This window comes from Kitasatospora sp. NPDC048540, from assembly GCF_040651175.1.
Classification (GTDB): Bacteria; Actinomycetota; Actinomycetes; order Streptomycetales; family Streptomycetaceae; genus Kitasatospora.
Window position 1 is genome coordinate 1 of the sequence record NZ_JBEZIR010000041.1, and the last position, 57435, is coordinate 57435.

General features: G+C 73.1%; 53 protein-coding genes (1 of these 53 only partly in view). 40 read left to right on the top strand and 13 right to left on the bottom strand.

The window, feature by feature from the left end; genetic code table 11:
- Nucleotides 1-253: 253 nt before the first annotated feature.
- Both AB0D08_RS18055 and AB0D08_RS18060 read left to right on the top strand, forming a co-directional pair.
- Nucleotides 254-952 (top strand): HAD family phosphatase, encoded by a 699-nt coding sequence (locus AB0D08_RS18055; protein ID WP_033819228.1) that lies wholly within the window; start codon nt 254-256, stop codon nt 950-952.
- A 347-nt stretch (nt 953-1299) separates the two neighbouring features.
- The gene (locus AB0D08_RS18060) at nt 1300-2907 is read left to right on the top strand and encodes an ABC transporter substrate-binding protein (protein WP_033819229.1); all 1608 of its coding nucleotides are present in this window, start codon (nt 1300-1302) and stop codon (nt 2905-2907) included.
- Between the two features lie 89 nt (nt 2908-2996).
- Here AB0D08_RS18060 and AB0D08_RS18065 read toward each other — a convergent pair whose 3' ends face one another.
- Complete coding sequence (locus AB0D08_RS18065; RefSeq protein WP_033819230.1) at nt 2997-3668, bottom strand: response regulator transcription factor; 672 nt, start codon at nt 3666-3668, stop codon at nt 2997-2999.
- A 54-nt stretch (nt 3669-3722) separates the two neighbouring features.
- Entirely contained in the window at nt 3723-4616 is an 894-nt protein-coding gene (locus AB0D08_RS18070) for a RecB family exonuclease (protein WP_359889847.1), read from the bottom strand.
- Nucleotides 4617-4869: 253 nt separating this feature from the next.
- On the opposite strand from AB0D08_RS18070, the gene AB0D08_RS18075 reads away from it, so the two are divergent.
- The 3 genes from AB0D08_RS18075 (at nt 4870) to AB0D08_RS18085 (ending at nt 7891) form a co-directional block, all read left to right on the top strand.
- Nucleotides 4870-6081, top strand: a complete 1212-nt coding sequence (locus tag AB0D08_RS18075) for a site-2 protease family protein (RefSeq protein ID WP_033819232.1) — start codon at nt 4870-4872, stop codon at nt 6079-6081.
- Nucleotides 6082-6129: 48 nt separating this feature from the next.
- Nucleotides 6130-7095 carry a tRNA (adenine-N1)-methyltransferase gene (locus AB0D08_RS18080; RefSeq protein ID WP_033819233.1) on the top strand — a complete coding sequence of 322 codons (966 nt, stop codon included), beginning with the start codon at nt 6130-6132 and terminating at the stop codon, nt 7093-7095.
- Nucleotides 7096-7285: 190 nt separating this feature from the next.
- Complete coding sequence (locus AB0D08_RS18085; protein WP_051812014.1) at nt 7286-7891, top strand: hypothetical protein; 606 nt, start codon at nt 7286-7288, stop codon at nt 7889-7891.
- A 35-nt stretch (nt 7892-7926) separates the two neighbouring features.
- Here AB0D08_RS18085 and AB0D08_RS18090 read toward each other — a convergent pair whose 3' ends face one another.
- A complete protein-coding gene (locus AB0D08_RS18090) occupies nt 7927-8214 on the bottom strand; it encodes a ferredoxin (RefSeq protein ID WP_033819234.1) in 288 nt (95 codons plus the stop codon).
- A 288-nt stretch (nt 8215-8502) separates the two neighbouring features.
- Between AB0D08_RS18090 and arc the strand changes: the two genes are divergently transcribed.
- The 24 genes from arc to AB0D08_RS18210 all read left to right on the top strand — a co-directional run bounded on the left by arc (nt 8503) and on the right by AB0D08_RS18210 (nt 32444).
- The gene (gene arc / locus AB0D08_RS18095; RefSeq protein ID WP_033819235.1) at nt 8503-10269 is read left to right on the top strand and encodes a proteasome ATPase; all 1767 of its coding nucleotides are present in this window, start codon (nt 8503-8505) and stop codon (nt 10267-10269) included.
- Between the two features lie 187 nt (nt 10270-10456).
- Nucleotides 10457-11968 (top strand): depupylase/deamidase Dop, encoded by a 1512-nt coding sequence (gene dop, locus AB0D08_RS18100; protein ID WP_033819236.1) that lies wholly within the window; start codon nt 10457-10459, stop codon nt 11966-11968.
- Nucleotides 11969-12127: 159 nt separating this feature from the next.
- Entirely contained in the window at nt 12128-12346 is a 219-nt protein-coding gene (locus AB0D08_RS18105; protein WP_033819237.1) for a ubiquitin-like protein Pup, read from the top strand.
- Nucleotides 12347-12571: 225 nt separating this feature from the next.
- Nucleotides 12572-13414, top strand: coding sequence for a proteasome subunit beta (prcB, locus tag AB0D08_RS18110; RefSeq protein ID WP_033819238.1), 843 nt, complete (start codon nt 12572-12574; stop codon nt 13412-13414).
- Nucleotides 13415-13450: 36 nt separating this feature from the next.
- Nucleotides 13451-14272, top strand: a complete 822-nt coding sequence (gene prcA / locus AB0D08_RS18115; protein WP_359889853.1) for a proteasome subunit alpha — start codon at nt 13451-13453, stop codon at nt 14270-14272.
- Between the two features lie 144 nt (nt 14273-14416).
- The gene (pafA, locus tag AB0D08_RS18120; RefSeq protein WP_033819240.1) at nt 14417-15778 is read left to right on the top strand and encodes a Pup--protein ligase; all 1362 of its coding nucleotides are present in this window, start codon (nt 14417-14419) and stop codon (nt 15776-15778) included.
- A gap of 125 nt (nt 15779-15903) precedes the next feature.
- Complete coding sequence (locus AB0D08_RS18125; RefSeq protein ID WP_033819241.1) at nt 15904-16890, top strand: FKBP-type peptidyl-prolyl cis-trans isomerase; 987 nt, start codon at nt 15904-15906, stop codon at nt 16888-16890.
- Nucleotides 16891-17006: 116 nt separating this feature from the next.
- Nucleotides 17007-18287, top strand: a complete 1281-nt coding sequence (locus AB0D08_RS18130) for an FKBP-type peptidyl-prolyl cis-trans isomerase (RefSeq protein WP_359889856.1) — start codon at nt 17007-17009, stop codon at nt 18285-18287.
- A gap of 153 nt (nt 18288-18440) precedes the next feature.
- Nucleotides 18441-18812, top strand: coding sequence for an FKBP-type peptidyl-prolyl cis-trans isomerase (locus AB0D08_RS18135; RefSeq protein WP_033819242.1), 372 nt, complete (start codon nt 18441-18443; stop codon nt 18810-18812).
- A 147-nt stretch (nt 18813-18959) separates the two neighbouring features.
- The gene (locus tag AB0D08_RS18140) at nt 18960-19925 is read left to right on the top strand and encodes a WYL domain-containing protein (protein ID WP_033819243.1); all 966 of its coding nucleotides are present in this window, start codon (nt 18960-18962) and stop codon (nt 19923-19925) included.
- Between the two features lie 5 nt (nt 19926-19930).
- The gene (locus tag AB0D08_RS18145; protein WP_033819244.1) at nt 19931-20887 is read left to right on the top strand and encodes a WYL domain-containing protein; all 957 of its coding nucleotides are present in this window, start codon (nt 19931-19933) and stop codon (nt 20885-20887) included.
- Between the two features lie 6 nt (nt 20888-20893).
- The gene (locus AB0D08_RS18150; protein ID WP_033819245.1) at nt 20894-21133 is read left to right on the top strand and encodes a hypothetical protein; all 240 of its coding nucleotides are present in this window, start codon (nt 20894-20896) and stop codon (nt 21131-21133) included.
- 10 nt (nt 21134-21143) lie between these two features.
- Nucleotides 21144-21317, top strand: coding sequence for a hypothetical protein (locus tag AB0D08_RS18155; protein ID WP_199520286.1), 174 nt, complete (start codon nt 21144-21146; stop codon nt 21315-21317).
- 218 nt (nt 21318-21535) lie between these two features.
- Complete coding sequence (gene tatC, locus AB0D08_RS18160) at nt 21536-22474, top strand: twin-arginine translocase subunit TatC (protein ID WP_063794311.1); 939 nt, start codon at nt 21536-21538, stop codon at nt 22472-22474.
- A 142-nt stretch (nt 22475-22616) separates the two neighbouring features.
- Nucleotides 22617-23786, top strand: coding sequence for an FAD-binding oxidoreductase (locus AB0D08_RS18165; RefSeq protein ID WP_033819246.1), 1170 nt, complete (start codon nt 22617-22619; stop codon nt 23784-23786).
- Entirely contained in the window at nt 23783-24100 is a 318-nt protein-coding gene (locus tag AB0D08_RS18170; RefSeq protein ID WP_033819247.1) for a (2Fe-2S)-binding protein, read from the top strand. The genes AB0D08_RS18165 and AB0D08_RS18170 overlap by 4 nt, the downstream gene beginning before the upstream one ends.
- Nucleotides 24081-25481 (top strand): NAD(P)/FAD-dependent oxidoreductase, encoded by a 1401-nt coding sequence (locus AB0D08_RS18175; protein ID WP_359889861.1) that lies wholly within the window; start codon nt 24081-24083, stop codon nt 25479-25481. The genes AB0D08_RS18170 and AB0D08_RS18175 overlap by 20 nt, the downstream gene beginning before the upstream one ends.
- 58 nt (nt 25482-25539) lie before the next feature.
- Nucleotides 25540-26481, top strand: a complete 942-nt coding sequence (locus tag AB0D08_RS18180) for a dihydrodipicolinate synthase family protein (RefSeq protein ID WP_051812017.1) — start codon at nt 25540-25542, stop codon at nt 26479-26481.
- A 68-nt stretch (nt 26482-26549) separates the two neighbouring features.
- On the top strand, nt 26550-27551 hold the full coding sequence (locus tag AB0D08_RS18185; RefSeq protein ID WP_359889863.1) for a proline racemase family protein: 1002 nt from the start codon (nt 26550-26552) through the stop codon (nt 27549-27551).
- 94 nt (nt 27552-27645) lie between these two features.
- Nucleotides 27646-29022 (top strand): aldehyde dehydrogenase family protein, encoded by a 1377-nt coding sequence (locus AB0D08_RS18190; protein WP_359889908.1) that lies wholly within the window; start codon nt 27646-27648, stop codon nt 29020-29022.
- On the top strand, nt 29019-30041 hold the full coding sequence (locus AB0D08_RS18195) for a proline racemase family protein (RefSeq protein ID WP_359889866.1): 1023 nt from the start codon (nt 29019-29021) through the stop codon (nt 30039-30041). The genes AB0D08_RS18190 and AB0D08_RS18195 overlap by 4 nt, the downstream gene beginning before the upstream one ends.
- Nucleotides 30038-30994, top strand: coding sequence for an ornithine cyclodeaminase family protein (locus tag AB0D08_RS18200; RefSeq protein ID WP_149038660.1), 957 nt, complete (start codon nt 30038-30040; stop codon nt 30992-30994). The genes AB0D08_RS18195 and AB0D08_RS18200 overlap by 4 nt, the downstream gene beginning before the upstream one ends.
- 53 nt (nt 30995-31047) lie before the next feature.
- Entirely contained in the window at nt 31048-31758 is a 711-nt protein-coding gene (locus AB0D08_RS18205; protein WP_033825403.1) for a GntR family transcriptional regulator, read from the top strand.
- 89 nt (nt 31759-31847) lie between these two features.
- Entirely contained in the window at nt 31848-32444 is a 597-nt protein-coding gene (locus tag AB0D08_RS18210) for a Uma2 family endonuclease (RefSeq protein WP_033825404.1), read from the top strand.
- A gap of 14 nt (nt 32445-32458) precedes the next feature.
- Here AB0D08_RS18210 and AB0D08_RS18215 read toward each other — a convergent pair whose 3' ends face one another.
- On the bottom strand, nt 32459-33157 hold the full coding sequence (locus AB0D08_RS18215) for an ABC transporter ATP-binding protein (protein WP_051814234.1): 699 nt from the start codon (nt 33155-33157) through the stop codon (nt 32459-32461).
- Nucleotides 33154-34224: an FtsX-like permease family protein gene (locus AB0D08_RS18220; protein WP_359889870.1), complete on the bottom strand. Its 1071-nt coding sequence runs from the start codon at nt 34222-34224 to the stop codon at nt 33154-33156. The genes AB0D08_RS18215 and AB0D08_RS18220 overlap by 4 nt, the downstream gene beginning before the upstream one ends.
- Nucleotides 34225-34401: 177 nt before the next feature.
- On the opposite strand from AB0D08_RS18220, the gene AB0D08_RS18225 reads away from it, so the two are divergent.
- The 3 genes from AB0D08_RS18225 to AB0D08_RS18235 all read left to right on the top strand — a co-directional run bounded on the left by AB0D08_RS18225 (nt 34402) and on the right by AB0D08_RS18235 (nt 37418).
- On the top strand, nt 34402-35616 hold the full coding sequence (locus AB0D08_RS18225; protein WP_233289407.1) for a sensor histidine kinase: 1215 nt from the start codon (nt 34402-34404) through the stop codon (nt 35614-35616).
- Nucleotides 35613-36245 (top strand): response regulator transcription factor, encoded by a 633-nt coding sequence (locus AB0D08_RS18230; RefSeq protein ID WP_359889872.1) that lies wholly within the window; start codon nt 35613-35615, stop codon nt 36243-36245. The genes AB0D08_RS18225 and AB0D08_RS18230 overlap by 4 nt, the downstream gene beginning before the upstream one ends.
- Nucleotides 36246-36389: 144 nt before the next feature.
- Nucleotides 36390-37418, top strand: coding sequence for a nitronate monooxygenase (locus AB0D08_RS18235; RefSeq protein ID WP_359889875.1), 1029 nt, complete (start codon nt 36390-36392; stop codon nt 37416-37418).
- Between the two features lie 79 nt (nt 37419-37497).
- On the opposite strand, the gene AB0D08_RS18240 is transcribed toward AB0D08_RS18235, so the two are convergent.
- Both AB0D08_RS18240 and AB0D08_RS18245 read right to left on the bottom strand, forming a co-directional pair.
- Entirely contained in the window at nt 37498-38187 is a 690-nt protein-coding gene (locus AB0D08_RS18240) for a hypothetical protein (protein WP_359889878.1), read from the bottom strand.
- A gap of 215 nt (nt 38188-38402) precedes the next feature.
- Nucleotides 38403-39866 (bottom strand): aminopeptidase P family protein, encoded by a 1464-nt coding sequence (locus AB0D08_RS18245; RefSeq protein ID WP_033821733.1) that lies wholly within the window; start codon nt 39864-39866, stop codon nt 38403-38405.
- 236 nt (nt 39867-40102) lie between these two features.
- On the opposite strand from AB0D08_RS18245, the gene AB0D08_RS18250 reads away from it, so the two are divergent.
- The 7 genes from AB0D08_RS18250 (at nt 40103) to AB0D08_RS18280 (ending at nt 50294) form a co-directional block, all read left to right on the top strand.
- Nucleotides 40103-41842: an ABC transporter substrate-binding protein gene (locus AB0D08_RS18250; protein ID WP_359889880.1), complete on the top strand. Its 1740-nt coding sequence runs from the start codon at nt 40103-40105 to the stop codon at nt 41840-41842.
- 15 nt (nt 41843-41857) lie between these two features.
- Nucleotides 41858-42841, top strand: a complete 984-nt coding sequence (locus AB0D08_RS18255) for an ABC transporter permease (protein ID WP_359889883.1) — start codon at nt 41858-41860, stop codon at nt 42839-42841.
- On the top strand, nt 42838-43827 hold the full coding sequence (locus AB0D08_RS18260) for an ABC transporter permease (RefSeq protein ID WP_359889886.1): 990 nt from the start codon (nt 42838-42840) through the stop codon (nt 43825-43827). The genes AB0D08_RS18255 and AB0D08_RS18260 overlap by 4 nt, the downstream gene beginning before the upstream one ends.
- On the top strand, nt 43824-44840 hold the full coding sequence (locus tag AB0D08_RS18265) for an ABC transporter ATP-binding protein (RefSeq protein WP_082526967.1): 1017 nt from the start codon (nt 43824-43826) through the stop codon (nt 44838-44840). Before AB0D08_RS18260 ends, AB0D08_RS18265 begins: the two co-directional genes overlap by 4 nt.
- Entirely contained in the window at nt 44837-45814 is a 978-nt protein-coding gene (locus tag AB0D08_RS18270; protein ID WP_359889888.1) for an ABC transporter ATP-binding protein, read from the top strand. The genes AB0D08_RS18265 and AB0D08_RS18270 overlap by 4 nt, the downstream gene beginning before the upstream one ends.
- Before the next feature lie 137 nt (nt 45815-45951).
- On the top strand, nt 45952-48330 hold the full coding sequence (locus AB0D08_RS18275; RefSeq protein WP_359889891.1) for a collagenase: 2379 nt from the start codon (nt 45952-45954) through the stop codon (nt 48328-48330).
- 164 nt (nt 48331-48494) lie between these two features.
- Nucleotides 48495-50294, top strand: coding sequence for a glycoside hydrolase family 36 protein (locus tag AB0D08_RS18280; protein WP_051814253.1), 1800 nt, complete (start codon nt 48495-48497; stop codon nt 50292-50294).
- A gap of 77 nt (nt 50295-50371) precedes the next feature.
- Here the strand turns inward: AB0D08_RS18280 and AB0D08_RS18285 are convergent, their stop codons facing one another.
- The 5 genes from AB0D08_RS18285 to AB0D08_RS18305 all read right to left on the bottom strand — a co-directional run bounded on the left by AB0D08_RS18285 (nt 50372) and on the right by AB0D08_RS18305 (nt 54503).
- On the bottom strand, nt 50372-50746 hold the full coding sequence (locus AB0D08_RS18285) for a hypothetical protein (protein WP_033825478.1): 375 nt from the start codon (nt 50744-50746) through the stop codon (nt 50372-50374).
- 70 nt (nt 50747-50816) lie between these two features.
- Nucleotides 50817-51269, bottom strand: a complete 453-nt coding sequence (locus AB0D08_RS18290) for a roadblock/LC7 domain-containing protein (RefSeq protein WP_051814254.1) — start codon at nt 51267-51269, stop codon at nt 50817-50819.
- 37 nt (nt 51270-51306) lie between these two features.
- Nucleotides 51307-52299 (bottom strand): hypothetical protein, encoded by a 993-nt coding sequence (locus AB0D08_RS18295; RefSeq protein ID WP_051814256.1) that lies wholly within the window; start codon nt 52297-52299, stop codon nt 51307-51309.
- Entirely contained in the window at nt 52299-52682 is a 384-nt protein-coding gene (locus AB0D08_RS18300) for a hypothetical protein (protein ID WP_033825508.1), read from the bottom strand. The genes AB0D08_RS18295 and AB0D08_RS18300 overlap by 1 nt, the downstream gene beginning before the upstream one ends.
- 318 nt (nt 52683-53000) lie before the next feature.
- Nucleotides 53001-54503: an FAD-dependent monooxygenase gene (locus AB0D08_RS18305; protein ID WP_359889896.1), complete on the bottom strand. Its 1503-nt coding sequence runs from the start codon at nt 54501-54503 to the stop codon at nt 53001-53003.
- A gap of 109 nt (nt 54504-54612) precedes the next feature.
- On the opposite strand from AB0D08_RS18305, the gene AB0D08_RS18310 reads away from it, so the two are divergent.
- The gene (locus AB0D08_RS18310) at nt 54613-55254 is read left to right on the top strand and encodes a TetR family transcriptional regulator (protein WP_359889898.1); all 642 of its coding nucleotides are present in this window, start codon (nt 54613-54615) and stop codon (nt 55252-55254) included.
- 101 nt (nt 55255-55355) lie between these two features.
- Here AB0D08_RS18310 and AB0D08_RS18315 read toward each other — a convergent pair whose 3' ends face one another.
- A protein-coding gene (locus tag AB0D08_RS18315) for an immune inhibitor A domain-containing protein (RefSeq protein ID WP_233289410.1) crosses the window boundary here: on the bottom strand, nt 55356-57435 show its 3' portion. Its footprint extends 299 nt past the window's final position; 2080 of the gene's 2379 nt are visible here — the last part of the coding sequence; its start codon lies off the right edge, out of view; the stop codon is at nt 55356-55358.

Consider the following 57435-nt stretch of genomic DNA (forward strand, 5'->3'; position numbering starts at 1 on the left):
GCGGCCGGAGCGGATCGGGGTGGTGCTCTCCGAGGAGTTCCAGCTCCACCCGGAGCAGTCCACCGACGCGATCGTGATCCACCACCCCGAGGCCAAGTACTTCAACGCCCGGTAATGTGCGCCTCGCGCTCCGTTCGCTGCAAAAGCCGGAGCCGGGCGTAAGCTTGATGATCCTGAACGGGCCGGTCCGCTGACCAGCGGGCCGGCCCGTGCCATCCCCCGGGATGGCCGGCTCTTCGGAAGGGACCATCGCATGACGACCGTTTCCACCTCCCCGCGTACCACCGGCGACGGCGCGGGCCTGCAGGCGGTCCTGCTCGACATGGACGGCACCCTGGTCGACACCGAGGACTTCTGGTGGCAGGCCGAGGCCTCGCTCTTCGCGGAGCTGGGCCACCAGCTGGACGAGGCGGACCGGGCGCACGTGGTCGGCGGGCCGATGAGCCGGGTGATCGACTACCTGCTGCAGCGCACCGGGGTGACCCTCACCCCGGAGGAGCTCACGGTGCTGATCAACCAGCGCTTCGTCGACCTGCTGGCCGGCGGGGTCCCGCTGATGCCGGGCGCCGAGCGGCTGCTGAACACCCTGGACGCGCACGGCATCCCGGCGGCCCTGGTCTCGGCCTCGCACCGGCACATCATCGACATCGTGCTGAAGAGCCTCGGCGCCCACCACTTCGCCTTCTCGGTGGCCGGTGACGAGGTGGTGCGCACCAAGCCGCACCCGGACCCCTACCTGGCGGCGGTCGCCCGGTTCGGCGCGGAGCCGGGCCGGTGCGTGGTGGTCGAGGACGCACCGACCGGCGTCCGGGCCGCCGAGGCGGCCGGGTGCCCGGTGATCGCGGTGCCGTCGGTGGCCGTGATCGAGCCCGGCCCGGGCCGGACGGTGCTGGCCTCGCTGGAGCAGGTGGATCTGGAGCTGCTGTTCGCGGTGGTCGCGGCCCGGGTGTGAGATTGCTCTCTTTGGGGGGTTTGGTCGTTTCCGTACCGCGCTGTAGCGGCAACGGTGCGTATCCGGGCGTGGGGGAGAAATCGGGCATTGGCTGACATCTCGTCGGCCGGCCCCCGGGTCGACGGGGAGACCCCCTCGCGCGGGCACTATTCGCACATGTTCGATGTGGCACGCTACGGGGGAGTCAGTGCCCAGCCCTCATGCCGCGTCAGCTCCGCCGCCGGGAAATCCCGTCGGCGGCGTGCCCGCGGCCGTACGGCCCTTCCACTCCTGCCCCACTCCGGCAGGTCCAGGAGGCCCCCGGCGCCCACCGCAGCCGGCCGCATGCAGAAGGAAACCCGAACCGAATGACTACCGCCAACCGTCTGGCTGTTCTCGGCTGCGCGGCCCTGGTGGCCTCGACGGCCGCCGGCTGCGCCTCCGCGACGAAGGTCGTCACGGGCGGTGACTCCAACGGTGCGATCACCATGGGCACCACCAACGTGACCACCGTGCTCGACCCGGCCGGCGCGTACGACGCCGGTTCCTGGATGATCCTGAACAACACCTTCCAGTCGCTGCTCAGCTTCCCGGCCGGCGCCACCGTGCCGCAGCCGGACGCGGCGCAGTCCTGCGAGTTCAGCGGCACCGACGCCAAGACCTACCACTGCACCCTGCGCAGCGGCCTGAAGTTCTCCAACGGCCACTCGCTGACCGCCGAGGACGTGGTCTTCTCCGTCCAGCGGATGATGAAGATCAACGACCCGAACGGCCCCTCCTCGCTGCTGTCCAGCATCGAGTCGGTGGAGGCCAAGGGCGACTCCGAGGTGACCTTCCACCTCGCCGGCCCGGACGCGGTGCTCCCGGCGAAGCTGGCCTCGGCGGCCGGCTCGATCGTCGACCACCAGGTCTTCCCGGCCGACAAGCTGCTGGACAACGCCAAGCTGATCGGCTCCGGCCCGTACAAGATCGACTCGATCGAGGAGATGGGCAGCGGCAGCCACGGCCCCGGCAAGGTGTCGCTGTCGGCCAACTCCAACTACAAGGGCGACGCCAAGCTGCAGAGCAGCAAGTTCGCGCTGCGCTACTTCGCCCAGGCGGATGACCTGAAGACGGCCCTGGACAAGGGTGAGGTCGACGTCGCCGACAACAGCCTCGAGCCCGCCGCCGCCGCCCAGATCAAGAACGACGAGCTGGCCGGCAAGGGCGACCTCAAGGTCGCCGAGGGCGACGGCGCCGAGACCCGCTTCCTGGTCTTCAACGCCAAGGACCCGGTCGCCGGCAACCTCGCCGTCCGCCAGGCCGCGGCCCAGCTGCTGGACCGCAAGGCGCTGGCCCGCGACGTCTACGCCGGTACCGTCCAGCCGCTGTACTCGGTGGTCCCCACCGGCATCACGGCCCACAACACCGCCTTCTTCGACAGGTACGGCGAGGCCGACCTCAACAAGGCCAAGAAGATCCTCGCCAACGCCAAGGTGACCACCCCGGTCAAGATCACCATGACCTGGTCGCGGGCCCGGGCGGGTGCCGACGAGCTGGAGCTGATCAAGAAGCAGCTCGAGGCCGGCGGTCTGTTCCAGGTCACCGTGGAGCAGGAGGCCAACTGGGACGCGTACAAGGAGGGCTGGAAGGCGGGCAAGTACCAGGCGTACACCGTCGGCTGGACCCCTGACTACGCCGACCCGGACGACTTCATCACCCCGCTGGTGGTCGACGGCGGAGCGTTCCACAACGGCTGGGACGACCCGAAGATCAGCCAGACCCTGGTGCCCGAGAGCATCAAGTCCACCGACCGGACGGCCGGCGGCAGCTACACCCAGATCCAGAAGCTGGTCGCCGAGGGCGTGCCGATGCTGCCGCTGTACCAGAGCAAGTCCTTCTTCGCCTCGCGCAACAACATCACCGGCATCGAGGGCACCATGGACACCACCGGCGTGGTGCGCTTCTGGGAGATCGGCCGGGTCAGCAAGAAGTGACCTGAGCCCGCCCCGGACACCGCGAACGGCCCGCCCCCTGCGTGGGGGCGGGCCGTTCGCGGTTCCGGCGTCCGGTGTCCGGTGTCCGCTCAGATCGAGCCGGGCCGCACCAGGCCGCTCTCGTACGCGTACACCGCGGCCTGCACCCGGTCGCGCAGCTGGAGCTTGGTCAGCACGTGCCCGACGTGGGTCTTCACGGTGGTCTCGCTGACGAACAGCTCGGCGGCGATCTCGGCGTTCGACAGGCCGCGGGCGACCAGTCTGAGCACCTCCACCTCGCGCTCGGTCAGCGCGGTCAGCGCCTGCGGCGGCAGGTCCTCTCCGGACGGCAGCCGGGTGGCGTACATGTCCAGCAGCCGGCGGGTGACCGAGGGCGCCAGCATCGCCGCGCCGTCCGCCACCACCCGGATCGCCTGCACCAGCTCCTCGGCCGGGACGTCCTTCAGCAGGAAGCCGCTGGCCCCCGCGCGCAGCGCCTCCACCACGTACTCGTCCAGGTCGAAGGTGGTCAGCACGAGCACCTTCGCCGGGCCGTCCCGGCCCGGGCCGGAGATCCGGCGGGTCGCCTCGACCCCGTCCATCCGGGGCATCCGGATGTCCATCAGCACCACGTCCGGCTGGAGCGCCCGGACCTGGTCCAGCGCCTGCTGGCCGTCCCCGGCCTCGCCGACCACCACCAGGTCCGGCTCGGCCTCCAGGATCATCCGGAAGCCGGTGCGCAGCAGTGGCTGGTCGTCCACCAGCAGCACTCGGATCGTCACCTGTGACTCCTCTTGCTCATCTCTTTGGTCCCCCGTCGGGACGGTCCTCGGTCCTCAGCCCTGGGCGGGCAGGGTGATGCTGATCGGCAGCGGGTACGGCGGCATGGTGCCGCCGAACTCCGGACAGGCGGACTTGTGGTCGCACCAGTCGCAGAGCCGGTTGCGGGTGGCGGGGAAGTCGCCGGTGGCGACCGCCCGCGAGATGGTCTCCCAGAGCGCCTCCAGCTTGCGCTCCACCGACAGCAGGTCGGCCTCGTCCGGGTCGTAGGTGACCACGTCGCCCCCGCCGCCGAGGTAGACCAGCTGCAGCCGCTTGGGGATGACGCCCTTCCAGCGCCACACCACCAAGGCGTAGAACTTCATCTGGAACATCGCCTTGCCCTCGAAGTCCCGCGAGGGCGCCCGGCCGGTCTTGTAGTCCACCAGCCGGACCTCACCGGTCGGCGCGACGTCGACCCGGTCGATGTACCCGCGCAGCAGCAGACCGGACTCCAGCGCCGTCTCGACGTAGAGCTCCCGCTCCACCGGGTGCAGCCGGGTCGGGTCCTCCAGCCGGAACCACTGCCCGAGCAGCTTCTCGGCGTCACCCAGCCAGCGGGCCAGCGCGGCGGCGGCCGCGGCCTCGTCCTCGCCGGGCAGGCCGAACAGCTCGGCCAGCTGCGGGCGCTCGCCCAGCAGCCGCTCCCACTGCGGGCGCAGCAGCCCGAGGGCCAGCTCCGGGGTGCGCTCGGCGGCCGGGCTGTCGAACAGCCGCTCCAGCACCGCGTGCACCAGGGTGCCGCGGGTGGCGGCCGGGCTGGGCGGCTCCGGGAGCCGGTCGATCACCCGCAGCCGGTAGAGCAGCGGGCAGGTCATGAAGTCGCCGGCCCGGGAGGGCGACAGGCCGGTCGGGGCGGTGGCCGGCCTCGGCTGCGCGGGCGCGGCGGGGTCGGGGTCGGTCTGCTGCATACCCAGACCCTATTGCCCGGCGCTCACATCTCGCTGTCAGGTCACTGAGCCGCGGGGAGATGGGCCGAAGAACACACCCCGAGCAGGGCACCGGCCGGGCCGGCGGCACCGGCGGTCCGTGCCGGCGGCACCAACGGGGGCGCACGCCGCGTTGAAAGGGGTATAGAGCCATCCGAGGGGCGCGCACCGAATCGCGCGCGCGATCACGTAGCGTGGGCGCACCGACCGGCGGTACCGAGGGCGAAGGGGCAGCGTGAGCGACACCAGGGGGCAACAGACCTCCGCGGGACCCGGGCCCCGAGACCCGGACGGGCCGGACGGGGACCAGCCGCGCGGCGGCATCCTGATGGGGCGCCCCTTCGGCGTGCCGGTGTACGTCACGCCGTCCTGGTTCGTGATCGCCGCACTGATCACCTGGCTGTTCGGCGGCCGGCTGACCGAGATCCTGCCCGACCTGGGCTACACCCGGTACCTGGTCGCGCTCTCCTTCGCGGTGGCGTTCTACGCCTCCGTACTGGTCCACGAGCTGGCCCACACCGTGGTCGCCAAGCACTACCGGCTCGGGGTCCGGCGGATCCGGCTGCAGTTCTTCGGCGGCGTCTCGGAGATCGAGAAGGAGGCCGAGACCCCGGCCCGGGAGTTCTGGCTGGCCTTCGTCGGCCCGCTGCTCTCGCTGGTCCTCGGCGGCCTGTTCTACCTGGCCATGCAGGGGGTCGAGGCGGGCACCGTACCGGGGGTGCTGCTGGCCGGGCTGACGGTCTCCAACCTGGTGGTCGCCGCGTTCAACCTGCTGCCCGGCCTCCCGCTGGACGGCGGCCGGATGCTGCGGGCCGTGGTCTGGGGCGTCACCGGCCGGCCGATGACGGGGACCGTCGCGGCCTCCTGGGCCGGGCGGGCCCTCGCGCTGGTGGTGCTGTTCGGGCTCCCGCTGTTCAGCGCCGCCCAGGCCGGACCCGGGCAGTCGACCGCCGACAGCCTGATCGACGGGGTGCTCGCCGCCGTGCTCGCGGTGATCATCTGGAACGGTGCCACCGCCGGGGTCCGCAACGCCCGCCTCAAGGAGGTCCTGCCCCGGATCACGGTCCGCGACTTCACCCGCCGCGCGGTCCACGTCACCGCCGACACCCCGCTCGGCGAGGCGATGCGGCAGGCCCGCGAGGCCGAGGCCGGCGCGATCCTGGTGGTGGACGGCCGGGGCGAGCCGGTCGGGCTGGTCAAGGAGCACGCCGTCAGCGGGATCCCCGAGCACCGGCGCCCCTGGATGGCGGTCGGCGCACTCGCCCGCGACCTGGAACCCGGCCTGCGGATCCCGCTCGACCTCACCGGAGAGCAACTGCTGGCCGCCCTGCGCCGCACCCCGGCCACCGAGTACCTGGTGGTCCGCCCGGACGGGACGCCGTACGGGGTGCTCACCCTGGCCGACCTGGAGCGGCGGCTGACCGCCGCACTGGCGGGACGTTCCTAGGACGGGCACTGGTCGGACGGGCGTCCGGCTTCCCCTAAGATTGTCCGCATGTCCGAACCGACCGGTGCCACCCGCCGACGCGGGCCCTTCCAGGTCGGGGACCAGGTTCAGCTGACCGACCCCAAGGGCCGTCACTACACGTTCACTCTGCAGGCCGGGAACCAGTTCCACACCCACAAGGGTGCGTTCCCCCACGACGAGCTGATCGGTGCCCCCGAGGGCACTGTTGTGCGTACCACGGGCAACGTGCCCTATCTGGCGCTGCGACCCCTGCTCCCCGACTACGTCCTGTCCATGCCCCGCGGTGCGGCGGTGATCTACCCCAAGGACGCGGGCCAGATCCTCGCCATGGCCGACATCTTCGCGGGCGCCCGCGTGGTCGAGGCCGGCGTCGGCTCCGGAGCGCTGAGCAGCTACCTGCTGCGCGCCGTCGGCGACACCGGCATGCTCGCCTCGTACGAGCGCCGCGAGGACTTCGCCGAGATCGCCAAGGGCAACGTCGAGCGCTACTTCGGCGGCCCGCACCCGGCGTGGAAGCTCACCGTCGGCGACCTCCAGGACAACCTGGTGGAGACCGACGTCGACCGCGTCATCCTCGACATGCTCGCCCCCTGGGAGTGCCTGGACGTCGCCTCCAAGGCGCTCGTCCCCGGCGGCCTGATCTGCTGCTACGTGGCCACCACCACGCAGATGTCGCGGACCGTCGAGGCGCTGCGCGACCACGGCACCTTCACCGAGCCGCAGGCCTGGGAGACCATGGTCCGCACCTGGCACCTGGAGGGCCTCGCGGTCCGCCCGGACCACCGGATGATCGGCCACACCGGGTTCCTGCTGACCGCCCGCCGGCTCGCCGACGGCGTGGAGCCGCCGCTGCGCCGCCGCCGCCCCGCCAAGGGTGCGTACGGCGAGGACTACGACACCGGTACCGAGCCCGAGCTCAGCCTCGCCGAGCGCGCCGCGGTCCGCCGCGCCGCCCGCCAGGCCGCCGCGCACGACGCGCGCGAACTCGACTGACCGTCACCGTGGACCACCCGCGAGGGGTGGCGCGCCGGGCACCCGCCCGGGGCGCCACCCATCGCGGCACACCACCGCTGACCTGCCGTCGGACCCGGTGCGGACAGGGCCGTCCGGGTGTGGGACGATGCTCGCTCACAGCACCCACCGTGCCGATCAGGGGCACCGTACCGGTGGAGGGGACTGCCTGGTGGAAGCAGCGGTCGAGACGGCGCAGACGATGACCGAGAACGGCGGACCGGGCATACCCGCCCACGCCCGCCCCGGACTGCGGCACTGGGCCCTGGTGGCCGCCGGCTGCGCCGCCGTGGTCGGCGGGGCGCTCGCCGCCACCCCGGCCACCGGCAGCGTCCGGGCCGCGGCCCCCACAGCCGCCACCCCCGCGCCGACAGCCGCCGCGCCCGACCCGGCCAAGGCCGAACTCCCGCTGGACTGCGGCCCGTTCCCGGTCGCCATCGGCTCCAGCTTCCCCGCTGACCTCGGCGGCAACCGCCCGGTCACCGTGGTCGCCGCCCACTGCGCCGCCGACAACGGCACCCCGCCCGACGGCATCTTCCTGCTCGGCCCCGGCACCGGCGGACGCCCGGTGGTGCTGGAGACCCTGCTGCGCCCCGAGGAGAACCTCACCGTCACCCGGCTCGCCCCGGCCGGCGGCTACGTCACCGCGCACGTCCAGGGGTACTCGGGCGAGGACGTGCCGCGCTGCTGCCCCGACGTGTCCGAGGACCTCAGCTGGGTCCGCCGGGACGGCCGCTGGACCCGCGGCGGGGGCGCCGCGCCGACCACCCAGGTCTGAGCGGGCCGGCGCACGCCCGGCGGCCGCGCCGGACGCTACTCGGCGTCCGGCCCGTAGACCTCGACCCGGTCGGCGACCCGGCGCACGTGGATGCAGTCGCCGGGGCAGTCCTTGGCGGAGTCCACCACGTCCTGAAGCAGCGTCAGCGGCACCGGCGCACTGTCGCCGGGCTGCTGGCGCAGCTCGTCGTCCGGGCCCTTCACGTAGGCCAGGCCGTCGATGTCGAGCTCGAAGACCTCCGGCGCGTACTGCACGCAGATACCGTCACCGGTGCACAGGTCCTGGTCGATCCATACTTCGAGCGCCTCGCCGGACTCCGACATGTCCCCTGCCGTTTCTGATCCGGGATGCCCCGATTTCGTAGGCAATCCCGCCATTCGTACAACGATCGCACCGCTTTCCACGGTCACGATCAGGTATTGACCCGATCGACGATACATCTGGTCCGCTTTGAATCGTCGGCCGGTGGGCATCTCCTCTACCAGAGGGGAAGCACGCGAGGGCGAAGATCGGACACGCCCACTCCATCTTTCTTGATCTAGGGGTTTACGGACCCCCGGTCCCAGGTAGGGTCTGGAAGCGTCCAGCTCCCCCAGGAGGAGGTGAGGACCGTGGCCGCCCACGATGACGACTACAACCGCAGCGCCGGCCGGCCTGCTCGTGGTTCCGACGAGGCCGCACAGGTCTCGTACCTTGAGCAGGAAATCGCTGTGCTGCGCCGCAAGCTGGCCGACTCGCCGCGAAACTCGAGAGTTCTCGAGGAGCGCATCGTCGAGCTCCAGACCAATCTGGCCGGGGTCTCCGCCCAGAACGAACGGCTCGCCTCCACACTCCGTGAGGCCCGCGACCAGATCGTGGCCCTCAAGGAGGAGGTCGACCGGCTCGCCCAGCCTCCCGCCGGATTCGGCACCTTCCTCAGCCGCAACGAGGACGGTACCGCCGACATCTTCACCGGTGGGCGCAAGCTCCGTGTGAACGTCAGCCCCAGCGTCGACCTCGAGGAGCTGCGCCGCGGCCAGGAGGTGATGCTCAACGAGGCGCTCAACGTCGTGGACGCGATGGCCTTCGAGAGCATCGGCGACATCGTCACCCTCAAGGAGGTCCTCGAGGACGGCGAGCGCGCCCTGGTCACCGGGCACACCGACGAGGAGCGCGTGGTCCGGCTCGCCGAGCCGCTGCACGGGGTGACGCTGCGCCCCGGCGACGCCCTGCTGCTGGAGCCCCGCTCCGGCTACGTGTACGAGGTGGTGCCGAAGTCCGAGGTCGAGGAGCTGGTCCTCGAGGAGGTCCCGGACATCGACTACCGGCAGATCGGCGGTCTGCACAACCAGATCGAGCAGATCCGCGACGCGGTCGAGCTGCCGTACCTGCACGCCGACCTGTTCCGGGAGTACGAGCTGCGCCCGCCCAAGGGCGTGCTGCTGTACGGCCCGCCCGGCTGCGGCAAGACGCTGATCGCCAAGGCGGTGGCCAACTCGCTGGCCAAGAAGGTCGCCGAGGTCACCGGCCGCCCGCAGGGCAAGAGCTACTTCCTCAACATCAAGGGCCCCGAGCTGCTCAACAAGTACGTCGGCGAGACCGAGCGGCAGATCCGCCTGGTCTTCCAGCGGGCCCGCGAGAAGGCCAGCGAGGGCACGCCCGTCATCGTCTTCTTCGACGAGATGGAGTCGCTGTTCCGCACCCGTGGATCGGGCGTCAGCTCGGACGTGGAGAACACCATCGTCCCGCAGCTGCTCGCCGAGATCGACGGTGTGGAGGGCCTGGAGAACGTCATCGTGATCGGCGCCTCCAACCGCGAGGACATGATCGACCCGGCGATCCTGCGGCCCGGCCGCCTGGACGTCAAGATCAAGATCGAGCGGCCGGACGCCGAGGCGGCCAAGGACATCTTCTCCAAGTACCTCAAGGAGACGCTGCCCTTCCACCCGGACGACGTCAAGGAGCACGACGGCTCGCTGCCGGCCACCGTGGCGGCGATGATCCAGTCCGTGGTGGAGCGGATGTACTCGGAGACCGAGGACAACCGCTTCCTGGAGGTCACCTACGCCAACGGTGACAAGGAGGTCCTGTACTTCAAGGACTTCAACTCCGGAGCCATGATCCAGAACATCGTGGACCGGGCGAAGAAGATGGCCATCAAGGACTTCCTCGACCACGGCCAGCGGGGCCTGCGCGTCTCCCACCTGCTCGCGGCCTGCGTCGACGAGTTCAAGGAGAACGAGGACCTGCCCAACACCACCAACCCGGACGACTGGGCCCGGATCTCGGGCAAGAAGGGCGAGCGGATCGTCTTCATCCGCACGCTGGTCACCGGCAAGCAGGGCGCCGAGTCCGGCCGCTCCATCGACACTGTCGCCAACACGGGGCAGTACCTCTAAGCGGCGGTCACCCTCCGTCCGGCTGCGGAGCCTACGGGCCCCGCGGCCGGACGGCGTGTCTCGGGGCCCGGCCGCAGGGGGCGGGCCAAGCTCGAACCGTCGGCGGCGGACCGCCGGCGGAGCCGAAAACAGCGGGACGTCAGTACCCCAGCCCGGCGGGGGCGGGGTACCGGGCAAGGAGGGCCGCATGACCGTACGGCGCGTGATGGGGATCGAGACCGAGTACGGAATCTCCGTGCCCGGCCACCCGAACGCCAACGCCATGCTCACCTCGTCCCAGATCGTCAACGCCTACGCGGCGGCGATGCACCGGGCCCGGCGGGCCCGCTGGGACTTCGAGGAGGAGAATCCGCTCCGCGACGCCCGGGGTTTCGACCTCGCGCGGGACGTCGCGGACGCCAGCCAGCTCACCGACGAGGACATCGGCCTCGCCAACGTCATCCTGACCAACGGCGCCCGGTTCTACGTCGACCACGCGCATCCCGAGTACAGCTCGCCCGAGGTCACCAACCCGCGCGACGCCGTGCTCTGGGACAAGGCCGGCGAGCGGATCATGGCCGAGGCGGCGGCCCGGGCCCTGGAACTGCCGAACGGGCAGCCGATCCACCTGTACAAGAACAACACCGACAACAAGGGCGCCTCCTACGGCACCCACGAGAACTACCTGATGAAGCGGGCGACCCCGTTCGCCGACATCGTCCGCCACCTGACCCCGTTCTTCGTCTCCCGCCAGGTGGTCACCGGCGCCGGCCGGGTGGGCCTCGGCCAGGACGGCTCCGCCAACGGCTTCCAGATCAGCCAGCGGGCGGACTACTTCGAGGTCGAGGTGGGCCTCGAGACCACCCTCAAGCGCCCGATCATCAACACCCGCGACGAGCCGCACGCCGACGCCGAGAAGTACCGCCGGCTGCACGTGATCATCGGCGACGCCAACCTCTCGGAGATCTCCACCTACCTCAAGCTGGGCACCACCTCGCTGGTGCTGTCGATGATCGAGGACGGTTTCATCGCCGTCGACCTCGCCGTCGACCAGCCGGTGCGCACCCTGCACCGGGTCTCCCACGACCCCGAGCTGGAGTACCTGATCACGCTGCGCAGCGGCCGCAGGCTGACCGCCGTCCAGTTGCAGATGGAGTACTGCGAGCTGGCCCGCAAGTACGTCGAGGACCGCTTCGGCCAGGACGCCGACGACCAGACCGTCGACGTCCTGGCGCGCTGGGAGGACGTGCTCGGCCGCCTGGAGCGCGACCCGATGAGCCTGTCCCGGCAGCTCGACTGGATCGCCAAGAAGGAGCTGCTGGAGGGCTACCGCCAGCGCGACGGGCTGGGCTGGGAGGCCCCGCGGCTGCACCTGGTCGATCTGCAGTACAGCGACGTACGGGCCGACAAGGGGCTGTACAACCGGCTGGTGGCGCGCAACAGGTTCGACCGGCTGCTGACCGAGGAGGAGGTCCAGCGGGCCGTCCTCAAGCCCCCGGAGGACACCCGGGCGTACTTCCGGGGCCGCTGTCTGGAGCAGTACGCCGAGCACGTGGCGGCCGCCTCCTGGGACTCGGTGATCTTCGACCTGCCCGGCCGGGACTCGCTCCAGCGGGTGCCGACCATGGAGCCGCTGCGGGGCACCAGGAACCACGTCAAGGAGCTGCTGGACCGCTGCCGGACCGCGGAGGAACTGGTCCGGGTGCTCTCCGGCGGGTAACTTTTCGATCACCACGGGTGAACGGCGCCCGGATGGGAATCATCCGGGGGACAGCCGAGCGTTGAACGATAACCGGGGGCGAGAGCCGCACCCTGTGGATAGGGTCTGACTCAAGCAGCAGACCAAGCCGTGCCAGACCGATCGAGCGGGGTGAGGGAAATGGCCAGTAAGGACACCGGTGGCGGCCAGCAGCGGGCGAACCGCTCCTCCGAGGAGGTCGAGGAGCAGGCCGCGGAGACGCAGGGCTCCGAGGACCTCAAGGAGCGCCAGGAAAAGCTCGGCGACGACGTCGACGCCGTGCTGGACGAAATCGACGAGGTCCTGGAGTCGAATGCGGAGGACTTCGTCCGCGGATTCGTGCAAAAGGGCGGCCAGTAGACCGGCCCGGGGGGCTTCCCCCGGGCCGGGAAAACCGTAGGGAATTCGGGGCGGGCAGCGCTGCAGGCGCCTATCGCGTCTGCGGCGCTGCGTGCTGTCCGGCCCGCGGTGCTCCGCCCCGGCCGACCTCCCGCAAGCGCACCCGGCCGGACATGTGGATCACGGCCGGGAAGCGGGTAAGGTCCGGGTCATCAGCTGCACTGATCGTCCATCGGAAGGATACGTGTGGAAGCCAACACTGGTGGCACCGGGCGTCTACCGGCTGCCTTCCTGACCCCGGGGTCCTCGTCGTTCTTCGACTTCCTGGCCCAGCATTCGCCGTCCCTGCTGCCCGGCGGCCGCACCCTTCCCGAGGGCCTGACGATCGAGGCGCCGCACGGCACCACGATCGTCTCGGCGGTGTTCGACGGCGGGGTGGTGATCGCCGGTGACCGCCGCGCGACCATGGGCAACGTGATCGCCCAGCGCGACATCGAGAAGGTCTTCCCGGCCGACGAGTACAGCGCGGTCGGCATCGCCGGCACCGCCGGCCTCGCGGTCGAGATGGTCCGGTTGTTCCAGCTGGAGCTGGAGCACTACGAGAAGATCGAGGGCGCGGTGCTCTCGCTGGAGGGCAAGGCCAACCGGCTCACCACGATGATCCGGTCCAACCTCGCGATGGCCATGCAGGGCCTGGCGGTGGTCCCGGTCTTCGCCGGCTACGACCTCGACCTCGGCCGGGGTCGGATCTTCACCTACGACGTCACCGGCGGCCGCTCCGAGGAGCGCGGGTTCGCCGCGACCGGCTCGGGTTCGGTCTTCGCCCGGGGCTCGATGAAGAAGCTCTACCGGGACGGCCTGAGCGCCGAGCAGGCGGCCACGCTCGCCGTCCAGGCGCTCTACGACGCCGCCGACGACGACTCCGCCACCGGTGGCCCGGACCTCGCCCGGGGCATCTACCCGATCGTCTCGGTGATCACCGAGGACGGCTTCCGCCGACTCGCCGACGAAGAGGTCTCCGCCATCGCGGCCTCCATCACGGCCGGCCGCCGCGACCACCCCAACGGCCCGCAGGCCCCGCTCCTCTAGCCCACCCGCGCTCCCATCGGAAAGGACGGTCCTCAGGTGTCCACACCGTTCTACGTCTCGCCCCAGCAGGCCATGGCGGACCGCGCGGAGTACGCCCGCAAGGGCATCGCCCGCGGGCGCAGCGTGGTCGTGCTGACCTACACCGACGGCATCCTGTTCGTCGCCGAGAACACCTCCCGGGCGCTGCACAAGGTGTCCGAGATCTACGACAAGATCGCCTTCGCCGCGGTCGGCCGGTACAACGAGTTCGAGAACCTGCGGATCGGCGGCGTGCGCTACGCCGACCTGCGCGGGTACTCCTACGACCGGGCCGACGTGACCGCCCGCGGCCTGGCCAACGTGTACGCGCAGACCCTGGGCACCATCTTCTCCTCGGTCGGCGAGAAGCCGTACGAGGTGGAGCTGATCGTCGCGGAGGTCGGCCGGACCGGCGAGGACGACCAGATCTACCGGCTGACCCCGGACGGTTCGGTGGTCGACGAGAAGAACTCGGTCGTGGTCGGCGGCAACGCCGACTCCATCGGCAACTACCTGGGCCAGCGTCACCGGGCCGGGCTGAACCTGGCCGAGGCGCTCAAGGTGGCGGTGGACGCACTCGCCCGCGACCCCAACGGGGGCTCCCCGCGCACGCTCACCCCCGAGCAGCTGGAGGTGGCGGTGCTGGACCGCCAGCGGCCCCAGCAGCGCAAGTTCAAGCGGATCCTGGGCGGCCAGCTGTCCCGGCTGCTGAGCGGCGACCAGAGCGCGGCCGACGACGCCGCGGACGAGCCGAAGGCCGCGGGCGCCGGCACCGCGGACGCCGACACCGGTACCGGCACCACCGGTGGGACCACCGGCGAGGAGTCCGCCGGGGAGTGACCCGGCGGTGTGGATCCCGTGCGGAGCGAGAAATCGAGCCGTGCGGGATTCACGTGCGCCTGCGGGGATTTGACGGCCCGCCGTGATCGGATTGGCATCGTCGGAGTGGGTTTCGAAAGGCCCGCGAAAGAGAAAAGATGCCTCATGGACCGCCGAATTTTCGGGCTGGAGAACGAGTACGGTGTCACGTGTACGTTTCGGGGACAACGGCGTCTGTCTCCGGACGAGGTGGCCAGGTACCTCTTCCGCCGCGTAGTTTCCTGGGGCCGCAGCAGCAACGTCTTCCTGCGCAACGGTGCACGCCTGTACCTCGATGTGGGCTCGCACCCCGAGTACGCCACCCCCGAGTGCGACGACGTCACCGAGCTGGTGACGCACGACAAGGCCGGTGAACGCATCCTCGAAGGTCTGCTCGTGGACGCCGAGCGGCGCCTGCACGAGGAGGGCATCGCCGGCGACGTCTACCTCTTCAAGAACAACACCGACTCCGCCGGGAACTCCTACGGCTGCCACGAGAACTACCTGGTGGCCCGGCACGGCGAGTTCTCCCGGCTGGCGGACGTGCTGATCCCGTTCCTGGTGACCCGCCAGCTGATCTGCGGGGCGGGCAAGGTGCTGCAGACCCCGCGGGGCGCGGTCTTCTGCGTGAGCCAGCGGGCCGAGCACATCTGGGAGGGCGTCAGCTCGGCGACCACCCGCTCCCGGCCGATCATCAACACCCGGGACGAGCCGCACGCCGACGCGGAGCGCTACCGGCGGCTGCACGTGATCGTCGGCGACTCCAACATGTCGGAGACCACCACCCTGCTCAAGGTGGGCGCCACCGACCTGGTGCTGCGGCTGATCGAGGCCGGCGTGGTGATGCGCGACCTCACCCTGGAGAACCCGATCCGGGCGATCCGCGAGGTCAGCCACGACCTGACCGGCACCCACCAGGTCCGCCTGGCCAACGGCCGGGAGGCCAGCGCGCTGGACATCCAGGAGGAGTACTTCACCAAGGCGCTGGAGTTCGCCGACCGCAAGGGCCTCAACACCGGCACCATCGCCCGGGTGCTCGACCTGTGGGGCCGCACCCTGGAGGCGGTCCGCACCGAGGACCTCGGCCGGGTCGGCAACGAGATCGACTGGATCATGAAGTACCAGCTGATCGAGCGGTACCGCGAGAAGCACCAGATGACCATGTCCAACCCCCGGGTCGCCCAGATCGACCTGGCGTACCACGACATCCACCGCCGCCGCGGGCTGTTCTACCTGCTCCAGAACAAGGGGCAGGCCACCCGGGTGACCACCGACCTGAAGACCTTCGAGGCGAAGTCGGTGCCGCCGCAGACCACCCGGGCGCGGCTGCGCGGCGACTTCATCCGCCGGGCCCAGGAGCAGCGCCGCGACTTCACGGTCGACTGGGTGCACCTGAAGCTGAACGACCAGGCGCAGCGGACGGTGCTGTGCAAGGACCCGTTCCGTTCGGTGGACGAGCGGGTGGAGAAGCTGATCGCCGGGATGTGATCCGGCGGGCCCGGGGGTGGCGGTCGGACCGGCGGTCCGGCCGCCACCCCTCGGCCTTGCCCGGACGGCGGCGCGCCCCTTGCGCCTCCGGCATCCGGGACGAATCGGGCCATACGCTGACCTTCATGCGTAGATTCGCCGCCCTTCTGGCCGTTCCCATCGCCGTCCTGCTGGCCGCCTGCAGCAGCGGCTCCGGATCCTCGACGGGGGCCACGGCCTCCGCGACCTCGGCGGGACCGGTGGAGGTGCCGAGCCCGGTCGCCTCGGCCGACCCGATGCCCACGGTGTCGGGGAGCTTCGGGAGCAAGGCGACCATCACGCTCCCGGACGCGAAGCCGAGCGGCCAGTTCGTGGTGAACACCGTCTCCGAGGGCAACGGCTCCACGGTGGCGAAGAACGACTGGGTCACGGTCAACTACACCGCGAAGAACTGGACCACCGGCAAGGACCTGCCCAGCTCGTACGACGCGGGCGGCAAGCCGCAGCTGTACCAGGCCGGCAGCGGCGGGCTGGTGCCGGCCCTCGACCAGAGCGTGGAGGGCAAGAAGGTCGGCAGCCGGCTGCTGGTGGTGGCGCCGCCCGCGGCGGGCTTCGGCAGCCAGGGCAACACCGCGCTCGGGATCGGCGCGAACGACACCGTGGTGTTCGTGCTGGACATCATGCAGTCCGTGCCGCAGGACGCCACCATCACCGGGACGATGGCCGAGCCGCCCGCCGACATGCCGCAGGTGAAGGACAACGGCAAGGCCGCCCCGACCATCACGATCCCGCCCGGCCAGGCGCCGCCGACCGACCTGCAGACCTTTGTGCTGGTGAAGGGCGACGGCAAGGAGGTCACCTCCGGGCAGACGCTGTTGGTGCAGTACACCGGGGTGGTCTGGGCGGACGGCAAGCAGTTCGACTCCTCGTGGAGCCACGGCGGCGCGCAGGCCCTCCAGGTGGGCACCGGCAGCCTGATCAAGGGCTGGGACCAGGCGCTGGTCGGCCAGACCGTCGGCAGCCGGGTGATGCTGGTGGTGCCGCCGTCGCTGGGCTACGGCGACAAGGCGAGCGGCAGCATCCCCGCCAATTCGACCCTGGTGTTCGTGATCGACATTCTCGAGGCGGTCTGATCCCATGGGGGCGGACGGGCGTTCGCCGAACCTGAACGCCCGTCCTCATGGTGACCTGACATACTGCTGCCCTTCCGCAGTGGTGCCTGTCGTCGGGCGAGATGAATTGGGGAGTCATGTCTGAGAAAGCGTCGAGTCCGGGCGAGGCGGGCACCGCGAACGGCGCGGTGGGCCCCGGCCCGGCGTCGCCCGAACGCGAGTCGATCGTCGTCCCGCCGTCGGTCCTGGCCCAGCAGGCCGGCTGGGGTCCCGCCCCGGCCGCCCCGATCGCGCCCGGCCCCGACGAGCAGCCGCAGATCTTCGCGTCGACCCGGCGCCGCCCGGACCTCTCGGAGGCCGGCTACAGCGAGAACCCGCCCGGGGTGGGCAAGCTCGGTGTGATCCTCGGCACCGTCCTCGCGCTGCTGCTGGTCGGCGGCGGCGTGACGATGTACCTGACCAACAAGTCGGACTCCAAGAGCCCGGCCGCCAAGTCCGACGCGGCGCCGACCGCGGCGCCGACGCCCACCGAGGCCCCGGTGCCGCCGATCAAGGACACCGCCAAGGTGCTCCCGACGGTCACCGGCGACTTCGGCAGCAAGGCCACCATCACGCTGCCCAAGGAGGCGGCCGACGGCACCTTCGTGGTCAAGGAGCTGATCGCGGGCAACGGCCCGAAGGTGGACAAGAACAACTGGGTCACCGCCGACTTCACCGCGATGAACTGGACCACCGGCAAGGAGATCCAGGGCTCGTACGAGGGCGGCAAGCCGCAGCTCTTCCAGGCCGACGGCGGTCAGCTGATCCCGGCCCTGGACGCCGCGGTCACCGGCCACAAGGTGGGCAGCCGCCTGCTGGTGGTGGCCCCGCCGGCCGCCGCCTTCCGTGACCAGGGCAGCCAGGGCATGGGCGTCGGTCCGACCGACAACCTGGTCTTCGTGATCGACATCCGCAACGCCAACGCGCCCGACGCGGTGGTCAGCGGTGACGTCACCCCGCCGCCGGCGGACTTCCCGAAGGTCAAGGACAACGGCAAGAAGGCGGCCGACATCACCCCGGTCCCCGGCGCGGCCGACCCGACCGAGCTGAAGACCGCCGTGCTGATCCAGGGCAAGGGCCGCAAGGTCGAGTCCGGTGAGGGCGTCCTGGTCCAGTACACCGGCGCGCTCTTCAAGGACGGCAAGAAGTTCGACTCCTCGCTCGACCGCGGGCAGGCGTTCTCCTTCGTCACCGGCGGCGGCAACGTCATCGAGGGCTGGGACAAGGGCCTGGTCGGCCAGACCATCGGCAGCCGGGTCGAGCTGGTGATCCCCGCCTCGCTGGCCTACAAGGACCAGGCCAAGGACACCATCCCGGCCAACTCCACCCTGGTCTTCGTGGTGGACATCCTGGACGCCGGCATCGGCGGCGGCAGCTGAGGGATAATGATCGGGTAACCGGACGCGGGGCAACTCGCGGCCGGGCCTGACTTCGACGGGCGGCAGCCGGTCGTACCGTGGTCCTGGACAGGACCTCGGCGCGGGCGGCTGCCGCCGCGTCATGTGTCTATCAGCGAACGAGAAGAGTCTGTTGTGAGCATCAGCAAGCCGGAGATCGACTTCCCGGTCGGCGACGCGCCGAAGGAGCTGCAGATCCGCGACATCGTGGTCGGCGACGGCGCCGAGGCCAAGGCCGGCGCGGTCGTCGAGGTCCACTACGTGGGCGTCACCTTCGAGACCGGTGAGGAGTTCGACGCCTCCTGGAACCGCGGCCAGTCCTTCCGCTTCCCGCTCGGCGCCGGCCGCGTCATCAAGGGCTGGGACCAGGGCGTCCAGGGCATGAAGGTCGGCGGCCGCCGCGAGCTGGTCATCCCGGCGCACCTGGCGTACGGCAACCAGTCGCCGAGCCCGCTCATCCCGGCCGGTTCGACCCTGATCTTCGTGGTCGACCTGCTCGGCGTCTGACCACGGGTCCGCGAGGGGCCGCATCCCGCTCGGCGGGGTGCGGCCCCTCGCCCGTGCGGACTCGGCTTTTGCACAGCGTGCCCGGACCGGTACGGTCGGGTCGCCGGATCAAGAATGTCCCGCCGAGACCCACCAGGAAGGTCCGCGATGGCGATCGCCAAGGCAGAGCGGCTGATGAACCTCGCCCTGTGCCTGATGAACACCAGACGCCCGCTCTCCAAGAAGGAGCTCCGGGAGTCCGTCGAGGCCTACCGTGAGGCCTGGCAGCAGGGCAGCGAGGACGCCTTCAACCGGATGTTCGAACGGGACAAGGACGACCTGCGCGAACTCGGCCTGGTCATCGACGTCGACGAGAACGCCCTCGACGGCGAGGTCGGCTACCTGGCCCGCCGGGACCGCAACCGGCTCCCGGAGATCGCGCTGGACGCCGAGGAGGCCGCCGCGCTGACCCTGGCCGCCCGGGTCTGGCAGCAGGCCAAGATGTCCGGCGCCGCCAGCGGCGCGCTGCAGAAGCTCCGCGCGGCCGGCGTGCCGTTCGCCGAGGACGCCGAGCACAGCGCCCTCGAACCGCGGATCCCGGCCCGCGAGGCCGCCTTCGAGCCGCTGCTCACCGCCGCCCGCGACCGCCGCCCGGTCTCCTTCGAGTACCGCAAGGCCGGCGCCGCGGCCGCCGAGCAGCGCGCCGTCGAACCCTGGGCGCTGGAGTGCTGGCGCGGCCACTGGTACCTGGCCGGCTTCGACCGGGACCGGCAGGACGCCCGGGTGTTCCGGCTCAGCCGGATCACCGGCCGGGTCCGCTCCCGGGCCGGCGAGTTCACCGGCACGGTGCCCGAGCACATGGACGTCCGGGCCACCGTGGCCCGGTTCGCCGGCGAGGGCGCCACCACCGCCGCCACCGTCCGGCTGCGCCGGGGCGCCGCCTTCCCGCTGCGCACCAAGGCGCTGGGCAGCCGGCACGTCGACGAGCAGTGGGACGAGCTGGAGATCCCGTACGGTCACGGGCTCGGCGCCGACCTGGCCGAGTTCGGCCCGGACGTCGTGGTGCTGGGCCCGGACGACCTGCGGGCGGATGTCATCGAGCGGCTGCGGGCCGTCGCGGGACTTGGGGAGTAGGGGCAATGAGCAACGCGATCGACCAGACCCGGCGGATGCTCTCCCTGGTCACCTACCTGCGCGAGCGCCCCGGCGCCGAGGTGGCCGAGGTGGCGCGCGCCTTCGGCATCACCGAGCGCGAGCTGATCGGCGACCTCAACGTGCTGCCGATGTGCGGGACCAGCTTCCGCGGCGGCGACCTGCTCGACATCGACACCGACGGCGAGCGGATCTGGTGGCACAACGTCGACGACGTCGCCCAGCCGCTGCGGCTGGCCGCCGACGAGGCGACCGCCCTGCTGGTCGCCGCCCGCGCGGTGGCCGGCCTGCCCGGACTGCGCGAGCGGGACCGGCAGGCGCTCACCCGGGCCGTCGCCAAGATCGAGGACGCGGCCGGCGAGAGCGCCGAGTCCAGCGCCCGGGTCGGCGTCACCTTCGAGGCCGAGGGCCAGGTCTTCGCCGACATCGACCGGGCTCTCAGCGAGGGCCGGCTGATCTGGCTGCGCTACTGGTCGCACGGCCGCGGCGGGATGACCGAGCGCGAGGTCGACCCGATCCGGCTGGTCACCGAGGGCCACACCTACCTGGAGGGGTGGTGCCGCACCTCCGAGGACCGGCGGATCTTCCGGCTGGACCGGGTGGCCGAGATCAAGGTCCTGGACGAGCCCGCCAACCCGCCCCGGCTCCAGCCGCGGGACCTGTCGGCCGGCCTGGTCAACCCGGGCGCCGACGACCCCGAGGTGGTGGTCGAGGTCGGCCCCGGCGGCCGCTGGGTCGCCGAGTACTACACCCACGACTCGGCCGAGGAACTGCCCGACGGCGGCCTGCGGATCACCCTGCGCAGCGCAGACCCGTCCGGGCTGCGCCCGCTGGCGCTGCGGCTCGGCCGGGACGGCCGGATCGTCTCCCCGCCCGAGCTCGCCGAGCAGGCCGCGGCTGCCGCGCTCGCCGCGCTGGACGCCTACCGGGACGGGCAGGTCTGAGCGTCGGTGGGGGAGGGCACCAGGTTCAAGGTCTACTGCTCCCAGTGCCGGGAGAAGGTGGAGCTGGCGGTCACGGAGTTCCGGCTGGCCCTCGGGGCCACCGCGGAACGCACCTTCTACAGCTTCACCTGCCCCTCCTGCGGGGCGCCGGTGCGCAAGACCGCCGGTGAGAAGATCGTCGCGGCGCTGACCGCCGCGGGCGTGCGGACGATGCGGCTGCTGCCGGTGGACGGATCGGGCGGATAGGGTCACGGGCATGCAGTGGATCATTGTCGCCGCCGTGCTGGCGGCCACCGCGGGCCTGCTGGTGCTCGGCGTCCTGGCGGCGCGGCTGTGGCTCGACGTCCGGGCGCTGGCTCGGGAGGTCGACCGGGCCTCGCGGGCGCTGGCCGAGGCGGCGGGCGGGCTCACGGGCCGGCCGGCGGGCTGACGGGCCGGGTTACCCTCTAGGGCAGGGCCCTGCGGTGCGGCAGGTGCCCCGCAGCGTGGTCGCGCGGCCGAGGGCTGCCGGGTGGTTGCCGGGCCGACACCGGCAGCGGCTACCATCGCCCGCAGCAGGGCAGTACCCGGAAATGGCCGGCCTGACGACAGGCCGGTACGGGGACCCGTCGCCCGGCGGGTTCTGTCGCACGAGTTCGAGGACCGGGGTTGAGCAAGTCTTCCAAAGCACCCAAGGACCCCGAGGGCCGGATGGCCCTCGCGGATCACCTGCGCGAGCTGCGCAGCCGGCTGGTGAAGTCGGTCCTGGCGATCCTGGTCTTCACGCTCGTCGCCGCCTACTTCCACAACCAGCTGATCGATTTCCTCAGTGCCCCGCTGCCCCGCTGCGGGCCGGACAACAAGCCGCTGCCGGGTGACACCAACTGCGCCAGCGTCGTCAACATCGGCCTGCTGACCCCGTTCAACCTGGTGCTGAAGGTCAGCCTGACGGCCGGCCTGGTGGCGGCCACCCCGGTGTGGCTGTACCAGCTGTGGCAGTTCGTCTCGCCCGGTCTGCACAAGCACGAGCGGCGCTACTCGATGGCGTTCCTGGCGGCCGGCACCCCGCTCTTCCTGGCCGGCGCGGCCTTCGCGTACCTGGTCATGCCGCTGACCGCGCAGATGCTGATCTCGTTCACCGGTGACAAGATCACCAACATCCTGCCGGTCGAGGACTACCTCGACGTGGTCACCAGGATGGTGGTGGTCTTCGGCCTGGGCTTCGAGTTCCCGCTGTTCCTGGTGATGCTGAACTTCGTCAAGGTGCTCACCGGCAAGCGGATGCTCGGCTGGTGGCGCGCGATGGTCATGGCCATCACGGTGTTCGCCGCCTTCGCCACCCCCAGCGCGGACCCGCTGACCATGCTGGCGCTGGCCGCGCCGATCTGGGGCCTGTACTTCCTGGCCGTCGGCATCGCGCTGCTCAACGACCGCCGCCGGGCCCGCCGCAACCCCGACGCCGGGCTGGACGACGACGAGGCCTCGCACGTCGACCTGTCGGTCGACGCGGTGGACGGCGCCGAGTCGGTGTCGGCCTCGGCCGCCCCGGCCGCGCCCGCGCCGGTGGTGCCCGCGGCCCGGCACGAGCAGATGGACGACATCACCTGACCGGCCCGTGCGCCGGGCTGACCGAAGGCCCCTCCGCCGCCCGGCGGAGGGGCCTTCGGCATCCGGCGGAGCCGTCGGAGGGCGCCGCACGGCGGACCGTCTTGGCAGCCCGTTGGCCATGTGACATATTACTGCCGTGTCCATGCGATCCCCCCACGACGTCGTGGTGATCGGCGCCGGCGTCGTCGGCGCCGCCTGCGCGTACTACGCCACCCTGGCGGGCCTGCGGCCCGCCGTGGTCGACCGCGGCCCGGTGGCCGGCGGCACCACCGGCGCCGGCGAGGGCAACCTGCTGGTCTCCGACAAGGAGCCGGGCCCCGAGCTCGACCTCGCGCTGCTCTCCACCAGGCTCTGGCGCGAGCTGGCCGCCACCCTCGGCGACGCCGTCGAGTACGAGCCCAAGGGCGGCCTGGTGGTCGCGGCCCACCCGGCCGGGCTGGAGCCGCTGCGCCGGTTCGCGGCCGGCCAGGCCGCCGCCGGGGTCGACTGCGCCGAGGTCAAGGGCGACGAACTGGCCGCCCTGGAGCCGCACCTCGCCCCCGGCCTGGCCGGCGGCTTCCACTACCCCCAGGACGCCCAGGTGCAGCCCGCGCTGGCCGCCGCCCACCTGCTGCGGGCCGCCCGGGCCCGCGGCGCCGAGGTGTTCCTCGGCGAGGAGGTGACCGCCGTGCGCACCCGGGCGGACGGCTCCGTCCTCGGCGTCACCACCGACCGCCGCCGCCTCGACGCCCCCGCGGTGGTCAACGCGGCCGGCACCTGGGGCGGCGAGCTGGCCCGGCTCGCCGGGGTCGACCTGCCGGTGCTGCCCCGGCGCGGATTCGTCCTGGTCACCGAACCGCTGCCGCGGATCGTCCGGCACAAGGTCTACGCCGCCGACTACGTCGCCGACGTCGCCAGCGGCTCCGCCGCCCTGCAGACCTCCGCCGTGGTCGAGGGCACCCCGGCCGGACCGGTCCTGATCGGGGCCAGCCGCGAGCGGGTCGGCTTCGACCGCACCCTCGCGCCGGAGGTGCTGCGCCGGCTGGCCGAGGGGGCCGCCGCCCTCTTCCCCGTGCTGCGCGAGGTCACCGTGCAACGTGCCTACCGGGGCTTCCGCCCGTACCTGCCGGACCACCTGCCCGCGATCGGCGCCGACCCCCGGGTGCCGGGCCTGTACCACGCCTGCGGCCACGAGGGCGCGGGCATCGGGCTGGCCCCCGCCACCGGGCTGCTGATCGCCGGGCAGCTGACCGGCGCCGCACCGGAACTCGACCTGACCCCGATGCGGCCCGACCGCTTCGCCGACCGGCACCCCGCCGAAGGAGCCCGATGAGCCGCCGCACCCCCGCCGAGCTGGTCGGCGCCGAACCCGGACCCGCGCACACCATCGAGTTCGACGGCCGGCCGGTCCCCGCCCTGCCGGGGCAGACCATCGCCGCCGCGCTGTGGGCCGACGGCGTCCTCGCCTGGCGCACCACCCGCACCGGGGGCCGGCCGCGCGGCGCGTTCTGCGGCATCGGCGTCTGCTTCGACTGCCTGGCCACCGTCAACGGAGAGCCCAACCGGCGCACCTGCCTGGTCCCGGCCGAGCCCGGCGACACCGTCACCACCCAGGAGGGCCACGGCCGTGCCGACCTCGCCGTCTGACCGCTACGACCTCGCGGTGGTCGGGGCCGGCCCCGGCGGCCTGGCCGCCGCCGTCACCGCCGCCGACCACGGACTGACCGTCGCCCTGGTCGACGCCGGTCCCCGCCCCGGCGGACAGTTCTACCGCCACCCCGCGCCCGCCCTCGGCGCCGCCCGGCCCGAGCGGCTGCACCACGGCTGGTCCGTCTTCGCCGCGCTCACCGCCCGGCTGCGGGTCCACACCGCCCACCACCGGATCACCCACCTGGCCGGCCACCACGTCTGGACCGCCGAGCGCGCCGACGGCTGGCGGCTGCACGCCACCACCGGCCCCGGCCCCGACGACGCCGCCGTCGTCGAGGCCGCCGCGGTGCTGCTCGCCACCGGCGCGTACGAGCGCCAGCTGCCCTTCCCGGGCTGGACGCTGCCCGGGGTGGTCACGGCCGGCGGCGCCCAGGCCATGCTCAAGTCCTCACTGGTGCTGCCCGGCCGGCGGATCGTGCTGGCCGGCAGTGGCCCGCTGCTGCTGGCCGCGGCGTCCTCGCTGGTCACCGCCGGGGCCGAGGTGCCCGCGATCGTCGAGGCCGCCGACTACCTCGGCTACGCCCGCGGCCTGCCCGTCCTGCTCGGCAACCCGGCCAAGCTCGCCGAGGGCGCCGGCCACGGCGCCACCCTGCTGCGGCACGGCGTACGGCTGCTGCGCGGCAGCGCGGTCACCGAGGCGCACGGCACCGACCGGGTGACCGCGGTGACGGTGGCCCGGCTGGACCGCCGCTGGCGGCCGGTACCCGGCACCGAGCGGCGGATCGCCTGCGACGCGGTGGCGGTCGGCCACGGCCTGGTCCCGCAGATCGAGCTCGCCACCGAACTCGGCGCCGCCACCCGGGCCACCCCGGACGGCACGGCCGCCCTCGCCGTCGACGGCGAGCAGCGCACCAGCGTGGACGGCCTGTGGGCGGCGGGGGAGACCTGCGGGGTCGGCGGCGCCGACCTGGCCGTCGCCGAGGGCGTGCTCGCCGCGTACGCGGTCGCCGGGCGGCCCGCCCCGGCGGGGGTGCGGCGCCGCCGCGACCGGCGCCGGGCCTTCGCCGAGCTGATGGCCGCCGCCCACCGGCCCGGTCCGGACTGGACGGGCTGGCTGACCCCGGAGACCGAGGTCTGCCGCTGCGAGGAGGTCCCGGTCCGGGCGGTGCGGGAGGCGGTGGCGGAGCTCGGCGCCCGCGACGCGAGGAGCGTCAAGCTGCTCACCCGGGCCGGGATGGGCTGGTGCCAGGGGCGGATGTGCGGCCCGGCGGTGGCCTGTCTGGCGGGGGACGGGCAGGTCGGGGCGGACAGCCGTCCGCTCGCCTGCCCGGTGCCGCTCGGGCAGCTGGCCCGGCGGACCGGGCCGGACGCCGACTAGACCTTCCAGCGGATTTCCGCCGGACGGCTCTTGTGGCCGTCCTGCCTTCTCTAATAAAATGTCACACCTCACCACTCAGGGAGAACCCCCCGTGTCCTTCGCACCCCATGACCCCACCCGTCCATGGCGCGGCATCATGGTCGCCACCGCGCTACCCCTGCGGGACGACCTCTCCGTCGACTACGACGCGTACGCCGAGCACGTCCGCTGGCTGATCGCCAACGGCTGCGACGGCGTCGTCCCCAACGGCTCGCTCGGCGAGTACCAGACCCTCACCGACGAGGAGCGCGCCCGGGTCGTCACGGTCGCGGTCGAGGCCGCCGGTGACGGCTCCCGGGTGATGCCCGGCGTCGCCGCGTACGGCAGCGCCGAGTCTCGCCGCTGGGCCGAGCAGGCCGCAGAGGCCGGGGCCGGTTCGGTCCTGCTGCTGCCGCCCAACGCCTACCGGGCCGACGCCGCCGCCGTCCGGGCCCACTTCGCCGAGGTCGCCGCCGCCGGGATCCCGGTGGTCGCGTACAACAACCCGATCGACACCAAGATCGACCTGGTCCCCGAGCTGCTGGCGCAGCTGCACACGGCCGGTTCGATCGTCGCGGTCAAGGAGTTCAGCGGCGACGTCCGCCGGGCCTACGAGATCGCCGAACTGGCGCCCGGCCTCGACCTGCTGATCGGCGCCGACGACGTCCTGCTGGAGCTGGCCCTGGCCGGCGCCGTCGGCTGGATCGCCGGCTACCCGAACGCGCTGCCGCAGGCGTCCGCCGAGCTCTACCGCGCCGCGGTCGCCGGTGACCTGGCGACCGCGCTGCCGCTCTACCGCTCGCTGCATTCGCTGCTGCGCTGGGACTCCAAGATTGAGTTCGTGCAGGCCATCAAGCTTTCGATGGACATCGCGGGACGCCCCGGCGGCCCGGTCCGCCCGCCGCGCGGCCCGCTCTCCGCGGAGACCGAGGCGGCCGTCCGCGCCGCCACCGAGAAGGCGCTCGCCGAGGGCCTGAAGTAACCACCGCCAGCGGGGCCGGCTGCGGGGACAGCCGGCCCGCCCGGGCCAGGACAAGGAGCTCTGCACCCATGCGCAGCCGTCACGTCTTCCACGCCGTCGACTCGCACACCGAGGGCATGCCGACCCGGGTCGTCACCGGCGGCTTCGGCACCGTCCCCGGCGCGACCATGGCCGAGAAGCGGGTCCACTTCCAGCAGCATCTCGACCACTTCCGCACCCTGCTGATGTACGAGCCCCGCGGCCACGCCGCGATGAGCGGCGCGATCCTGCAGCCGCCGACCAGGCCGGACGCCGATTTCGGGGTGCTGTACATCGAGGTCTCCGGGCTGCTGCCGATGTGCGGGCACGGCACCATCGGCGTCGCCACCGTGCTGGTGGAGACCGGCATGGTGGAGGTGGTCGAGCCGGTCACCACGGTGCGCCTGGACACCCCGGCCGGTCTGGTGGTCGCCGAGGTCCGGGTCGAGGACGGCGCCGCGCTGGACGTCACCATCCGCAACGTCCCCTCGTACGCGGCCGCGCTGGACCGCAAGTTGGAGGTGCCGGGCTTCGGCGCCGTCACCTACGACCTGGCCTACGGCGGCAACTTCTACGCGATCCTGCCGCTGGCCGACCTCGGCCTGCCGTTCGAACGCGAGCGCAAGCAGGACATCCTGGACGCCGGCCTGGCGGTGATGGCGGCGATCAACGCCGACGACCGCCCGGTGCACCCCGAGGACCCGTCCATCCACGGCTGCCACCACGTCCAGCTGCTCGCCCCCGGCTCCACCGCGGAGCACTCCCGGCACGCGATGGCCATCCACCCCGGCTGGTTCGACCGCTCGCCGTGCGGCACCGGCACCTCCGCGCGGATGGCGCAGCTGCACGCCCGCGGCGAACTGCCGCTGCACCGGGACTTCCGCAACGACTCCTTCATCGGCACCACCTTCACCGGGCGGCTGGTCGAGGAGACCACCGTGGCGGGCCGGCCCGCCGTCGTGCCGACCGTCACCGGCCGGGCCTGGATCACCGGCACCGCGCAGTACTTCCTCGACCCCACCGACCCGTTCCCGGCCGGCTTCCTGCTCTGACCCGTCCGGACCCGACCGGGCGCGGCGGCCCGCGCCGGCGCGCCGCCGCGCCCCCGCCCGGGGCGACCGCCCTCCCGAAAGGCTCCCACCCGTGATGATCGACTCGTACAGCCCGGCCGACCCGGCCGACCTCGTCGTCCGCGTCGAGGCGCCCGGCGCGGCCGGTACCGCCGCCGCGGTCGAACGCGCCCGGGCCGCCCAGCCGGGCTGGCTCGCCGCGGGAGCGGCCGCGCGGTCGGCCGCGCTCACCCGCGCCGCCGACGCCGTCGAGGCGCACGCCGAGGAGCTCGCCGCGCTGGTGGTCAGGGAGGTCGGCAAGCCGCTCGCCGAGGCGCGCGGCGAGGTCGCCAGGACCGCCGCGATCTGGCGGTACTACGCGCAGGCGCCGTACGCCCCGGCCGGCGAGCTGCACGAACCGGCCGCCGGCCAGGGCCTGCTGATGACCCGGCGCCGCCCGTACGGGGTGGCCGGGCTGATCACCCCGTGGAACTTCCCGCTGGCCATCCCGGTCTGGAAGGCCGCCCCCGCCCTGGCCACCGGCAACGCCGTGGTGCTCAAGCCCGCCCCGGAGGCGACCGCCTGCGCGCTGCGGCTGGCCGAGCTGGCCGGCCTGCCCGAGGGCGTGCTGACGGTCGTGCCGGGGGCGGCCGAGGAGGGCGCGGCCCTGGTCGACGCCGTCGACGTGGTCTCCTTCACCGGCTCCACCGGGGTCGGCCGGGCGGTGATCGCGGCGGCCTCCGGCCGCGGCGTCCCGGTCCAGGCCGAGATGGGCGGACTCAACGCCGCGCTGGTGCTCCCCGACGCCGACATCGAGCAGGCCGCCGCGCACCTGGCCGCCGCCATCGCGGGCTACGCCGGCCAGAAGTGCACCGCCACCAGCCGGGTGATCGCCGTCGGCGACGCCCTCGGACCGCTGCGCGAGGCGCTCGCCAAGGCGCTGGCCGCCGCCGCGCCCGCCGACCCGGCCGACCCGGCGACGGTCTGCGGACCGGTGATCAACGAGGCCGCGCTGGACCGGCTGACCGGCGCCCTCGACTCGGCGGTCGCGGCGGGTGCCCGGGTGGTGGCCGGCGCCGGGCGGGCGGAGCGGGCCGGCTGGTACTTCGGGCCGACCCTGCTCGAGGACGTGCCCGCCGGGCACCCGCTGCTGACCGAGGAGTTCTTCGGCCCGCTGGCCGTTCTGTCCGGGGCGGCCACCCTGGACGAGGCGATCACGCTGGCCAACGGCACCCGGCACACCCTCGCCACCTCGGTGCACAGCCGCGACCTGGACACCGCGCTGGCCGCGGCCGACCGGCTGGACGCCGGGATGATCCGGGTCAACGCCCCGTCCAGCGGCGTCGACTTCCACCTGCCCTTCTCCGGTGCCAAGGCCGCCAGCTACGGCAGCCGGGAACAGGGGCAGGCCGCGCTCGACTTCTTCACGGCCGGCCGCACCATCACCCTGCTGCCCGCCGGGACGCCCCGATGAGGACCGTCACCACCGTCGACTACCACACGGCGGGCGAGCCGTTCCGGATCGTCACCGGCGGCCTGCCGCCCGTGCCGGGCGACACCGTCGCCGAGCGCCGCGCCGTCGCGCTCGGCGCCGGCGGCACGGCCACCGCCCCGCGCCCGAGCGCGCTGGACGACGTCCGCCGGCTGCTCTCCCGCGAGCCGCGCGGCCACGCCGGGATGTACGGCGGCTTCGTGGTGCCCGCCGACGACAGCGAGGCGCACTTCGGGGTGCTGTTCTGGCACAAGGACGGCTACTCGACCGCCTGCGGCCACGGCACCATCGCGCTCGGCGCCTGGGCCGTCGACTCCGGCCTGGTCGCCGCTCCCGCCGACGGCACCACCCGGGTCCGGATCGACGTGCCGTCCGGCCGGGTCTCGGCCGCCGTCCACCGCAGCGGCGGGCGGACCACCGCGGTCACCTTCCGCAACGTCCCCACCCGGGTCACCGCCCTCGACCTGCGGGTGGAGACCTCCCGCGGCCCGGTCGCCGTCGGCCTGGCCCACTCCGGCGCCTGCTACGCCTCGGTCCGCGCCGCCGACCTCGGCCTGCGCGTCGACACCTCCCACCTGCCCGAACTCACCGCCGCCGGACGGGAGATCCGTGCCGCCCTGGCCGACGAGCCGGCCACCCGCCACCCGGCGGACCCGCGGCTGTCCGGCGTCTACGGGGTGATCCTCTACGAGGAGCTGCCCGACCTGCCGAACGGCCCGAGCCAGCGCAACGTCACCGTCTTCGCGGACGGCCAGATCGACCGCTCGCCGTGCGGCTCCGGCACCTCCGCCCGGCTCGCCCTGCTGGCCGCCGAGGGCCGGCTGACCGCCGGCCAGGAGCTGCGGCACGAGTCGGTGATCGGCACGGTGTTCACCGGGCGGCCGGCGGGCGAGCGGGACGGCGGGGTGGTGACCGAGGTCACCGGCAGCGCGTACCGCACCGGCGAGCACCGGTTCGACCTCGACCCCGCGGACCCGCTCGGAACGGGGTTCCTGCTGTGACGCCCGCCCCCGCCCGGGCCGACGCCGCCCTGCCGTTCCTGGAGCTCACCCTGACGCCGCGGCAGGCCCGAGAGGCGCTGGAACGGGTGCTGCGGGAGGGCCTGGACCCGGAGAGCTGCCCGCCGCGTTCGAACATCCCGGTCCCCGCCGGTGAGCTGCTGCTGATGCCCGCCGCCACCGGGCGCTACGCCGGGGTGAAGATCGCGGGCGTGGCCCCCGCCAACCCCGGCCTCGGCCTGCCCCGGATCACCGGGAGCCACCTGCTGCTGGACGGCCCGACCCTGCGGCCGCTGGCGCTGTTCGACGGCGCCGCGCTGACCGCGCTGCGCACCCCGGCGGTGACCGCGCTGGCTGTCGGCCGGCTCGCCGCGCCGGACGCGGCGCACCTGGTGCTGTTCGGCGCCGGCCCGCAGGCGTACGGGCACCTGGCGGCGCTCGCGGAGGTCCGCCCGCTGACCCGGGTGACCGTGGTGGCCCGCCGGGCGGCGCCCGCCGAGGACCTGTGCGCCCACGCCCGGACACTGGGGCTCGACGCCACGCCCGGGACGGCTGCGGCGGTGGCCGGTGCGGACATCGTGGTGTGCTGCACCACCGCCCGGACGCCGCTGTTCGACGGCGGTGCGGTGGCCGACCGGGCGGTGGTGGCGGCGGTCGGTTCGCACGATCCCGGCGCCCGGGAGGTGGACGGCGCGCTGGTGCGCAGATCGGCGCTGTACACGGAGTCCCGGGCCGGCGCGCTGCGGGAGGCGGGGGACCTCCTGATGGCCTTTCCGGCGGGCTGGGCGCCGGGGGCGCCGATGCTTGCGAACCTCTCAGAACTGGTGAACGATGAGGCGGCTGTGGCGTTCGACCGGCCGCGGTTCTTCAAGAGCGTCGGGATGGCCTGGCAGGATTTGGCAGTCGCTGCCATGCAATACGAAATGTCCCCCGGATTTCGCTTGAATCTTCCATAAAGTGAGTAACGTGACATTGTACAATGGTGTCCTCGAACCTCCGGAGGAACACCATGGCGGACCGAAAGCCCCGCACCCTCATCTCCGTCCAGGAGCGGCTGCGCGACCAGGTCGCCCACGCACTGCGCGCCGGACTCATCTCCGGTGAGCTCCGCCCCGGTGTCGTCTACTCCGCCCCCGCCCTCGCCGCCGACTTCGGGGTCTCCGCCACCCCGGTCCGCGAGGCCATGCTCGACCTGGCCCGCGAGGGCCTGGTCGAGGCGGTCCGCAACAAGGGGTTCCGGGTCACCGAGCTGAGCGAGCGCGACCTCGACGAGTACACCGAGATCCGCGCCCTGATCGAGGTGCCCACCGTCGGCCGGGTCGCCCGCACCGCCACCCCCGAGCAGCTCGAGGCGCTGCGCCCCGAGGCCCAGGCGATCGTGGTCGCGGCCCGCGAGCACGACCTGATCGGGTACCTGGAGGCCGACCGCCAGTTCCACCTCGACCTGCTCGGCCTCGCCGGCAACGCCCGGCTCGTCGAGACCGTCGGCGACCTGCGCAAGCGCTCCCGCCTCTACGGGCTCAACCGGCTCGACCAGCGCGGCGAACTGGTCTCCTCGGCCGAGGAGCACCTGGAGCTGCTCGACCTCATGATCGCCGGCCGCGCCGACGACGCGGAGAACTGCATGGCCCGCCACCTCGGCCACATCCGCAACCTCTGGGCGGCCGGCACCGAGGCCGCCGCCGAGGAGCGTCCGGCCCTGCGGCTCGGCGCCCGCTGACCCGTCCGGGTGAGAGGGCCATGACCCGGGCCGTTGCGCGGCACCGGGCCTACGATGATGGTTCCGACATCGGCAGCCAGGAGGAATCCATGTCCGCCGCAGCAGTGGAGCACCCGTACGAGCAGCCGACGCTGCTCGAGGCGGCCGACCTGATTTCCAGTCGCCTGACGGGGCACCGAGTCGAGATCATCGGGGGTCAGATCGCCGTGACACCGCCCGCAGACGCGTCGCACAGCCGCGCGCTGACCCGCATCATGGCGACACTCATCGCGGCCGGCATGAACGGCGACGGGTCCGAGGTGCACCAGGCCGTCGGTGTGTGGCTGCCCGACGGACCGTCGGATTACGCCGTTCCCGACCTCTCGATCACCGATGCCGACATCGACGATCACCCGGTCGAGTACAACTGCTACGACCCGGCGGCCTTCCGTCTGGTCCTGGAGGTCACCTCCTCCAACCTCGGCGACGACCTCAAGAAGAAGCCGTCGGCCTACGCCTCCGCGGGCATCCCGGTCTACGTGATCGTCGACCGACAGAACCGCAGGGTCATGGTGCTCACCGAGCCGAGCGACGGCGAGTACCGGGTGAACGCCGTCCACCGGCCCGGACAGTCCTTCGTCCTGCCCGCCTCCATCGGGGCCGAGGTCAAGCTCGACGTGGACGCCGTCCTCGGCCCCGAGAAGTAGCCGCGCGGCGGCGCTCAGGCCAGCCGGCCGTCGTGCATCTCCAGCACCCGGTCGACCCGGCCCAGCAGGTCCCGGTCGTGGGTGACCATCACCGTCGCCGTGCCGTGGCTGCGGGTGATCTCCGCGAGCAGGCCGACGATCTGCGCGCCGCGCTCGTGGTCCAGCGCCGAGGTCGGCTCGTCGACCAGCAGCACCGACGGCCGTCCGAACAGCGCCCGTGCGATGTTCACCCGCTGCCGTTCGCCGCCCGACAGCTGGTGCGGGCGCCGCCGCTGCTTCGCACCGTCCAGCCCGACCGAGGCCAGCAGCTCCTCGGCCCGCGACCGGGCCGCCGACGGGCGCCCGCCGCGGACCGACTCCAGCACCAGCAGCTGCTCGACGGCGGTCAGCGAGGCCAGCAGGTTGGACTGCTGGAAGACGATCCCCAGCCGCTCGCGGCGCAGCGCCGTCCGCTCCCGGTCACCCAGCGCACCGGCGTCCAGACCGTCGATCAGCACCTGCCCCCGGTCGGGCCGTTGCAGGGTCGCGGCGACCGCCAGCAGGCTCGACTTGCCGGACCCGGACGGGCCCGCCACCGCGGTGAACTCGCCCGGCGCCACCTCCAGCGTCACGTCGTCCAGCGCGGTCAGCCGGCTCTCGCCGTCCGGGTAGGTCAGCGTCACCCCGCGCAGGGCGAGGCCGGTACGGGTGGTGGTCTGCGCGGTGGTGGTCATCGGGAGGCTCCCAGGGCGGCCAGCGGGTCGACGGAGGTGATGCGGCGGACCGCCAGCGCGGCCCCGGCCAGACCCAGCAGCACCATCGCCGCCACCGGGACGGCCACGGTCGCCGGGCCGACGTCGAACGGCACCGCGGAGGCCGCCAGCAGCCCCCCGGTCCCGCCGGCCGCCCCGCCCAGCAGTGCCCCGCCCAGCAGCACGGCCGCGGCCTGCGCGAGCGCGTCGCGCACCAGGTAGCCGCTGCTCGCCCCGACCGCCTTCAGCACCGCGATGTCGGGGCGGCGCTGCACCGTCCAGACGGTGAAGAACGCCCCCACCACCAGCGCGCTGACCGCGAACAGGAAGCCCTGGATCAGCTGCAGGCTGCCCTGCTCCGCCGAGAAGCCGTTGATCCCGGCCAGTGCGTCGGCGAGGGCGACCGTCGTGGTCCCCTGCGCCGCGTCCAGCGCCGCGCCGCCCGAAGGCGAACCGGTCAGCGCCAGCACGGTCGGCCGACTCTGGCCGCTCAGCTGCTCCCAGGTGGCCAGCGTGGTCCAGACGGTCGGCGCGTGCGAGTACGAGCGCTGCTCGGTGACGCCGGAGACGGTCAGCGTGCTCGGGCCGACCCGGACCTGCCCGCCCACCGCCAGGTGGTACTCGGCCGCGGTGTCCGCACCGACGGCCACCTGCCCGTCCGCGGGCGCCGCGCCCTGCCGCAGCGGCGGCAGCAGCGCGGCGGGGGAGCCCAGCACACTGACCGACACGGCGGCGTCGGACGCGGTCAGCCGGGTCAGCGAGACGCCCAGCGGGTGTGCGGCGCCAACCCCGGGTGCGGCGGCGAACGCGGCCTGCTGCCCGGCGGAGACGACGCTGTTGCCGAACGAGACGGTCGCGGCGGCGCCCGCCGGGGCACCGAACACGATCCGGTCGGCCGGCAGCCCGGCGACCGTGGAGGAGGCGGCGGCGGCCAGGCCGCCGGTCAGGCCGTACAGGAAGACGACCAGCATGGTGATCAGGGTGACGACCGCGCCCATGAGCGCGAACCGGCCCTTGGCGAAGCGGATGTCACGCAGTGCGACGAACACGGGGACCTTCCGGTGGAGGTGGGCTGTCCTGCCGTCCACCCTGGCCGCCGCGGCCGCCGAATCCATCGTGGAGAGGAACGGCCCCCGGCTCCACCCCGCGGTGCACCCGGAAATCCATCGAACGGTTGACGCCCGACCGGTCGGCCGCCCGCCGGGCACCCCGTACCCTCGGAAGGCGTGACCAGTGACGACCCGGCCGCGCACGCCGGCAGCACCCCCGCCCTGCGGCTGATGAACCTCGCCCTGCACGGTCTGTTCTTCGCGCTGCTCGGCGTCCTGCTGGCCCGCGGCGTCCTCGACCACGGCCTCGGACCGGGCGCGCTCGCCACCGCCGCCCTGCTCGCCGCGGCCTACGCCGCCGGCGGCCCGGTCGGACGGATCCGCACCACCCGGACCGGCGCCCTGCTCTGGCTCGCCGCCGTGGTCCTGCTCTGGATCGCGCTCACCCTGCTCCACCCCGAGTTCTGCTACCTGGCGTTCCCGCTGTACTTCGTCTGCCTGCACCTGCTGCCCGCCAGCCGGGCGGTGCTCGCGGTCGCCGCCCTGACCGGCGTCGTGGTCGCCGCCCAGGCGGGCACCGAAGGCGGCCTGACCACCGCCAAGGTGCTCGGCCCGGTGGCCGGCGCCGCCGTCGCCCTGCTCACCGCGTACGGCTACGCCGCGCTCTACCGGGAGAGCCGCGAACGCCAGCGCCTCATCGACGACCTGGTGCGCACCCGCGACGAGCTCGCCGCCACCCAGCGCGAGGCCGGCCGCCTCGCCGAACGGCAGCGCCTCGCCCGCGAGATCCACGACACCCTCGCCCAGGGACTGTCCTCGATCGTGCTGCTGGCCCGCTCCGCCGAGTCCGCGCTGCCCGCCGACCCCGCCGCCGCCGCGAACCGGATCCGCGAGGTCGGACGGACCGCCTCCGCCAACCTCGCCGAGGCCCGCCGCTTCGTCCACGCGCTCACCCCGCCCGCCCTCGACGACACCACCCTCACCGAGGCGCTGCGCCGCCTGGCCCGCGGCGCCGGAGCCGGCTTCCACCTGGACGGCGAGCCCCACCCGCTGCCCGTCGAGGCCGAGGTGGCGCTGCTGCGCCTCACCCAGGAGGCACTGGCCAACGCGGTACGGCACGCCGGGGCGCAGCGGATCGCCGTCACCCTCGCCTACCTCGACGACGAGGTGACCCTGGACGTCTTCGACGACGGCGTCGGCTTCGACCCGCTGGCCCGCCCCGAGGGCGAGCGCCGCACCTTCGGCCTGCACGGCATGCGCGAGCGGATCGCCGCGCTCGGCGGCAGCCTGAGTGTCGAGTCCGCGCCGGGCGAGGGCACCGCGGTCGCCGCCGCGCTGCCGCTGCGCCCCGCCGACGGCGTCGACCTGCTCGCCGAGGCGGGCGCCCGGTGATCCGGGTGCTGCTGGTGGACGACCACCCGGTGGTCCGGCGCGGGCTGCGCGCCATGGTCGACGACCTGCCGGACGTCACTGCGGTCGGCGAGGCGGCGGACGGCGCCGAGGCGCTGGAGGTGCTCGCCGGGCTGGACCGGCGGCCGGACGTGGTGCTGATGGACCTCCAGATGGGGACCGGCATGCACGGCGTCGAGGCGACCCGCCGGATCACCGCGCTGCCCGACCCGCCGGCGGTCCTGATCCTGACCACCTACAGCACCGACGCCGACATCCTCGCCGCCGTCGAGGCGGGCGCCACCGGCTACCTGCTCAAGGACGCCCCGCCGCAGGAGGTCGCCGCCGCCGTGCACGCCGCGGCCCGCGGTGAGACCGTGCTCGCCCCGCCGGTCGCCGCCCGGCTGCTAGGGCGGGTCCGCTCCGGCCGCCCGACGCTGTCCCCGCGGGAGACCGAGATCCTGCAGCTGGTCGCCGAGGGTCTGGCCAACCGGCAGATCTCCAAGCGGCTGTTCATCAGCGAGGCCACCGTCAAGACCCACCTGGTGCACGTCTACGACAAGCTCGGCGTCGACAGCCGCACCGGCGCGGTCGCGGCCGGCCTCAACTCCGGCCTGATCCGCCGGGTCTGAGCCCGCCGGGGCCGGCCGCGGCCGCCGGGGGCCGCGGCCGGGGCGCGGGCGGACTCCGCCCGCCCGGGTGAGTGCCGTGCGCGCCCGGGGTGGCTCGGGTCGGGCGGGCTAGGGTGGGGCGAAACGGCCCGAGGGGAGCGCGGTATGACGGTGGATCGGATCGGCTTCGACCTGCCCGTGGTGGCGGCGCCGATGGCGGGCGGGGGTTCGACCCCGCAGCTGGTCGCGGCGGTGTCCGAGGCCGGCGGCCTGGGGTTCCTGGCCGCCGGGTACCGGACCGCGGCCGCCGTCGGCGAGCAGATCCGGGCCGTCAGGGAGCTGACCGGCCGCCCGTTCGGGCTCAACCTGTTCGTACCGGCCGAGCCGGGCGACCCGGCCGCCGTCGCGGCCTACCGGGAGCGGCTGCGGCCCGAGGCGCAGCGGCACGGCGTCGAGCTGCCGACGGTGATCGCCCCGGACCGGGACGACTGGGAGGCCAAGCTCGAACTGGTGCTGGCCGACCCGGTGCCGGTGGTCTCCTACACCTTCGGGCTGCCCGGGCCGGCGGAGGCCGGGGCGCTGCGGGCCGCCGGGATCACCCAGGTCGGCACGGTGACCTCGGCCGCCGAGGCGGTGGCGGCCGAGGCCGCCGGGATGGACGCGCTCACGGTGCAGGGTCCCGAGGCCGGCGGCCACCGGGCCACCCACCGGGCCGACACCGAACCCGGCACCCTGCCGCTGGCCGAACTGCTGGCGGCCGTCCGCGCCGTGACCGGCCTCCCGCTGATCGCGGCCGGCGGCATCGCGGACGGGCCCGCCCTGGCCGCCGCCCTGCGCGCGGGCGCCGTCGCCGGCCAGCTCGGTACGGCCTTCCTGCGCTCCGCCGAGTCCGGCGCCTCGGCCGCCCACCGGGCGGCGCTGGTCGACGACCGCTTCCCGGTGACGGCCGTCACCCGTACCTTCACCGGCCGCCCGGCGCGCGGCCTGCGCAACGCCTTCATCGACCGCTACGAGCCGTACGCGCCGACCGCCTACCCGGAGGTGCACCACCTCACCCAGCCGCTGCGGGCGGCGGCGGCCGCGCGCGGCGACCTGGACGCGATGCACCTGTGGGCCGGTACCGGCCACCGCCTGGCCCGGACCGGCCCGGCGGCCACGATCGCCCGCTCGATCGCCGCGGGCGCGGCGGACTGAGGCCGGCTCTCCGGGGCGTCCGGCAGCCGGGAGCCGGCGGTGCGTCCGGTCGGGCGCCGTCCGCCGGCCGCGGGCCGTGTCACACCACCGGGTGCCGGGCCACCAGCCTGCCGTAGCCGCCGGCCTGCCAGACGAGCGAGCGGAACTCCTGGAGGCCGAGTGCGCGGGACGGTTCGCCGGGGGCGGGTGGGAAGTGGGCCGTGCCGCAGCGGGCGCAGTACCAGGCCCGGGACCAGAGCCGCTCGGCGGCGGGACGGCCGGCCGTCAGGGTGCGGAAGGCGGCGCCGCGCCCGGCGGCCGCGACGAACAGCAGGACCGCCGCGAGGAGCGCGAACCCGGAGATCCAGCCGAGGAACGCCAGGTCGGGGTGGTGCGGCCCGCCCGAGGTGCCGCTGAGTGACCCCCACACGGCGGGGTCGGGCCTCGGGTGAGAAGCGGCGTCGTCGGAGAACCAGTGCCCGCCGGCTGCGCCGCCCGCGAACGTGCCGACGGCGGCCAGCAGCGCGAACACGCCGAGCACCCCCAGGCATCCGACCGCCGCCGCGGGCTTCGGCGGTGCGGGTGCGAGGGCGGCCGACAGCGCGGTGGTCACCTCGCGGGTGACCGTGGTCCGGCGCCCGTCCTGGTCCCGGCCGTCGGGGACGGTGACGGTGTCCCGCCCGGCCAGGTACACCGCCGGGACGGCCGTGAGCCGGTCCGTCAGGCCGCAGCTCGGGCAGGGGTGGAGCTGGTGGGGGGAGGAGGGCGGGTGGTCGTCGGCCGTGTTCATCCGTGCTGTCCCCCGGGGTCGGTGCCGGACGGCTGCCGGCCGGCAGCCGCCGCCGGGCGGCGGCGTGGCCCCCGCCCACATCTGCCCGGACGCGGGCGGGGGGAGACCGGTTGCGGTGCCCCGGATCGGACCGGCCTCTCTCCGCTCCCGCCGTTGGGCCGTCACCTTGCACCGCTGTCCCGGGAGCCCCGGCCGGCCCCGGGGCGGACGCGGTCTCAGCCGAGCAGGGTGCCCATCCACTCCTCGATGGCGTCGACCGTGCGCGGGAGGGCGCCGGACATCAGCCGGGCGCCGTCGGCGGTGATCACCAGGTCGTCCTCGATCCGGACGCCGAGGCCGCGCAGTTCCAGCGGCAGGGTCTCGTCGTCGGGCTGGAGGTAGAGGCCGGGTTCGACGGTGAGCACCATGCCCTCCTCCAGGACGCCGTCCAGGTAGGTCTCGGCCCTGGCCTTGGCGCAGTCGTGCACGTCGAGGCCGAGCATGTGCCCGCTGCTGCACAGGGTGTAGCGGCGGAACAGGCCGCTGTCCTCGTGCAGTGCCTGCTCGGCGGGGATCCGCAGGACACCCCAGTCGGCCAGCCCCTCGGCGATCACCCGCATGCCGGCCCGGTGGAAGTCCCGGAAGCTGGCGCCGGGCCGCAGCGTGGCGATGGCGGCGTCCTGGGCGGCCAGCACCAGTTCGTACACCTGGCGCTGGACGGGGGAGAAGGTGCCGGAGAGCGGGAGGGTGCGGGTGATGTCGGCGGTGTAGAGGGTGTCGGTCTCCACGCCGGCGTCGAGGAGCAGCAGCCGGGTGGGGTCGAGGGCGCCGTCGTTGCGGATCCAGTGCAGCACGCAGGCGTGCGCGCCGGAGGCGACGATGGTGTCGTAGCCGGTGCCGTTGCCCTCGGCGCGGGCGCGCAGGTTGAAGGTGCCCTCCAGCCAGCGTTCGCCGCGGCCGTGGCGCAGCGCGGTGGGCAGGGCGCGGACCACGTCCTCGAAGCCGGTGGTGGTGAGGTCGACGGAGTGCTGGAGCTGGCCGGTCTCCCAGGCGTCCTTGATCAGGCGCAGTTCGGCGAGGGTGGTGGCGAGGGCGGCGTCCTCGGGCCCGTTCGCGGGGGTGGACCGGCCGGTCAGGGCGTCGAGGGCCGGGTCGACGCCGGTCAGTACCCGGGTGGCGGGCTGCGGACCGGTCAGCAGCTTGGCGAGGTCGTCGAGATGGGCGGTGCGGATGCCGGTGAGGGCGGCGGCCTCGTCCAGGTCGGGCCGCCGGCCGACCCAGAACTCGCCGTAGCGGCGGTCACGGTAGAACTCCGAGCCGTACGGGCTGCCGCCGCCGCGCGGGGAGCGCGGGCGCAGGTGCAGGACGCTCTCGCCGTCGGGTTCGATCACCAGGACGTGGCCGACCTGGTCCTCGCCGGTCAGGCCGGTGAGCCAGGCGTAGGCGCTGTGCGGGCGGAAGCGGTAGTCGCAGTCGTTGCTGCGGACCTTCAACTGCCCTGCGGGGACGAGCAGTCGCTCGCCGGGGAAGGCGGCGGCGAGCCGGCGGCGGCGCGGGCCGGTGGCGTCGTGGCCGGGGACCCGGGCGCCGGCGGGCAGCGGGCTGGGGGCCCAGGCGGTGCCCATGAAGGCGTCGAGTGCGGGCGAGACGGGCAGATCGTGGCTGCCGGTGTTGAGGTGGGGTACGGGTTCGGCGGTCACTGCTGCGACTCCTCTGACCTGGGGCGGAAGTGCCGGGACCGGCAAGGGGGTTGGGCCCCGGGAGGACACGGCTCGGTAACGGGCCGCATCAGCTCTTGCCAGTGCAATTTCACATTACTATGTTACGGGTCACATCCCGGAGGGGCTAGACCCCAGGTCGCCCCTCCGGTGTGGGCCCCGGATCAGCCCCGGGGCGGACCGGGCCTCAACTTCGGCCCCCCATCTCGGAGTTCGACATGAACAGGCGCACCCACGTCGCCCTGGCGGCGACCATCGCAGCAACCCTCACACTCGGCCTCTCGGCCTGCGGCAGCAGCGCCGACAGCGGCGGCGGCGCCGGCGACCAGGCGGGCGTCACCACCGAGGGCAACGGCATCATCGGCGGGACGCCGGTCAAGGGCGGCACCCTCACCATCCTGTCCAACCAGGACTTCGACCAGCTCGACCCGGCCCGCAACTGGACCATGCCGGTGATGGACGTGGGCGTCCGGATGCTCTACCGCACCCTCACCACCTTCAAGGCCGCCCCCGGCGCCGAGGGCCTGAAGATCGAGCCCGACCTGGCCACCGACCTCGGCACCCCGAGCGACGGCGCCAAGACCTGGACCTTCCACCTGAAGGACGGCCTCAAGTACGAGGACGGCACCCCGATCGTCGCCGACGACATCAAGTACAACGTCGAGCGCTCCTTCTCGCCCGAGCTGCCGGGCGGCCCCGACTACGCGGTGCGCTACCTGGACGCGCCCGACGGCTACCAGGGCCCGCTGACCGGCGAGCGCCTCGGCAAGCAGGCGATCGAGGTCCCGGACGCCAAGACCATCGTCTTCCACCTCAAGCGCCCGGTCGCCGAGTTCGGCTACACCGTCACCCTGCCCACCTTCGCGCCGGTGCCCAAGGCCAAGGAGGCCGGCGCCAACTACAGCAACCACCCGGTCTCCTCCGGCCCGTACAAGATCGAGGAGTACGACCGGGGCAAGCGCATGGTGCTGGTCCGCAACACCAACTGGGACGAGAAGACCGACCCGGTCCGCAAGGCGTACCCGGACCGGATCGTGGTCGAGCAGACCCTCAAGGGCGCCGGCATCGCCGACCGGCTGATCGCCGACCAGGGGGACGACAAGAACGCGGTCTCCTACGTCGACCTGGTCTCCGCGAAGGTCGGCGAGGTGCTCACCAACCCGGACCTGAAGAAGCGTCTGATCAGCGAGAAATCCGGCTGCACCGCGATGCTGGTGACCAACACCAGCAAGCCCCCCTTCGACAACCAGAAGCTGCGCCTGGCGCTGCAGTACGCGGTCGACAAGGAGGCGTACGCCACCGCGGTCGGCGGCCCCGCGTTCAACGACGTCGCCACCACCTTCCTGCCGCCGGTGCTGACCGCCGGCGCGCCGATCGACCACTTCATGATCAAGCCGGCCGGTGACCCGGACAAGGCCAAGCAGCTGATGGCCGAGGCCGGCTTCGCGGGCGGTCTGAAGACCGAACTGGTCACCTCCACCGGCGGCAAGCCGCAGGCCGAGGCCGTGCAGGCGGCGCTCAAGCGGGTCGGCATCGACGTCACCGTCACCACCGTCGACCCGACCGCCGTCAACTCCATCACCGGCGACAAGGACAAGCAGCCCGGCCTGTCGCTCAGCGGCTGGTGCCCGGACTACCCGTCCGCCGCGACCTTCCTGCCGATGATCTTCGACGGCCGGTCCATCAAGGACAAGGGCAACAACGGCAACAACAGCCGCTTCAACGACCCGGAGACCATCGCCGAACTGGACCGGATCGCCGGCCTGGACGACCTCCAGAAGGCCAACACCGCCTGGCTCGCCCTGGACGCCAAGATCATGGACAAGTCGCCCGCCGTCCCGATGACCTGGCAGAAGAAGCCGCTGCTGGTCGGCTCCAACATCGCCGGCGCCTTCGCCCACCCGGTGTGGTCCGGGCAGCTCGACTACGCCGTCATCGGCCTGAAGTCCGTCAAGTAGTCAGGAGTCTGACCCATGACCGCCCCGCTCTCCGAGGCCGCGGCCCGGGGAGCGGGGGCGGCGGTCGGCCCCGCAGACCCCGCCCCCGCGCCCGCCGCACCCCCCGCCTCCCCCTGGCGCCTCGCCTGGCACCGCCTGCGCCGCGAACGGCCCGCCATGGTGGGCCTCGGCATCATCGTCTTCTTCGTCCTGGCCGCCCTGCTCGCCCCCGTGCTCAGCGCCCTCGGCGGCCACGGCCCGGCCGACACCGACAAGAAGGCCCTCGACCTCTACCTCGGCGGCATGCCCAAGGGCGCGCTCGGCGGCGTCAGCGCCGGCCACTGGCTCGGCGTCGAACCGGCCCTCGGCCGCGACATCTTCGCCCGGCTCCTGTACGGCGCCCAGATCAGCCTGCTGGTCGCCTTCAGCGCCGCCCTCATCACCACCGTCATCGGCGTCCTGCTGGGCATCACCGCCGGCTACTTCGGCGGCCGGACCGACGCCGTGATCAGCCGCTTCATGGACGTCATGATGTCCTTCCCCAGCCTGATCTTCATGATCGCGCTGCTCTCGGTGGCCCGCGACGCCAACCGGATCCTGCTGCTGATCCTGGTGATGAGCGTCTTCGGCTGGCCCTACATCGCCCGGCTGATCCGCGGCCAGACCCTCTCGCTCAAACACCGCGAGTACGTCGAGGCGGCCCGCGCCTGCGGCACCTCCAGCGCCCGGATCCTGTTCACCGAGATCCTGCCCAACCTCACCGGCACCATCATCGTGTACGTCACCCTGGCGATCCCCGGGCTGATCGGCGCCGAGGCCGCACTCACCTACCTCGGGGTCGGGGTCCGCCCGCCGACGCCCTCCTGGGGGCAGATGATCTCGGACGCGGTGCCCTACTACAAGGTCGACCCGATGTTCTTCATCCTGCCCAGCAGCTGCCTGTTCCTGGTGGTGCTGGCCTTCACCCTGCTCGGCGACGCGCTGCGCGACGCCCTCGACCCGAAGGGCGGCCGGGCATGATCGGATTCCTGGTCCGGCGCCTGATCGGCATCGCCTTCACCCTCGTGGTGATCTGCGCCATCACCTTCGCCGTCTTCTACCTGCTGCCGACCGACCCGGCCGCCCAGTTCTGCGGCAAGGACTGCTCCGCCGAGCGGATCCTGCTGGTCCGCCAGCAGATGGGCCTCGACGACCCGCTGATCGTCCAGTTCGGCCGCTACCTGGCCGGCATCTTCGCCGGCCAGACCCTGGGCAGCGGCAGCTACGCCGTGCACTGCTCCTTCCCCTGCTTCGGCTACTCCTACCAGAGCGCCCAACCGGTCTGGGACCTGATGATGGACCGGCTCCCCGCCAGCGTCTCGCTGGCCGTCGGCGCCGCCTTCCTGTGGCTGGTCCTGGGCCTTGCCGCCGGGGTGCTCTCGGCGCTGCGCCGGGGCACCTGGATCGACCGCACCCTGATGGTCGGCACCATCGGCGTCGCCGCCCTGCCGGTCTACTTCACCGCCATGGTGCTGCTCTACCTGGTGGTCGCCAAGCTCGACCTGATCCCGTACCCGCGCTACATCGCCTTCGGCGAGCACCCCGGCCAGTGGATCGAGAACCTGATCCTGCCGTGGATCACCCTGGCGCTGATGTCCGCCGCCATGTACGCCCGGATGACCCGCAACTCCGTCATCGAGACGATGGCCGAACCGTACGTGCGCACCGCCCGGGCCAAGGGCCTGCGCGAGCGCCGGGTGGTGGCCAAACACGGCCTGCGCCCCGCGCTCACCCCGGTCGCCACCATGCTCGGCATGGACCTCGGCGGCCTGCTGGCCGGCGCGCTGATCACCGAGTCGCTCTTCGGCCTCCCCGGCGTCGGCAAGCTCTTCGCCGACTCCCTCGGCAAGGCCGACCAGCCGGTGGTCATGGGGATCACCCTGCTCGCCTCCTTCTTCATCGTCACCTCCAACCTGGTCGTGGACGTGGTCTACGCCTGGATCGACCCGAGGGCGAGGCTGTCGTGACCCTGCTCGAAGTCAAGGACCTCACCGTCGGGTTCCGCACCGCCGAGGGCGACGTACAGGCCGTACGGGGAGTGGACTTCACCGTGGAGGCCGGCCGCACGCTCGGCATCGTCGGCGAGTCCGGATCCGGGAAGTCCGTCACCTCGCTGGCCGTCATGGGCCTGCACCGCGGCGCCGAGGTGACCGGCTCGGTCCGCTTCGACGGCACCGAACTGATCGGCGCCGACCCGGAGACCGTACGCCGCCTGCGCGGACGCCGGATGGCGATGGTCTTCCAGGACGCCCTCACCTCGCTGCACCCCTACTTCACCATCGGCGACCAGATCGCCGAGGCCTACCGGGAGCACTTCGGCGCCGGCCGCAAGGCCGCGTGGGCCCGCGCCGTCGAGGTGCTCGGCGACGTCGGCATCCCCGAACCGGCCCGCCGGGCGGGCGAATACCCGCACCAGTTCTCCGGCGGCATGCGCCAGCGGGCGATGATCGCCCTGGCCCTCTCCTGCGAACCCGACCTGATCATCGCCGACGAACCCACCACCGCCCTCGACGTCACCGTCCAGGCCCAGGTGCTCGAACTGCTGATGGGACTCCAGCAGGAACGCGGCCTCGGCATCATCATGATCACGCACGACCTCGGCGTGATCGCCCGGGTGGCCGACGAGGTCCTGGTCATGTACGGCGGCTCGGCCGCCGAACAGGCCCCCGCCGAAACGCTGTTCGGCTCCCCGCGGCACCCCTACACCCGCGGCCTGCTGGACTCCCTGCCCCGCCTCGACGACGACGGCACCGCCGCGCTGTCCGCCATCCCCGGCAGCCCGCCCTCGCTGCTCGCCCCGCCGCCCGGCTGCGCCTTCCACCCCCGCTGCCCGGTCTACGCCGCCGCCCCCGCGGCCGGCCGCGCCGCCTGCACCGCCGAACGCCCCCCGCTGCGCCTGGTCGCCGAACACCACCGCACCGCCTGCCTGCTGGACACCCTGTCCGAGGGCCGCACCGACCCCGAGGAGGTGACCGCATGACGGAGCCCCTGCTCACCGTGCAGGACCTGGGCATGACCTTCCCCGTCGGCGGCGGCGTCCTGCGCCGGCGCGCGGGCGTGCGCGCCGTCGACCGGGTCAGCTTCGACGTCCGGCCCGGCGAGACGCTCGGCCTGGTCGGCGAATCCGGCTGCGGCAAGTCCACCACCGGCCGGATGCTGGTCCGCCTGCTCGACCCCACCGCCGGCCGGATCGCCTTCCGCGGCCAGGACATCACCCGCACCGGCCAGCGCCAACTGCGCCCGCTGCGCAGCAAGTTGCAGATGATCTTCCAGGACCCGTTCGCCTCGCTCAACCCCCGGCAGACCGTCCAGCAGATCATCTCCGCCCCGCTGCGCGCCCAGGGCACCGACCCGGCCCGCACCGCCGCCGAGGTCCGCGACCTGATCCGGCTGGTCGGCCTCGCCCCGGAACACCTGGAGCGCTACCCCCACCAGTTCTCCGGCGGCCAGGCCCAGCGCATCGGCATCGCCCGCGCCCTCGCCACCCGCCCCGAACTGGTCGTCGCCGACGAACCGGTCTCCGCCCTCGACGTCTCCATCCAGGCCCAGATCGTCGGCCTGATGGAACGCCTGCAGCGCGAACTCGGCGTCGCGTACCTCTTCATCGCCCACGACCTCGCCGTGGTCAGGCACATCAGCCACCGGGTCGCCGTGATGTACCTCGGCCGGATCGTCGAGATCGGCGACAAGCAGGAGGTGTACGGCAACCCCGCACACCCCTACACCAAGGCGCTGCTGTCCGCCGTCCCGCTGCCCGACCCGCTCGCCGAACGCCGCCGGGAGCGGATCGTGCTGCTCGGCGACCCGCCGAGCCCCGCCGACCCGCCCGCCGGCTGCACCTTCCACCCCCGCTGCGCCAAGGCACAGCCGGTCTGCCGCACCGAGGCGCCACTGCTGCAGATCACCGCACCCGGCACCACCCGCCAGGCGGCCTGCCACTTCCCCGAGGCCTGACCGCCCCACCCGCCGGACCCGCCCGCCGCCGTACCGCCCTGCCCGGACCCCACATCCGGCCCGCGGCGGTACGGCCCCGGGTGCGCCCGACGGCCGTACCGAACCCAGCACCTCCCCCCACATGCACTGGAGCACAGGTGTCAACTCCCAGCACCGCGCGCAGAGTCCTGCTCGCGGCCGCGCTGGCGGCCTCCCTCACGCTGCCCGCGATACAGACCGCCCAGGCCCTCGGCCCGGCGCCCGCCGCACCCGCCGCCACCCCCGGGGCCGCGCCGACCCCGGCCCCCGCCTCCACACCGAGCGCCTACGACGAGGTCGACCACCTCGCCACCGCCACGGCCACCGCGGGCGGCGCCGCCCCGGCCCCCGGCGGCGGCTCGCTCGGCGACTCGCTGCTCCCCGGCCGGCTGCCCGACCGGGTCGGCGCCCCCGCCCCCGTGGCCGCCCCCGCCGCGGCGCCCGCCGCCGCCCCGGCCACCACCGCCGCCGGGGTGCCCTGCACCGTCGACGGCATGACCGGCCTGAGCCCCGCCCAGCTGGCGGCCTTCCTCACCGACCCGGCCGTCAGCGCCGACGGCTGCCTGTCCACCTTCCTGTGGACCTGGGACAACCGCTACGCCACCACCATGGACGACGCCCACGTCCAGGCCGTGGCCGACCGGATCACCCAGCTCGCCCCGGCCTACGACGGCACCGGCTCCGCGCACCTGGCCGAGCTGTGGACCTTCCTGCACGCCACGGTCTACTTCGACTTCAACCACGACCAGATCGACATCACCGACGCCGCCACCCTGGCCGGCGTCCAGCGGGCGGTCAACGCCTACACGGCGAACCCCCGCGCCTTCGACCGCACCGACACGGCCGCCGTCAACCTGCGCGAACTGACCATCACCGCCGGCAGCACCGGCCTGCGCCAGAACAACCTCGCCCTGGTCAAGAAGGTGCTCGCCGCGTTCGGCCCCGGCACCCAGGTGGCCGGCAGCTCCCAGTGGGGCAACGCCGCGCTCGCCGCCCTGAACGTCAACTACCTCGGCATCTACAACCAGGACCCGGCCTTCATGGCGGCGGTCGCCGCCGACGCCGACTACCGCGCGAGCCTGCGCTCCTTCGCCTCCGCCGCCCACCTCAAGGGCACCGCCAACGAGTGGGTGGCCCGCGACGCGATGGCCGAGTACGGCCGCACCGGGCAGATCCCCGCGCTGCGCGCCGCGCTCACCGCGGACCTCGGCCCGCTGCTGGACACCACCAAGGCGGTCTTCGGCGAGTACTCCGCCCCCTGGGTCAAGGTCGTCGGCTGGGCCAACTTCTACGGCGTCTGCGCGCAGTTCGGCGTCTGCACCGCCCAGATCGAGGCCAGGCTCTTCCCGTACACCTACAAGTACGACAACGGCGCGCTCGAGGTGCACACCGCCCTCGACAAGGCCACCGTCGACCAGATGTACTACGCCAGCAAGCAGGTGAAGACGCAGTTCTTCCGCGTGCTCGGCACCGACGTGCCGCTCACCGGCGACGTCAACTCCACCCTGCACATCCACCTCTACGCCTCGCGCGCGGACTACGAGGTCTACCACCCGCTGCTGACCGGGATGGCCACCAACAACGGCGGCATCTACATCGAGAACGGCGCCACCTTCTACACCTACCAGCGCCGGGTGCCGCAGGACTCCACCCTGACCCTGGAGGAGCTGTTCCGGCACGAGTACACCCACTACCTGAACGGCCGCTGGGCCACCCCCGGCACCTTCGGTGAGCCGCGCTGGTACGACAACGACCTCACCACCGCGATGGACGAGGGCACCGCCGAGTTCTTCGACGGCTCCACCCGCGACCAGGGCGTCCTGGTCCGCAGGTCGCTGGTGGCCAAGCTCGCCCAGGACGAGGCCGCCGGCATCCCGCGGATGAGCATCAACGAGCTGATCCACGCCCGCTACACCGACACCCCGGCGTTCCACTTCTACAACTACGCCGGAACCTTCTTCGAGTTCCTGTGGCTCCAACACCCCTCGCAGCTGCGCGAGATGTACGGCTACCTGCGGGCCGACAACCCGGCCGGCTTCGACGCCTGGCGCACCCGGGTCGGCTCCGACCGCGCGCTGCAGGGCCAGTACAGCGCCTTCCTGGACACGCAGATCGCCCAGTTGTCCACCCTGTACGTCCCCAGTACCTCCTTCACCCCCAACGGGTACCTGAAGTTCGCCTACCCGGCCGAGGTGCAGTCCGCCATCGCCGCGGCCACCTCCAACACGCCGTCCTGCAAGGACAACGGTGACTGGGACAACAAGCCGATGCGGTTCGTCTGCACCGGCCGGATCACCGCCAACCTCTCCGACTCCACCAGCCCCGACGCGGTCTTCAAGGACATGTCCTCCACCGTCGACTACTTCATCCTGCAGCGCACCAAGGGCGTCGCGAACAACCTCGACGACATGAACTGCTCCTTCGGCAAGGTCGACGTGTGGACCGGCGGCAAGGCCGGCACCGCCGACTACACCTGCGAGGGCCCGCTCCGCAGGTGACAGACCCCCGGTCGGGCGCGGCGGGGAACCGTAACAGCGGGCCGCGCCCGGCCGGGTCCCACCCCGCTCCCCGCAACTCCCGTACGGGCCGGACGTCCTGACCGCTTCCGCGCCCGGCCCGTACGGGCCCACCGCCCACCCGCCCCGGAAGGCAGCCAGCACCCGTGACCGAGACGCTCAGCTGGGACGGCAGCGCGCCGCCCTCCGACCGCACCGAGACCAGCCGGCCGGTCGACACCGGACTCGCCGTACCTGGCCTGAAGGTCAGGGCCACCGCCGTCGGCGCCACCGGGGTGACCGTACGCACCACCGCCCGCGGCCCGGGCGTGGTGCTGATCGAGGCCACCGCCACCGGCCCCGACGACCGGCTGCCCACCCGGCTGCGGGTGGAGTGGCGGCTCCCGTGCACCGGGGCGAGCGCCTACTGGACCCCCGACACCGGCCACCGCTGGCTGCCGCCGTCCTGGAACCGGCCGCGCGAGGCCTCACTGCCCAAGGGCGCGCCCGTCGGCAGCCTGGTCGGCGCCGGCGACCGGGCGCTGTGCACCTTCGCCGTCGGCGAACCGGTGCTGCCGGTCTCGATCGGCGAGGGTGCGGTCGAGGAGACCGGCGAGTTCAGCTTCTGGACCGAGCACCAGGGCACCGAGCTGCGGCTGCTGCTCGACCTGAGCGGCCGCCACTTCGCCGACACCGTCCGCGCCGCAGCCGCCTGGTGGGCCGCCGAACTGCCCACCGCCCCGGTCCCCGACGCCGCCTTCGAACCCGTCTTCTGCACCTGGTACACCCTGCACCTGGCGATGACCGCGGCCGACGTCGAACGGCTGGCGGCGCTCGCCGCACCGCTCGGCTTCCGCTCGCTGATCGTCGACGACGGCTGGCAGACCGACGAGGACAGCCGCTCGTACGCCACCACCGGCGACTGGCGGCCCGCCCCGGCCGGTTTCCCCGACTTCGCCGGCCACGTCCGCCGGGTCCGCGCCCTCGGGCTCAACTACCTGCTCTGGCACGCGCTGCCGTTCGCCGGCGAACGCAGCGCCGCCGCCGGTACGCTGGCCGCCCACTCGCTGGCCCACCTGGCGAAACTGCAGACCCACGTGCTCGACCCGCGCAGCGCCACCGTCCGGGCGCACCAGGTGGAACGGCTGGCCGCCGCCGTGGAGCAGCACGGGGTGGACGGCCTCAAGATCGACTTCATCGACACCTTCGCCCGGGCCGAGGCCGCCACCGGCTCACCCGAGGCCGACTGCGACACCGTCGCCGAAGGCGTGCACCGCCTGCTCACCGACCTGGACACCCGGCTGCGCGCCACCCGGCCCGAGGTCCTGGTCGAGCACCGGCAGGACTACACCGGACCCGGCCTGTGGCCGTTCGCCACCATGGTCCGGGCCACCGACTGCCCGCACAACGCCACCGAGAACCGCACCCGCACCGCCGACCTGCGGCTCACGGCCGGCCCGCTCGCCGTCCACGCCGACCCGCTCACCTGGCACCCGGACGAGAGCCCCGAGCAGATCGCCGTCCTGTTCCAGTCGGTGCTCTTCGCCACCCCGCAGGTCTCGGTCGACCTCGCCGCCCAGCGGCCGGAGCAGCTGGCCGTGGTGCGGTTCTGGCTCTCCGTCATGCGCGAGCACACCGGCGTACTGCAGCGCGGCGAACTGCGCCCGCACCGGCCCGAGCTCGGCTACCCGCTGATCGAGGCGCGGCACGACGGCACCCTGGCGTTCGGCCGGTACGCACCGCTGCCCGCCGTCGTGACGGGGGAGTGGCACACCCTGCTGCTGGCCAACGCCGACCCGGACCCGCAGGTGCGGCTGGTCCTCGACGGCCCGCCGGGGCCGCTGACGCTGCAGGTCAGGGACTGCACGGGGGCCGTACTGAGCGAGGAGGCGCGGACGCCGGACGGACCGGAGCTGGTGGTCCGGGTGCCGACCGGCGGTCTGCTGACGGTCCGTCGCGGCCGGTAGCGGGGCCTCCCGGCGGACCGGGCCCCGCCCGGTGGGCCCTGTCCCGGCGGCGCGGCCGGGACAGGGCCCACCCGTCGTCAGACCTCCAGGTCGGCCTCGATCCGCTTCAGCTGGTGGCGGGCCATCGCCAGGTTGGCCCGGCCCTTGTCCAGCGCCAGGTACAGGAACAGGCCCTTGCCGGAGCGGCTGGTCAGTGGCCTGATCAGGTGGTACTGGCTGCTGAGCGAGATCAGGATGTCCTCGATGGCCTCCTTGAGATTGAGCATCTCGATCGCCCGGACCTTCGCCCGCACCACGTCCGTATTGCCGGCCGCGGCGACGTTCAGGTCCAGATCGGGCGAGCCGCCGATGGTGCCCAGCGCCATACCGCTGTTGTAGTCGACCAGTGCGACACCGATAGTGCCGTCGATCGAGTTCATGATGTCCTTGAGAGCGGCGTCGGTGCTTGCCATGGTGTCCTCTTTCCTTGGATTTCTTCCGGTGGTGTGGTTGGTGCAGTGGTCCGGGGCCGGGCGGGCCGGGTCAGTCGCGCTCGTGGCGCTCCAGGGCCGCGTCGGTGATCGCCGCGATCCGCCCGCCCGCCCGGCGGGCCTCCAGGTGCAGCCGGCCGATGTTGGCGTCCGGCCCGGCGAGCAGGGTCAGCACCACGAAGGCGCCGGCCGCGTAGGTCGCCGTGTAGCCGGAGTCTCCCCTGGTCAGCAGCTCGCGGAAGCCGCCCTGACCGGTCGCCTCGGCGAGCCGGGCGCCGATCCCGAGTGCGGCCGCGGTCAGCGCGGCGACCCCGGAGGGCTCCAGGTCGGTGGTGTCGTGGGCGACCACCAGACCGTCGATGGTCGCCACCAGGGAGCCGGTCAGGTGCGGGACCCTGGCCCGCAGCCCGCGTAGCTCGGTGAGCACCTCGGGCTCGGCCAGCACTTCGGGGTCGATCAGGATGGGAGGCCGGCGGCCGGTGAACTGTCGCAAGGTGCGCTTCATGACTCGGTCGGGCGGACGGAACGGACGGGTGGAACACTCACAGTCGGGCCTCCAGGCCGGCTCGGATCCTGAGCAGCAGGGCGACGTGCGGATCTGACGGGTCGTAGGGCAGAGCGGTGGCGACCGCCGGGTGGACGGCCACCGGTGCGGCGGCGGGTACGGCTACGGCCACCGGGACCGGTACGGCCACCGCGACCGGTACGGCCTGTGGTGCGGCGTGCCGCGGCCGGGTGGGGAGCAGCACCTGCGGGGGGCCGACGGGCACGGCCGGGCGCATCGCCGTCCGCGGCGGTGGAACCGTCGGGATCGGTGGGATCGCCGGGATCGGCGGCGCGGTGGACTCGATCAGCCCGCCGGCCGCCAGGTGCCGGATGTCCAGCACCGTGCCGAAGGCCGAACGGCCCAGCAGCAGCGCGATGTCGGCCGGGGTCCGGTGGCCGTCAGCGGCGTCCAGGACGGCCCGGCGGCGGCGGGAGCAGGCGGTGGGAACGGCACCCGGGCGGCGGCGCACGGCGGCGGCGTCCAGCTGCGGGCACGGCCAGACCCGGTCCAGCAGGGCCCGGCGGCGGCCGACGGCGGCCCGCAGCTCCCGTACGGACATCGGCCGGGCCAGCGTGAACTCGGGCCGGGCGGCGGCCGAGAAGCGGATCTCGCCGCCGTCCTGGGCGAGCGCGAAGAAGGCGGCGTCCAGCACGGCGGTCAGCTGGCACAGCTGGAGCTCGCTGCGGCTCACCCGGCCCGAGCGGACCAGCTGTTCGGCCATCGGCAGGCCGGTGGCGAGGTGGCCGGCCCACTCGGCGGCGGAGAGCCGGCCGCAGCCGGTGAGCAGCGCCTCGACGCTCGCGGCGGCCGGGCTCTCGGCGTGCACCACGTACCCGTCCACCAGGTGGAGGGTTCCGGCGGCGCCGGCCATGGTGCCGTCGGCGCGCTGGGCCGCGAGGTCGGTCAGGGCGGTCTCGAAGACCGTGGCGGGGGAGCAGCCGGAGCGGCGCCGGCGGGGCAGGCGCTGGGCGGCCAGCGTCGCGGGCATCAGTCGAGCACCAACTGTTCGGCGATGGCGGCCAGTCTGAGTCTGGACATCGCCAGGTTGGCGCGGTCGCGGTCGAGCCGCAGGTACAGGATGAGGTTGCTGTCGAAGTCGGTGTCGAGGAAGCGCACCAGGTGGTAGGTGCCGGCCGAGCTGAGGATGACGTCCTCGGCCGGGGCGGTGCCGGAGGCGGGGTCGGCGAAGGAGGCGCTCTGGGTCACCGCTCTGGCCAGTTCGGTCGCGTCGGCGGCGCCGACCTCGTGGTCACCGCCCGGGCCCTCCCCGGCGGTGCCCAGCGCGAGCCCGCTGGTCCAGTCGACCAGGCTGACGCCGAGCGCACCCGGCACAGCCATGGCCTCGGTAAGGCAGTCATCGATCCCCGGCACCGACACGCACCCCTCCTGCGCACCCGTGGGGGGTACGCGCCCGGCACCGCGCTCACTGGCGGTAACCTGTTCGGAGCGCAACGCTAACCCCCAACGTTCGAGCGCGGGCCGGAATCCGTCATATTCGTCGGGCATATGCCCGAATCTGTTAGGGTCACCGGCCGTTTCTGTGCGGAGGACCGGCCGACCGGCCGGTCCCCGCCCGGCCCCGCGGGGTGTCCGGCGGCCTGTGCCGTCGGCGAACCCGTAGGGCGGGGGCGGCAGTTGGGATCCTGGTAGGCTCCGGGCGGTGGCCGAAACCGCGGGCCGCGCCGGGCGCTACAGCGCGGCGAGGTACGCCCGTACGGTGTCGTGCGCGCCGGGGCCGGCCGGGACGGTGAGGGCCACGTGGTTGTCCGGCCGCACCAGTACCAGCGCGTCACCCTCGATCCCGTACGCCCGGCGGACGTGGCCGTCCGGGTCCGCCGCGCTCCCGGGGCCGGCCGCCAGCGCGAGCGGACGGACGTGCGGGGCGAGCCCGGTGAGGGCCGGGCGGCTGTCCGGGCCGAAGCCGAGCAGGGTGAAGTGGCTGCCGGCGAAGGTCTCGAAGAGCCGCGTCGGGGTGCCGTCCGGCGCGGTGTACGGCGCGTCGGGGGCCCGGTCGCCGGCCCGCAGCGGGCCGCCCAGCAGGTCCTCGGCGAGTGAGCTGTCGCGGTACCCGATGGTCAGACCGCTGGTGTCGGTGAGCCGGCCGGCCTCCACCCCGACGCCGGGGGTCCGCACGCCCTCGGCCACCGCGGCCATGCCCGCACTGCTGACGCCCAGCGTCCAGGCCGCGACCGGCAGCCGCTCCTCCTGGTAGGTGTCCAGCAGGCCGGGGCCGGCCAGGCCGGTCAGCACGTGGCCGAGCTTCCAGCCCAGGTTCCAGGCGTCCTGGATGCCGGTGTTCATGCCCAGGCCGCCCGCGATCGGGTGGACGTGGGCGCTGTCCCCGGCGAGCAGCACCCGGCCGACCCGGTAGCGGTCCACCATCCGGACGTTGACCCGCCAGGTGGTCAGCCAGGTCGCCCGGGACAGCCGGATGTCGCGGCGGCCGGTGCGCTGCTCGACCAGCCGCTGGAAGCTCTCCAGCGAGGGCGGCAGCGGGGCGCCGTCGGCGTCGACCTCGGGTGTGGCCTGCAGCTGCCAGACGGACTCGCCCGGGAACGGGCAGAGCATCAGCGCGCCCTCCGGGCCGAACCACTGGTGCCAGGCGTCGGGCTCCAGGCCCGCCACCTCGACGTCGCCGACCACCAGCGCGAACTCCGGGTCGCTGGTGCCCTCGAGCGGGATGCCGAGCTGCTTGCGCACCGTGCTGCGGCCGCCGTCGCAGCCCACCAGGTGGTCGGCGGTGAGGGTGCGGCCGTCGGCGAGCAGGACCCGCACCCCGTCCGGGCCCTGCTCGAACCGGTCGAGGCGGCTGTCGAGTTCGACCTGTCCGCCCAGCTCGGCGAGCAGCTCGCGCAGGGCGCCCTCGACCTTCCACTGCGGCAGGAACAGGCCTGTCGGGTAGGGCGTGCCGGGCGTCGGCCGGGCGTCCGCGTAGGGGTCGGTGTCGGCGATGAACTCGCCGCCGAAGTACTTGCGGAACGGCAGATGGGTCCGGCCCCCGGCGGTCAGCCGGTCGAGGATCCCGAGGTCGGCCAGGGCCTCCTGGCTGCGCGCGTTGAGGGTCTTGCCGCGGGAGCCGGTGGCGAAGGCCGCCGCCTGCTCGAGCACCCGGACCCGGACGCCCTGCCGGGCCAGGCAGCAGGCCAGGGTCAGCCCGGTCGGTCCCGCTCCCACGATCCCCACGGTCTTCATCGGAGTCTCCCTCTCGTCGGTCGTGCCGTGTTCCTCCGCATCTCCAGAGAACCGCAACCGAGGAAGAAATGCAACTGAGTAACAAAAGTATCCGAGTTATGCTTGGTCCATGACCGATGAGCCGGAGGGACTGCGAGCCCTCAAGAAGCAGCGCACCCGGCAGGCGATCGCCGACACGGCGATCGGACTGTTCCTGAGGAACGGCTTCGACCGGGTGTCGGTGGCGGAGATCGCCACCGCCGCCGAGGTCTCCAAGCCGACGCTGTTCCGCTACTTCCCCACCAAGGAGGAGCTGGTCCTGCACCGGATGGCCGACCACCTCGGCGAAGCCGCCCGGGTGGTGCGCGAGCGGCCGGCCCCGCTCACCCCGCTGGCCGCGCTGGAGCGCCACCAGCTGGAGCGGCTGGCCGCGCACGACCCGGTCACCGGCCTGTGCGAGGAGCCCGAGGTGCTCGCCTTCATGCGGCTGGTCTACGACACCCCGAGCCTGTCCTCGCACCTGCTGGACTACATCGGGCACGACATCGACGCGCTGGCGGCCGCGCTCGCCGAGGCGCTGCCGGGTGCGGGCGCACTGGCGCCGCGGCTGGTGGCGGTGCAGTTCATCGGTGTACGGCAGGAGCTGGCGAGGCTCAACTGGCAGCGCCTGGACGGCGGCACCCCGGTCGAGCAGGCGCACCGGCTGGCGGTGGCCGAGACCGTCGAGGCGGTCGCCCTGCTGCGGGGCGGCGCGGGCGGCCGCGGGTTCTGAGCGGGTCTGCCGCGCGCATGCCGAAGCGCGGGCATGCCGAAGAGGGGTGCCGGGGGTCTCCCGGCACCCCTCCCCGGGGTGGTGCGTCCGACCGGCCCGGATCAGGCGGCCGGGCCGACCTTGACGGTGGTCAGCTTGCCGCCCTGGGTCTCGCGGACGACCTCGATCTTCGTGTTGGTGTTCGGCACCTTCACGCCCAGCTGCGGTGCGGCCGGGTTGTAGTAGTCACCGGTGCGGTCGTTGAAGGCCGGCACGGCGGGCTTGGCCGGGAACTTGGTCACCGCGCTGACGTTGTGCAGCTGGAACGCGGTGGTCGGCTTCAGCGAGAAGGGCGCGTCGTAGCTCTGCATCCGGCCGTTGACCGCGGTGCCGCCGTTGAAGTAGTTCACCTCCGGGTGCGCGTCGACCGGCAGGATCAGGCCGCCGCCGAGGTGGTCCTTGGTGTTGTTGTCCTCGTAGGCGGTGTCCCACAGCCAGACCAGGACGCCCTCCTGGTACGGGTAGGTGTCGATGATGTTGGCCTTGCCCCAGATCCCGGAGTACCCGAAGTTGTACGGGCCGGTCTTCAGGTAGGCGCCGTAGCCGACGTAGCGGCGGTTCTCCACCAGGTAGGCGCGCGGGTGGTCCTTGACCGCGTCCTTGCCCTTGATGACCGAGAAGCCGGTCAGCGTCCAGCCCTGGCCGCCGCTCTCGGCGCCGTCCTCGACCAGTCGCACGCCGTCGGCGGTGACGGTGACCGCGTCGATCAGGGCGCCGCGGCCGTGGGTGTTGCCGTCCGAGGTGACGTGGAAGCGGACCTGGACCTGCTGGCCGAGGTAGGCGTCCAGCGGGATGTGCAGCTTGGTCCAGGCGTTGGAGGTACCGGTCAGGCCCGGGGTCAGCGCGGTGGTGTTGCCGATCGGCGCGCCGTCGACGGTGCCGTGCAGCGAGGTCCAGGTCTTGCCGCCGTCGGTGGATGCGTCGACCGACAGGAAGTCGTAGTCCTGCTCGACGTCGTACCAGGCGGAGGCGTCCAGGGCCGCGGAGGCACTGCGGCCGCGCAGGTCGACCGTGCGGCTCAGCGAGGCGTCCATGTTGTCGCCGGTGTCGCTCCACCACTGGGCCGCGCCCTCGGCCGGGACGGCCAGGCTGGTGGTGGTCTGCGACGGCGGCAGGTGCACCAGCACAGCCTGGGCCTGGTCGGTGTTGTAGCCGCTGACCCCCAGGGCGTGGCTGGAGCGGGTGGCGGCCTGTGCCTCGTCGTAGTTGAGCCAGCCGAGTTGCAGCTTGCTCCAGGCGTCGAGGTCACCGGGGAACTCGCCGGTGGTGTTCTTGCCCTTGCCAAGGTAGGAGGCGGAGGACATCAGCGACCAGAAGTTGACGGCGTTGTCGCCGCCGTTGGTCGGGTAGAGGTCCGGCAGGCCCAGGTTGTGGCCGTACTCGTGGGAGAACAGGCCGACGCCGCTGTTCTCGCCCGCCTGTACGTAGTCGTAGACGTACAGGCCGGTGTCGCCGACCGGCGCGCCGCCGATCCGGTTGCCCTCGGGGCCGGTCTGCCCGGTCGGGTCGGGCAGGTCCCAACTGCGGTGCGCCCACAGCGCGTCGGCGCCCTGCGCGCCGCCGCCCCAGGTCTCGTCGACGCCGGCGTGCACCACGATCACGTTGTCGAGGTAGCCGTCCGGCTCGTTGAAGTCGCCGTCCTTGTCGTGGTCGTAGCGGTCCTGGACGTCGTACTGGGCCAGCTCGGCCTTGACGTCGGCGGGGGTGCGGCCCTTGGCGATCTCGCCGTCGTACCAGGCCTTGGTGGCGTCCCTGATGAACTCCTGCGCCTGGGTCCAGGCGCCGCTGCCCTGCGGGCCCTTGTTGCTGCCGTAGCGGGCCTCGTTGTACGGGACGGTGACCCAGTCGCTGACCGTGCCCTCGATGTCGTACCGGCCCGAGGACTGGGTGCGGTAGTAGTTGCGGACCGAGTTGGCGCCGGGGGAGTCGTCGAAGAACATCTGCTGGTAGAAGTCGCGACCGAAGTCGTTCTTCCAGAAGGTGTGGGTGTCGTCCTTGCCCGGCTGCGGGATGGCGTTGTGCTGCGGGCCGGGGGTGCCGCCGTAGCGCGGCTGGCCGTTGTAGAGAGTCGAGTTGTCGACCTCGTTGCCGAACTGGGCGAGGATCACGAAGACCTTGTCCTTGCGCTGCTGCGCGAGCTGG

Coding starts and splice junctions, on each gene's coding strand:
- AB0D08_RS18205 (WP_033825403.1), top strand. CDS start 31,048: ATGGCGGACCGAAAGCCCCGCACCCTCATCTCCGTCCAGGAGCGGCTG.
- AB0D08_RS18270 (WP_359889888.1), top strand. CDS start 44,837: ATGACGGAGCCCCTGCTCACCGTGCAGGACCTGGGCATGACCTTCCCC.
- AB0D08_RS18215 (WP_051814234.1), bottom strand. CDS start 33,157: ATGACCACCACCGCGCAGACCACCACCCGTACCGGCCTCGCCCTGCGC.
- AB0D08_RS18235 (WP_359889875.1), top strand. CDS start 36,390: ATGACGGTGGATCGGATCGGCTTCGACCTGCCCGTGGTGGCGGCGCCG.
- AB0D08_RS18140 (WP_033819243.1), top strand. CDS start 18,960: ATGGCGATCGCCAAGGCAGAGCGGCTGATGAACCTCGCCCTGTGCCTG.
- AB0D08_RS18180 (WP_051812017.1), top strand. CDS start 25,540: ATGTCACACCTCACCACTCAGGGAGAACCCCCCGTGTCCTTCGCACCC.
- AB0D08_RS18130 (WP_359889856.1), top strand. CDS start 17,007: ATGTCTGAGAAAGCGTCGAGTCCGGGCGAGGCGGGCACCGCGAACGGC.
- AB0D08_RS18155 (WP_199520286.1), top strand. CDS start 21,144: ATGCAGTGGATCATTGTCGCCGCCGTGCTGGCGGCCACCGCGGGCCTG.
- AB0D08_RS18190 (WP_359889908.1), top strand. CDS start 27,646: ATGATCGACTCGTACAGCCCGGCCGACCCGGCCGACCTCGTCGTCCGC.
- AB0D08_RS18080 (WP_033819233.1), top strand. CDS start 6,130: ATGTCCGAACCGACCGGTGCCACCCGCCGACGCGGGCCCTTCCAGGTC.
- AB0D08_RS18260 (WP_359889886.1), top strand. CDS start 42,838: ATGATCGGATTCCTGGTCCGGCGCCTGATCGGCATCGCCTTCACCCTC.
- AB0D08_RS18195 (WP_359889866.1), top strand. CDS start 29,019: ATGAGGACCGTCACCACCGTCGACTACCACACGGCGGGCGAGCCGTTC.
- AB0D08_RS18295 (WP_051814256.1), bottom strand. CDS start 52,299: ATGCCCGCGACGCTGGCCGCCCAGCGCCTGCCCCGCCGGCGCCGCTCC.
- AB0D08_RS18290 (WP_051814254.1), bottom strand. CDS start 51,269: ATGAAGCGCACCTTGCGACAGTTCACCGGCCGCCGGCCTCCCATCCTG.
- dop (WP_033819236.1), top strand. CDS start 10,457: ATGACCGTACGGCGCGTGATGGGGATCGAGACCGAGTACGGAATCTCC.
- AB0D08_RS18250 (WP_359889880.1), top strand. CDS start 40,103: ATGAACAGGCGCACCCACGTCGCCCTGGCGGCGACCATCGCAGCAACC.
- AB0D08_RS18125 (WP_033819241.1), top strand. CDS start 15,904: ATGCGTAGATTCGCCGCCCTTCTGGCCGTTCCCATCGCCGTCCTGCTG.
- AB0D08_RS18310 (WP_359889898.1), top strand. CDS start 54,613: ATGACCGATGAGCCGGAGGGACTGCGAGCCCTCAAGAAGCAGCGCACC.
- AB0D08_RS18185 (WP_359889863.1), top strand. CDS start 26,550: ATGCGCAGCCGTCACGTCTTCCACGCCGTCGACTCGCACACCGAGGGC.
- AB0D08_RS18060 (WP_033819229.1), top strand. CDS start 1,300: ATGACTACCGCCAACCGTCTGGCTGTTCTCGGCTGCGCGGCCCTGGTG.
- AB0D08_RS18285 (WP_033825478.1), bottom strand. CDS start 50,746: ATGGCAAGCACCGACGCCGCTCTCAAGGACATCATGAACTCGATCGAC.
- AB0D08_RS18090 (WP_033819234.1), bottom strand. CDS start 8,214: ATGTCGGAGTCCGGCGAGGCGCTCGAAGTATGGATCGACCAGGACCTG.
- AB0D08_RS18240 (WP_359889878.1), bottom strand. CDS start 38,187: ATGAACACGGCCGACGACCACCCGCCCTCCTCCCCCCACCAGCTCCAC.
- AB0D08_RS18145 (WP_033819244.1), top strand. CDS start 19,931: ATGAGCAACGCGATCGACCAGACCCGGCGGATGCTCTCCCTGGTCACC.
- AB0D08_RS18105 (WP_033819237.1), top strand. CDS start 12,128: ATGGCCAGTAAGGACACCGGTGGCGGCCAGCAGCGGGCGAACCGCTCC.
- AB0D08_RS18305 (WP_359889896.1), bottom strand. CDS start 54,503: ATGAAGACCGTGGGGATCGTGGGAGCGGGACCGACCGGGCTGACCCTG.
- AB0D08_RS18210 (WP_033825404.1), top strand. CDS start 31,848: ATGTCCGCCGCAGCAGTGGAGCACCCGTACGAGCAGCCGACGCTGCTC.
- AB0D08_RS18055 (WP_033819228.1), top strand. CDS start 254: ATGACGACCGTTTCCACCTCCCCGCGTACCACCGGCGACGGCGCGGGC.
- AB0D08_RS18255 (WP_359889883.1), top strand. CDS start 41,858: ATGACCGCCCCGCTCTCCGAGGCCGCGGCCCGGGGAGCGGGGGCGGCG.
- pafA (WP_033819240.1), top strand. CDS start 14,417: ATGGACCGCCGAATTTTCGGGCTGGAGAACGAGTACGGTGTCACGTGT.
- AB0D08_RS18070 (WP_359889847.1), bottom strand. CDS start 4,616: ATGCAGCAGACCGACCCCGACCCCGCCGCGCCCGCGCAGCCGAGGCCG.
- AB0D08_RS18165 (WP_033819246.1), top strand. CDS start 22,617: ATGCGATCCCCCCACGACGTCGTGGTGATCGGCGCCGGCGTCGTCGGC.
- AB0D08_RS18170 (WP_033819247.1), top strand. CDS start 23,783: ATGAGCCGCCGCACCCCCGCCGAGCTGGTCGGCGCCGAACCCGGACCC.